This is a genomic window from Chitinophaga sp. S165, assembly GCF_003182155.1.
Classification (GTDB): domain Bacteria; phylum Bacteroidota; class Bacteroidia; order Chitinophagales; family Chitinophagaceae; genus Chitinophaga.
Window position 1 is genome coordinate 478,390 of sequence record NZ_QGTG01000001.1, and the last position, 57,671, is coordinate 536,060.

Annotated in this window: 55 protein-coding genes and 3 tRNA genes (1 of these 58 running past the window's edge); 36 read left to right on the forward strand and 22 right to left on the reverse strand. The window is 45.2% G+C overall.

Annotated features, from left to right (window positions below):
- Positions 1-3,199 (reverse strand): hypothetical protein (locus tag C7475_RS32875; protein ID WP_158286388.1); only part of this gene is annotated, 3,199 nt, incomplete at its 3' end.
- A gap of 439 nt (positions 3,200-3,638) precedes the next feature.
- On the opposite strand from C7475_RS32875, the gene rpmI reads away from it, so the two are divergent.
- Together rpmI and rplT are read left to right on the forward strand one after the other, a co-directional pair.
- Positions 3,639-3,836 (forward strand): 50S ribosomal protein L35, encoded by a 198-nt coding sequence (rpmI, locus tag C7475_RS01755; RefSeq protein ID WP_089788140.1) that lies wholly within the window; start codon positions 3,639-3,641, stop codon positions 3,834-3,836.
- Between the two features lie 51 nt (positions 3,837-3,887).
- Entirely contained in the window at positions 3,888-4,232 is a 345-nt protein-coding gene (rplT, locus tag C7475_RS01760; RefSeq protein WP_110050407.1) for a 50S ribosomal protein L20, read from the forward strand.
- A gap of 12 nt (positions 4,233-4,244) precedes the next feature.
- Here the strand turns inward: rplT and ispE are convergent, their stop codons facing one another.
- From ispE to C7475_RS01780, 4 genes are all read right to left on the reverse strand, one after another.
- Complete coding sequence (gene ispE / locus C7475_RS01765; protein ID WP_110050409.1) at positions 4,245-5,066, reverse strand: 4-(cytidine 5'-diphospho)-2-C-methyl-D-erythritol kinase; 822 nt, start codon at positions 5,064-5,066, stop codon at positions 4,245-4,247.
- A 67-nt stretch (positions 5,067-5,133) separates the two neighbouring features.
- Positions 5,134-5,736, reverse strand: coding sequence for a bifunctional nuclease family protein (locus tag C7475_RS01770; RefSeq protein ID WP_089836388.1), 603 nt, complete (start codon positions 5,734-5,736; stop codon positions 5,134-5,136).
- Positions 5,737-5,840: 104 nt separating this feature from the next.
- The gene (locus C7475_RS01775; RefSeq protein ID WP_110050411.1) at positions 5,841-6,806 is read right to left on the reverse strand and encodes an electron transfer flavoprotein subunit alpha/FixB family protein; all 966 of its coding nucleotides are present in this window, start codon (positions 6,804-6,806) and stop codon (positions 5,841-5,843) included.
- 54 nt (positions 6,807-6,860) lie between these two features.
- Positions 6,861-7,601, reverse strand: coding sequence for an electron transfer flavoprotein subunit beta/FixA family protein (locus C7475_RS01780; RefSeq protein WP_110050414.1), 741 nt, complete (start codon positions 7,599-7,601; stop codon positions 6,861-6,863).
- A 51-nt stretch (positions 7,602-7,652) separates the two neighbouring features.
- Between C7475_RS01780 and C7475_RS01785 the strand changes: the two genes are divergently transcribed.
- Both C7475_RS01785 and tilS read left to right on the forward strand, forming a co-directional pair.
- Positions 7,653-7,961, forward strand: coding sequence for a hypothetical protein (locus tag C7475_RS01785; protein WP_110050416.1), 309 nt, complete (start codon positions 7,653-7,655; stop codon positions 7,959-7,961).
- 13 nt (positions 7,962-7,974) lie between these two features.
- Positions 7,975-9,312 carry a tRNA lysidine(34) synthetase TilS gene (gene tilS / locus C7475_RS01790; protein WP_110050418.1) on the forward strand — a complete coding sequence of 446 codons (1,338 nt, stop codon included), beginning with the start codon at positions 7,975-7,977 and terminating at the stop codon, positions 9,310-9,312.
- A gap of 14 nt (positions 9,313-9,326) precedes the next feature.
- Here tilS and C7475_RS01795 read toward each other — a convergent pair whose 3' ends face one another.
- The 8 genes from C7475_RS01795 to C7475_RS01830 all read right to left on the reverse strand — a co-directional run bounded on the left by C7475_RS01795 (position 9,327) and on the right by C7475_RS01830 (position 15,332).
- Entirely contained in the window at positions 9,327-9,779 is a 453-nt protein-coding gene (locus tag C7475_RS01795) for a response regulator (protein ID WP_110050421.1), read from the reverse strand.
- Positions 9,780-9,824: 45 nt separating this feature from the next.
- Positions 9,825-11,441 (reverse strand): ATP-binding protein, encoded by a 1,617-nt coding sequence (locus tag C7475_RS01800; protein ID WP_110050423.1) that lies wholly within the window; start codon positions 11,439-11,441, stop codon positions 9,825-9,827.
- Positions 11,442-11,446: 5 nt separating this feature from the next.
- Positions 11,447-12,472 carry a SpoIIE family protein phosphatase gene (locus C7475_RS01805; protein WP_110050426.1) on the reverse strand — a complete coding sequence of 342 codons (1,026 nt, stop codon included), beginning with the start codon at positions 12,470-12,472 and terminating at the stop codon, positions 11,447-11,449.
- Positions 12,457-12,870: an anti-sigma regulatory factor gene (locus C7475_RS01810; protein ID WP_110050428.1), complete on the reverse strand. Its 414-nt coding sequence runs from the start codon at positions 12,868-12,870 to the stop codon at positions 12,457-12,459. The genes C7475_RS01805 and C7475_RS01810 overlap by 16 nt, the downstream gene beginning before the upstream one ends.
- Positions 12,848-13,246 (reverse strand): STAS domain-containing protein, encoded by a 399-nt coding sequence (locus tag C7475_RS01815; RefSeq protein WP_110050430.1) that lies wholly within the window; start codon positions 13,244-13,246, stop codon positions 12,848-12,850. The genes C7475_RS01810 and C7475_RS01815 overlap by 23 nt, the downstream gene beginning before the upstream one ends.
- 12 nt (positions 13,247-13,258) lie before the next feature.
- Positions 13,259-14,113 (reverse strand): STAS domain-containing protein, encoded by an 855-nt coding sequence (locus C7475_RS01820; protein WP_110050433.1) that lies wholly within the window; start codon positions 14,111-14,113, stop codon positions 13,259-13,261.
- 81 nt (positions 14,114-14,194) lie between these two features.
- Positions 14,195-14,812, reverse strand: a complete 618-nt coding sequence (locus C7475_RS01825) for a rhomboid family intramembrane serine protease (protein WP_110050436.1) — start codon at positions 14,810-14,812, stop codon at positions 14,195-14,197.
- 46 nt (positions 14,813-14,858) lie between these two features.
- Complete coding sequence (locus tag C7475_RS01830; RefSeq protein WP_110050438.1) at positions 14,859-15,332, reverse strand: 23S rRNA (pseudouridine(1915)-N(3))-methyltransferase RlmH; 474 nt, start codon at positions 15,330-15,332, stop codon at positions 14,859-14,861.
- Positions 15,333-15,478: 146 nt separating this feature from the next.
- Between C7475_RS01830 and C7475_RS01835 the strand changes: the two genes are divergently transcribed.
- Together C7475_RS01835 and C7475_RS01840 are read left to right on the forward strand one after the other, a co-directional pair.
- Positions 15,479-15,552: transfer RNA gene (locus tag C7475_RS01835), tRNA-Arg, on the forward strand.
- A gap of 125 nt (positions 15,553-15,677) precedes the next feature.
- Positions 15,678-15,754 (forward strand) — tRNA-Arg (locus C7475_RS01840).
- A gap of 189 nt (positions 15,755-15,943) precedes the next feature.
- Here the strand turns inward: C7475_RS01840 and C7475_RS01845 are convergent.
- On the reverse strand, positions 15,944-16,831 hold the full coding sequence (locus tag C7475_RS01845; RefSeq protein WP_110050440.1) for an AraC family transcriptional regulator: 888 nt from the start codon (positions 16,829-16,831) through the stop codon (positions 15,944-15,946).
- Positions 16,832-16,932: 101 nt separating this feature from the next.
- On the opposite strand from C7475_RS01845, the gene C7475_RS01850 reads away from it, so the two are divergent.
- The 8 genes from C7475_RS01850 to C7475_RS01885 all read left to right on the forward strand — a co-directional run bounded on the left by C7475_RS01850 (position 16,933) and on the right by C7475_RS01885 (position 24,930).
- Positions 16,933-17,592, forward strand: a complete 660-nt coding sequence (locus tag C7475_RS01850) for a cytochrome b/b6 domain-containing protein (protein WP_110050443.1) — start codon at positions 16,933-16,935, stop codon at positions 17,590-17,592.
- 87 nt (positions 17,593-17,679) lie between these two features.
- The gene (gene sufB, locus C7475_RS01855) at positions 17,680-19,143 is read left to right on the forward strand and encodes a Fe-S cluster assembly protein SufB (protein WP_110050445.1); all 1,464 of its coding nucleotides are present in this window, start codon (positions 17,680-17,682) and stop codon (positions 19,141-19,143) included.
- A 33-nt stretch (positions 19,144-19,176) separates the two neighbouring features.
- Positions 19,177-19,944: a Fe-S cluster assembly ATPase SufC gene (gene sufC / locus C7475_RS01860; RefSeq protein ID WP_110050447.1), complete on the forward strand. Its 768-nt coding sequence runs from the start codon at positions 19,177-19,179 to the stop codon at positions 19,942-19,944.
- Between the two features lie 10 nt (positions 19,945-19,954).
- A complete protein-coding gene (gene sufD, locus C7475_RS01865) occupies positions 19,955-21,283 on the forward strand; it encodes a Fe-S cluster assembly protein SufD (protein ID WP_110050449.1) in 1,329 nt (442 codons plus the stop codon).
- Between the two features lie 53 nt (positions 21,284-21,336).
- Complete coding sequence (gene pyk, locus C7475_RS01870; RefSeq protein ID WP_110050452.1) at positions 21,337-22,836, forward strand: pyruvate kinase; 1,500 nt, start codon at positions 21,337-21,339, stop codon at positions 22,834-22,836.
- A gap of 36 nt (positions 22,837-22,872) precedes the next feature.
- Positions 22,873-24,045, forward strand: coding sequence for a 1-deoxy-D-xylulose-5-phosphate reductoisomerase (locus C7475_RS01875; protein ID WP_110050454.1), 1,173 nt, complete (start codon positions 22,873-22,875; stop codon positions 24,043-24,045).
- The gene (locus C7475_RS01880; RefSeq protein WP_110050457.1) at positions 24,042-24,698 is read left to right on the forward strand and encodes a FadR/GntR family transcriptional regulator; all 657 of its coding nucleotides are present in this window, start codon (positions 24,042-24,044) and stop codon (positions 24,696-24,698) included. The genes C7475_RS01875 and C7475_RS01880 overlap by 4 nt, the downstream gene beginning before the upstream one ends.
- Positions 24,699-24,856: 158 nt before the next feature.
- Positions 24,857-24,930, forward strand: a tRNA-Arg gene (locus C7475_RS01885).
- A gap of 199 nt (positions 24,931-25,129) precedes the next feature.
- On the opposite strand, the gene C7475_RS01890 is transcribed toward C7475_RS01885, so the two are convergent.
- The 3 genes from C7475_RS01890 to C7475_RS01900 all read right to left on the reverse strand — a co-directional run bounded on the left by C7475_RS01890 (position 25,130) and on the right by C7475_RS01900 (position 27,648).
- Positions 25,130-25,951: a class I SAM-dependent methyltransferase gene (locus C7475_RS01890; RefSeq protein WP_110050459.1), complete on the reverse strand. Its 822-nt coding sequence runs from the start codon at positions 25,949-25,951 to the stop codon at positions 25,130-25,132.
- Positions 25,952-26,091: 140 nt separating this feature from the next.
- A complete protein-coding gene (locus C7475_RS01895) occupies positions 26,092-27,030 on the reverse strand; it encodes an alpha/beta fold hydrolase (RefSeq protein WP_110050461.1) in 939 nt (312 codons plus the stop codon).
- A gap of 99 nt (positions 27,031-27,129) precedes the next feature.
- Positions 27,130-27,648: a DinB family protein gene (locus C7475_RS01900; RefSeq protein ID WP_110050464.1), complete on the reverse strand. Its 519-nt coding sequence runs from the start codon at positions 27,646-27,648 to the stop codon at positions 27,130-27,132.
- A 337-nt stretch (positions 27,649-27,985) separates the two neighbouring features.
- Here C7475_RS01900 and C7475_RS01905 point away from each other — a divergent pair, with 337 nt between their 5' ends.
- The 6 genes from C7475_RS01905 to C7475_RS01935 all read left to right on the forward strand — a co-directional run bounded on the left by C7475_RS01905 (position 27,986) and on the right by C7475_RS01935 (position 37,266).
- Positions 27,986-29,452 carry a hypothetical protein gene (locus C7475_RS01905; RefSeq protein ID WP_110050466.1) on the forward strand — a complete coding sequence of 489 codons (1,467 nt, stop codon included), beginning with the start codon at positions 27,986-27,988 and terminating at the stop codon, positions 29,450-29,452.
- A gap of 161 nt (positions 29,453-29,613) precedes the next feature.
- The gene (locus C7475_RS01915) at positions 29,614-30,369 is read left to right on the forward strand and encodes a hypothetical protein (protein WP_110050471.1); all 756 of its coding nucleotides are present in this window, start codon (positions 29,614-29,616) and stop codon (positions 30,367-30,369) included.
- 1,040 nt (positions 30,370-31,409) lie between these two features.
- Positions 31,410-32,111: an ABC transporter ATP-binding protein gene (locus tag C7475_RS01920; protein ID WP_110050474.1), complete on the forward strand. Its 702-nt coding sequence runs from the start codon at positions 31,410-31,412 to the stop codon at positions 32,109-32,111.
- Between the two features lie 31 nt (positions 32,112-32,142).
- Positions 32,143-34,443, forward strand: coding sequence for a TonB-dependent siderophore receptor (locus tag C7475_RS01925; RefSeq protein WP_110050476.1), 2,301 nt, complete (start codon positions 32,143-32,145; stop codon positions 34,441-34,443).
- Positions 34,444-34,455: 12 nt separating this feature from the next.
- Complete coding sequence (locus C7475_RS01930) at positions 34,456-35,904, forward strand: DUF3526 domain-containing protein (protein WP_110050479.1); 1,449 nt, start codon at positions 34,456-34,458, stop codon at positions 35,902-35,904.
- A 3-nt stretch (positions 35,905-35,907) separates the two neighbouring features.
- Positions 35,908-37,266, forward strand: a complete 1,359-nt coding sequence (locus tag C7475_RS01935) for a DUF3526 domain-containing protein (RefSeq protein WP_110050481.1) — start codon at positions 35,908-35,910, stop codon at positions 37,264-37,266.
- 23 nt (positions 37,267-37,289) lie between these two features.
- Here the strand turns inward: C7475_RS01935 and C7475_RS01940 are convergent, their stop codons facing one another.
- Positions 37,290-37,520, reverse strand: coding sequence for a hypothetical protein (locus C7475_RS01940; RefSeq protein WP_110050484.1), 231 nt, complete (start codon positions 37,518-37,520; stop codon positions 37,290-37,292).
- A 22-nt stretch (positions 37,521-37,542) separates the two neighbouring features.
- The gene (locus tag C7475_RS01945; protein ID WP_110050487.1) at positions 37,543-38,556 is read right to left on the reverse strand and encodes a hypothetical protein; all 1,014 of its coding nucleotides are present in this window, start codon (positions 38,554-38,556) and stop codon (positions 37,543-37,545) included.
- A 288-nt stretch (positions 38,557-38,844) separates the two neighbouring features.
- Here C7475_RS01945 and C7475_RS01955 point away from each other — a divergent pair, with 288 nt between their 5' ends.
- A complete protein-coding gene (locus C7475_RS01955) occupies positions 38,845-39,918 on the forward strand; it encodes a sensor histidine kinase (RefSeq protein WP_110050491.1) in 1,074 nt (357 codons plus the stop codon).
- Entirely contained in the window at positions 39,915-40,640 is a 726-nt protein-coding gene (locus C7475_RS01960; protein ID WP_110050493.1) for a LytTR family DNA-binding domain-containing protein, read from the forward strand. Before C7475_RS01955 ends, C7475_RS01960 begins: the two co-directional genes overlap by 4 nt.
- Positions 40,641-40,737: 97 nt before the next feature.
- Here the strand turns inward: C7475_RS01960 and C7475_RS01965 are convergent, their stop codons facing one another.
- On the reverse strand, positions 40,738-41,721 hold the full coding sequence (locus tag C7475_RS01965; protein WP_158286389.1) for a transporter: 984 nt from the start codon (positions 41,719-41,721) through the stop codon (positions 40,738-40,740).
- Positions 41,722-42,184: 463 nt separating this feature from the next.
- Here C7475_RS01965 and C7475_RS01970 point away from each other — a divergent pair, with 463 nt between their 5' ends.
- A complete protein-coding gene (locus C7475_RS01970; RefSeq protein ID WP_146217439.1) occupies positions 42,185-42,934 on the forward strand; it encodes a hypothetical protein in 750 nt (249 codons plus the stop codon).
- Between the two features lie 5 nt (positions 42,935-42,939).
- On the forward strand, positions 42,940-44,157 hold the full coding sequence (locus C7475_RS01975) for an MFS transporter (RefSeq protein ID WP_110050499.1): 1,218 nt from the start codon (positions 42,940-42,942) through the stop codon (positions 44,155-44,157).
- A 53-nt stretch (positions 44,158-44,210) separates the two neighbouring features.
- Here C7475_RS01975 and C7475_RS01980 read toward each other — a convergent pair whose 3' ends face one another.
- Entirely contained in the window at positions 44,211-44,654 is a 444-nt protein-coding gene (locus C7475_RS01980; RefSeq protein ID WP_110050502.1) for a PepSY-like domain-containing protein, read from the reverse strand.
- Between the two features lie 130 nt (positions 44,655-44,784).
- On the opposite strand from C7475_RS01980, the gene C7475_RS01985 reads away from it, so the two are divergent.
- Positions 44,785-45,087, forward strand: coding sequence for a hypothetical protein (locus tag C7475_RS01985; RefSeq protein WP_146217440.1), 303 nt, complete (start codon positions 44,785-44,787; stop codon positions 45,085-45,087).
- Positions 45,088-45,100: 13 nt separating this feature from the next.
- Here the strand turns inward: C7475_RS01985 and C7475_RS01990 are convergent, their stop codons facing one another.
- Complete coding sequence (locus C7475_RS01990) at positions 45,101-47,044, reverse strand: glycosyl hydrolase family 18 protein (protein WP_158286390.1); 1,944 nt, start codon at positions 47,042-47,044, stop codon at positions 45,101-45,103.
- 487 nt (positions 47,045-47,531) lie between these two features.
- On the opposite strand from C7475_RS01990, the gene C7475_RS01995 reads away from it, so the two are divergent.
- The 11 genes from C7475_RS01995 to C7475_RS02040 form a co-directional block, all read left to right on the forward strand.
- Positions 47,532-48,104, forward strand: coding sequence for a DUF4255 domain-containing protein (locus tag C7475_RS01995; protein WP_110050507.1), 573 nt, complete (start codon positions 47,532-47,534; stop codon positions 48,102-48,104).
- Positions 48,105-48,118: 14 nt separating this feature from the next.
- Positions 48,119-48,931: a hypothetical protein gene (locus C7475_RS02000; RefSeq protein ID WP_110050509.1), complete on the forward strand. Its 813-nt coding sequence runs from the start codon at positions 48,119-48,121 to the stop codon at positions 48,929-48,931.
- Between the two features lie 18 nt (positions 48,932-48,949).
- On the forward strand, positions 48,950-50,455 hold the full coding sequence (locus tag C7475_RS02005) for a phage tail sheath C-terminal domain-containing protein (protein ID WP_110050511.1): 1,506 nt from the start codon (positions 48,950-48,952) through the stop codon (positions 50,453-50,455).
- A 93-nt stretch (positions 50,456-50,548) separates the two neighbouring features.
- Entirely contained in the window at positions 50,549-50,962 is a 414-nt protein-coding gene (locus C7475_RS02010; protein WP_233259743.1) for a phage tail protein, read from the forward strand.
- Between the two features lie 5 nt (positions 50,963-50,967).
- Positions 50,968-51,411 carry a phage tail protein gene (locus C7475_RS02015; RefSeq protein WP_110050515.1) on the forward strand — a complete coding sequence of 148 codons (444 nt, stop codon included), beginning with the start codon at positions 50,968-50,970 and terminating at the stop codon, positions 51,409-51,411.
- Positions 51,412-51,417: 6 nt separating this feature from the next.
- The gene (locus C7475_RS32880; RefSeq protein ID WP_158286391.1) at positions 51,418-51,588 is read left to right on the forward strand and encodes a DUF5908 family protein; all 171 of its coding nucleotides are present in this window, start codon (positions 51,418-51,420) and stop codon (positions 51,586-51,588) included.
- Positions 51,589-51,591: 3 nt separating this feature from the next.
- The gene (locus tag C7475_RS02020) at positions 51,592-52,260 is read left to right on the forward strand and encodes a LysM peptidoglycan-binding domain-containing protein (RefSeq protein WP_110050517.1); all 669 of its coding nucleotides are present in this window, start codon (positions 51,592-51,594) and stop codon (positions 52,258-52,260) included.
- Positions 52,260-54,077: a type VI secretion system tip protein VgrG gene (vgrG, locus tag C7475_RS02025; RefSeq protein ID WP_110050519.1), complete on the forward strand. Its 1,818-nt coding sequence runs from the start codon at positions 52,260-52,262 to the stop codon at positions 54,075-54,077. Before C7475_RS02020 ends, vgrG begins: the two co-directional genes overlap by 1 nt.
- Before the next feature lie 50 nt (positions 54,078-54,127).
- Positions 54,128-54,430: a PAAR domain-containing protein gene (locus C7475_RS02030; protein ID WP_110050521.1), complete on the forward strand. Its 303-nt coding sequence runs from the start codon at positions 54,128-54,130 to the stop codon at positions 54,428-54,430.
- Positions 54,431-54,440: 10 nt separating this feature from the next.
- The gene (locus C7475_RS02035) at positions 54,441-54,869 is read left to right on the forward strand and encodes a GPW/gp25 family protein (RefSeq protein ID WP_110050523.1); all 429 of its coding nucleotides are present in this window, start codon (positions 54,441-54,443) and stop codon (positions 54,867-54,869) included.
- Between the two features lie 15 nt (positions 54,870-54,884).
- A protein-coding gene (locus C7475_RS02040; RefSeq protein ID WP_110050525.1) for a hypothetical protein crosses the window boundary here: on the forward strand, positions 54,885-57,671 show its 5' portion. The gene runs 978 nt beyond the window's last position; the window shows 2,787 of its 3,765 coding nt (coding positions 1-2,787); it begins with the start codon at positions 54,885-54,887; its stop codon lies off the right edge, out of view.

The following is a 57,671-nucleotide window of genomic DNA, read 5'->3' on the forward strand; positions in this document are numbered from 1 at the left end:
TAGTACCCGGAGCAGTAACAGTCCATGTACCGGTACCTACAGAAGCTGCATTGGCAGCCATCGTAAAGGTAGTGGTGTTACATTTGGTTTGATCCGGACCGGCAGCAGCTGCATTTGGCATCTGGAACACTGTCACAGTAGTGCTTGCACATGTAGAATTAGTACATGCACCTGTAGATTCGGCACGTACATAATAAGTAGTGGTGGCACTAACAGCTACGGTAATTGATGTACCGGTTCCGAGCGGAGCACCTACTCCACAACCTCCGGCATACCAAACCCAGTTTCCATTCGGCGTACCGTCCGCATTCTGGCCCAGGCTACCGCCTACTACAGAAAGGGTGGTATTACCTGAAGTACAGATATTTGGTGTACTTGCTGCAACGCCGGTAGGCGCAGTAGGAGGTGTCTGTACGCTCACAGAGAACGGAACAGTAGAATCACAACCAGCGTTCGCACTATTTCTGTAGCTCAGGTTGAAATTATACACGCCACGTGGAGTACCCACAGGATAGTTGATCGTTATCGGCCACGCTGTGATCGGCTGGTCGGTGATAGCAACAAAACCTGGCAGGGCGGGAGTGCCGGCTGTAATGCTGTATGTATCAGGATTACCTTTTGTAGACAGTGTATCCAGTTGGAATGTACCGTCAGAATTACAAGTGATAATACCTGGTCTCAGATTAATTACCGGACGGGTTGTTTTATGCAATATAACAATGTCAGTGGTTGGCGTACAGTTGGCTGCGTTGGTAATAGTCCATGACAGCACGATGTCCTGTTCGTTAACCAGTGAGGTAACTGTTGTATTATAAGCATGAATGTCAGCAATGGTCGCATTACCGGATACAAGTGTCCATGTACCGATTTCCGCAGAAGGACCGGTTAATGTCAGGTCCGGCTGACTGGCATTCATTGTAAATACATTATTGGTACCACATAAAGTAGTATCAGGGCCAGCGTCACTGATAGATGGATCAAGCAGCAGGCTAACCTCAACAAAGTCGCTGCTGGAGCAGGCGTTGTTTACAGTGCTTTTTACTGTCCACTTGAATCTGGCGGTGATGCCACCTTTCTTCAGTGTTACACGTGAATTCCTGAGAGTAGGGAATTGTACAGTCGCGTAATCCTTGAAGTCAGCAGCGGTGATAGGTACAGTTACACCAGGACCAAAGACGCTGTCTACAGTCCATGTACCACTTTCAGCTGTGTTCAGTGTTGCAGCCATGGTAAAGAGGCCGCTGGTGTTTACGCTTGCGCACGCCAGCTGATCAGGTCCCGCATTCGCTATAGGTACCGGCGTTACATTAACAATGAACGGAGCGGATTTAACCTCGCAGACATTTAAAGGGTCCCTTACAACCACGGTAAAGACGCCCTGCGCAGGGGTGTTGATCTGGATCTGACTCAGGAAAGTCTTACCAGTGTGTTGAGGCAATGGTGTAAGTACGCCACCTGCATCAGGCCCCTGGAACCATTGGATATTAAATCCTGCCAGAACATCATTGATACGGATATCGACGGAAGAACCGGCACAAATATTCTGTGATGTAGAGATCACATCCACAATAGGATTATCAACAGAGCTGATATGTGCTGTATTGGAATCCTTACAAGTATGACCATCAGCATAGTCCACAAAACCATATACCATAATAGTGGTGTCGCCAGTTACCTGGATGGTACGGGTCGCACCCTCGTATCCTGGTAAGTCTCTCCAGGTAAATCTGTCGAAACCTCCGGATGCCTGTAATTCAACAAAAGCACCCGCGCAGACCTGGCTCTTCGTCAGGTACAGCGTCGGCATCGGCAAGATTGTCAACCGGACATATTCAGATGGCGAGGCACACGTGACCGCGTCACTACCATCTTCATAAATACGGACACGGAAACGGTAAGACGTAGGAACGGTCCGCGTACCTTTCAGTTCGCCCGGACCGATCACCAGTTCTTTAGCTGTAGCAGTACCAAAAGGAACGTTTACATAAGTCAGACCTTCGTCGTCACTCATTTCCCATTGATAACGGGGATTGACGAAGTAGTCTGCAGGTGTGAAATCAGAAGTCAGGGTAATAGGGGCGCCTTCGCAGACAACCTCCGCCAGATTACCAGTCTTACCTTTAATAGATGCTGTGATGTTTGGGCTACAATATGCAAATTCGATATCGTCAATCGCGATATCGTTACCACAACCACCAGGCATGTCATTAAAGATGGTCACAATTACATTCTCCACATTTGAAGGGATCATAAAAGATCCGCCAAATCTTTCCCACATTCCCTTAGGTGCACCGAGGTGCATAGATACATTATAAGTAGGGAACGTTGCCAATACCTGAGAAGGGTTATCAGCGTTCACCACCTTAAAGGTTACGCCGGCATATTTATAACCGGATACGCAACCATTTTCAAAAACGTCGCGAGGGTTGATGTTCATCAACCACGCACTAAAATTATAAACCGAACCTTTACAGAGACCGCTTACGGTCTTCTTATAAAGTTGTCTTGGGTCATTGTGTGAGTTAGCTACCAGCATACCACCACGGTCATTACCCGTGTGATCGGTAGAGTTCACCCAGTCACCCTTGAGCTGAGTGTTGTTTGAGATCGAGTAGTAGTTGTCTCTCAGGTCGTTGGTCCCTTGATAGTCGTAAGTGACTACTCCATTAATAGGATATGGACGCCGAACAATGCCTGAACCAGGTAACGTTCCAAAGTCTTCAAAGAAACCTGGTTTGTCGTTCGCTTCATTACTGCCACAGGTATTAATGGTACAGTCCATCGCTGTAATGGTACGGGTAATCGTCGTAGTCCTCGTTGGTCCGTTATTATATTTATACGGAATTTCGATTCTTACTTCGTAGTTACCTGGTTCCAGAAACTGCAAAGTCAACGACTTGGTCGTTTTCAGCTTGTCTGCTTTTAACACGGCGCCGGTATTCCCTGTATACAGGACCTCATATTCGGCGGCGTCGTTATTTGGCGTGGTTATCGTCCACGTTGGCTGCCCTGCCTGTGTATACCCGTTGCCCGCGTTGATCATAGCATTGACGCTCAGGAATTTGTCCTGACCGGCAGAGCTGGCGGCCGTCGAGATACACACTTGACCCGGTACGTTTACATATACGGCTGGACTGTTCTGCGCCATTGCTACAGCACAGATCAACATCGTATATAATAGGATTAAAATCTTTTTCATCAGTAGGTGTTTTGTGAAAAGAGTATCAGAAATGCAGTGCTCAGACGTCACGCCAACTGACAGATTTACAATGTTTTACCGATCGATAGGATTTCCAATCCCGCACCGGAATGGCTTTTTGAGAAGTGTAAAGTGTTTCCATAGGCTTGATCATTTTTTTACTTGATATGGCTAAGAAATGAGACTATTTTAAAATTAAAATTAGAACTAATATAGGAAATATAAAAAATGTGTATATATTCTAAAGCGATAAATGGAAGAATAATTGGAAATAGGAGGCCGGGGGGAATTTGATATTCAGTATCTTAACAGGGTGAAAAAAAAGTTTGCTCAGAGGGTTAAAAGTTATCCACACCCTTATGACGTTAATAATTATTTTATATAACCAGTTTGTTGTTTGAAATATTTACCTACCTTTGCAGACCAAATTTGATGTAAGATGCCCAAAGTAAAGACTCATTCCCGGGCGAAGAAGACCTTCAAGGTGACCGGGAGCGGACAGATTAAGCGGTATAATGCCTTCAAAAGTCACCTGTTGACCAAGAAGTCTACCAAAAGAAAACGCCACCTCAGAGGTAGCAGCCTTGTTAGTTCAGCTAACCTGGACCTGGTAAAAAGAATGCTTGCTCTCAGATAATGAGAAGTGGTGTTGTGTAATTAATTATTAACCTGATCAAAAAAGCACTATATGCCTCGTTCAGTAAATGCAGTTGCTTCCCGGGCCCGCAGGAAGAAAATATTAAAGCAGGCCAAAGGCTTCTACGGTAAAAGGAAAAATGTTTATACCGTAGCTAAGAACGTATTGGAGAAAGGTCTTACATATAGCTATGTAGGCCGTAAACTCAAGAAAAGAAACTACCGTCAGCTGTGGATCGCTCGTATCAACGCTGCTGCAAGAGCAGAAGGTCTGACTTACTCCGAGTTTATCCATAAATTGTCTGAAAAGAATATCGACCTTAACAGGAAGGTATTGGCTGATCTGGCAATGAATGAACCAGAAACTTTCAAGAGCCTGATCGCTACCGTTAAATAAGCGGATCTGCGATTATAAGATAAATACTTTGTAGCCGGTGTTGAATGCAATGCCGGCTATCTTATTTTTAGGAAAGATCCCCACAAATGCTGACCCGCTTCCACTCATAGCAGCATACACCGCTCCCTCCATATATAATTTTTCTTTTATTGCTGACAGCTCCGGATGTGCATTCAGTACAGGCGTTTCAAAGTCGTTCGTGATCGTGTCCTTCCATGTATCTACCGGCCGCAGAATGTTTTCCCTTAATGATAGAGCAGGCGACTGTGGCGTGATTTGGCTAAAAGCCCAGCCAGTATTAATATGAACACCCGGATATACCAATACGAAAGTCCACCGCGAAAGATCCAGGTCTATGGGCGTCATGATCTCTCCTCTGCCTGTGGCATAACAAGGTTTATTCTGAATAAAGAAAGGGCAGTCACTGCCTAGTTGAGCCGCATATATCAATAACTGATCTTCCGGAATGCCAAGCTGAAAACGATTATTAAGTAATCGCAACATAAAAGCAGCATCAGCGGATCCTCCGCCCAGTCCCGCACCAATAGGAATATGTTTGTGCAGGTGAATGTTCACTTCGGGCAATTCAGGAAAGTCCTGCTTTAAGAGGCGCCACGCGCTTAAACAAAGATTATCTGCACTGTTACCGGGAACTGCGATACCACTTGTTGTAAACTCAAGCTTACCGGGGCTGATCACTTCCAGGGCATCTGTAAGCGGCAAAGGGTAGAATACTGTTTCCAGTTCATGGAATCCATCAGGGCGTTTACTTACAACGTGCAGGCCCAGGTTTATCTTGCAATTTGGGAAGACGATCATGGTATAAAAAACCATAAACCATAGCTGAGATACTATGGTTTATGGATCGTTTATTTTGTAATAGTAAATGTAAAGAAGATGATCAGCGGCTTTTACGGCTGTTGATCTCGTCGCGGATAGCGATAGCACGGATATAATCTTCCTGCTCCAGCACTTCCTGTAGCAACTGTGTAAGCTCGTCCAGGTTCAGGATCTTGAGATCATCTTCCGCTCCCTTTTCATGTTCTGAGATGGTAGGAGTAACCGGTTTAACACCGCTTTTCTTACCGGCAGGATCATCAAGCAGGATACCTGCACTGTTAAGTATATTCTCGTAAGTAAAGATGGGACAGCCAAAACGTACAGCCAGCGCAAGCGCATCAGAAGTACGGGAGTCTATCTCTATCGTTTCTTCATTACTGTAACAGATCAATTTAGAATAAAAAATTCCTTCCTGCAGGTTACTGATCACCACTTCATGCAGCTCAATATTGAAAGCGTTCATGAAGTTTTTCATCAGATCATGTGTCAGTGGGCGGCTGGGTTGCATTTTCTCTAATGCCACAGCGATAGCCTGTGCTTCAAACCCGCCAATTACAATAGGGAGGCGGCGCAAACCGTTCACCTCTCCTAAAACTACGGCGTAAGAATGTGTTTGCGTAATGCTGTGCGATAAAGCAACTATTTCCAGTTCTATTTTTCTCATATCTGTCCTGCGTTGTCGCTGAATATTTTATAAGAACGTGAAGTTAGAAAAAATATTCCTTATCTAAAAAACAGATAATAAGTAAGCGCAAGGTATTCGCCTACTTACTTCCTTTGCTTTATGGCAGCAGTTAATTTAGGCACTACCTCGAAGGCATCACCTACAATACCATAGTCAGCCGCTTTAAAGAAAGGCGCTTCAGGGTCCTTATTGATGACCACTATCACCTTACTACCGTTTACACCTGCAAGGTGCTGTATGGCGCCCGAAATGCCGATTGCAATGTACAGGTTAGGCCGTACAGTTAACCCTGTTTGCCCAACATGCTCATGATGCGGACGCCAGCCGGTATCAGCCACCGGGCGGGAACATGCTGTTGCTGCCCCCAGCGAATGTGCCAGCTCTTCTACAAGACCCCAGTTCTCCGGACCTTTAAGGCCCCGGCCGCCACTCACTACTATCTCTGCTTCTGTAAGCGGTACTTCACCACTTACTGTTTCCACGCTACTTACCTTCACTTTGAAATCAGCGTCGCTGATAGCAGGCGAGAAGGCTGTTACAGATGCCTTTGCATCCGTTGGTTCCAGTGCGAAAGTATTGGGCATAACGCCGATCACCTTCCTGGCAGAAGTAATATTTACATTGGCAAATGCCTTGCCGGAAAACACGCTTTTCTTTACCACAAAACCATTAGCTGTATCTGGCAGTGAAATGGCGCCTGATACAAAACCTGCCTTCAGGCGGGCGGCTACACGCGGCGCTACCGCCTTACCATCAAAATTATGGGGGAATACCACCACCTGCGCAGCTTCCTGTTCCACTGCAGCTGCGATGATCTTTGTGAATACTGTAGTCTCAACTTCATTCAGCCTGGCATCCGCAACATGTAATACTTTTGTTGCGCCATAATTGCCTAATGCTTCCAGTTCTGCATTGTCTGCAGCTCCCAGCACCAGTGCTGTTGCCGTAACGCCCAGTTGCTGCGCTACCTTTGCACCATACTGTACTGCCTCAAATGATACTTTCTTGATCTTACCGTGTGCCTGATCTGCGAATATTATTACTGACATGTTTGACGTAGAATTTAATACTTTAAAATGGAGTTTACAGCTAGTGTCCAGCTATCAGATCACTTTTGCTTCATCATGCAGTAATTTTACCAGCTCTTCCACATTATCTGCGCTGATCATTTTAACACCTGCTTTTGCCGGCGGCAGTTCAAAACTGCTGACCGTCGTCAGTGTATCTGCTGCTACTGGTTCTACTACAGCAAGGGGTTTGGTACGGGCTGCCATGATACCGCGCATGCCGGGGATACGCTGTTCCGCCATTCCTTTCTGGCAGGATACAACAACCGGAAGTGTTACCTTCACAACTTCTTCCCCGCCTTCTATTTCACGGCGGATAGTTGCCTCTGTTCCGTTCAGATCAAATTTAGCAGCAATAGATACATATGGGAGCTCCAGCAATTCTGCTACCATGCCACCGATAGCAGCACCATTATAGTCGATCGTTTCCTTACCTGTAAAGATGAGATCATATCCCTGTTTACGGGCATGTTCCGCAATCTGTGATGCGATATAGAAACTATCCTGGCTATCTGTGTTAATACGGTATGCCTCGTCTCCGCCCAGTGCCAGGGCTTTACGGATAACAGGTTCCGTATCTGCACCACCAACGGTGATCAGGTGTACGGTTGCGCCCAGCGTTTCTTTCAATTCCAAAGCGCGGACCAGGGCATACCATTCATCGTAGGGGTTGATGATGAATTGTACACCCGCTTCATTGAATTTCGTGTTGTTGTCTGTGAAAGCTATTTTTGCAGTCGTGTCCGGAGTTTTACTGATACAAACTAAAATCTTCATGGCCTAAACTGTTTTGTTTTTAAAAGCGGTATGAGCAAATATATTTAAATAATGGATAGAATAGCCAGGATAAAGGAATTTCTTAAAGACAGCCCGAACGACAGCTTTCTTAAGCATGCACTGGCGCTTGAATATATCAAGATAGGCGATGACAACGCCGCCAGATCACTGTTTGAGGAGCTGCTGGCATTCGAGCCAGGCTACGTTGGGTCTTATTATCACCTCGGCCGCCTGCTGGAACGGGCCGTTCTTCCGCAGGAAGCTATTGCCGTATATGAGAAGGGAATGGAGATGGCAAAAGCGGCGGGTGACAGGCATGCTTATAACGAATTACAGGCTGCATTGGATGATCTGATTTAATAATTTACAGGAGATGGATTTACTGGAAGGATTTATCGCATACATAGAAAAAGAAAAGTTGTTCACTCGCGATCAGCCGTTACTGCTGGCCGTGAGCGGGGGAGTGGACTCTGTTGTAATGGCCTGCCTGGTCAAGGCTGCAGGATTTACATTTTCCATCGCTCACTGTAATTTTCAACTCAGGGGAGAGGAATCCCTCCGGGACGAGGCCTTCGTCGAGGACCTGGCCAACAGGCTGGAAGTCCCCTTTTATAAGGTACGTTTTGATACATTGGCCTATACCACTGAGCATCGTGTATCCATCCAGGTGGCAGCCAGGCAGTTGCGCTATGAGTGGCTTGAAAATACGATGGTAAGGGCAGAATGCTCTTATGTCGCTACTGCCCACCATATGCAGGACAGTACGGAAACAGTGCTGATGAACCTTTCAAAAGGAACGGGGATAGCAGGGCTGCACGGCATCCTGCCTAAACAAGCAAACCTGGTACGGCCGCTGTTGTATTCACAGAAGGCCGAGATACTCGCTTATGCCACACAGCACGGTATTTCGTTCGTTGAAGACAGCTCAAACATCATCGTCAAATATACCCGTAATTTCTTCCGGCATAAAGTGATCCCTGTTATACAGGAAGCCTATCCGGGTGTGGTGGCCAATATAGCAGGTAGTATAGAACGTTTCCGCGAGGCCGAGATATTATATGCGCAATCGGTGGAAAGACATATCAAACGACTGGTTGTTCAGAAGGGGAACATGTACATGATACCTGTACTGAAACTGCAGAAAACTATTCCTATGCAAACGGTTGCCTGGGAAATATTCAGGCAGTATGGCTGTTCCGCCGCACAGTTGCCACAGGTGATCGAACTACTGTCCAGCAGTTCGGGCAAACTGGTGGAAACAAGCACCCACCGCATAATACGTGACAGGCAATGGTTGCTGGTCACACCGTTAACAGAGGAAGAAGCAACTGTTATTGTGATCGAAAAAGACCGCACCGCGGTGTCCACGTCAACCGGTATACTCAGATTTAAAACCAGCAACAGGAAAGAGACAACCAGTATACCCGGGGCGGCAGCTATCGCAATGCTCGATAAAGGATCATTACAGTATCCGTTACTACTTAGAAAATGGAAGCAGGGTGATTATTTCTACCCTTTAGGTATGCGGAAGAAAAAGAAATTAAGCCGCTTCTTTATAGATCAGAAATTGTCACTGCCACAGAAAGAGAATATCTGGGTGCTGGAATCGGCCAAAACGATCGTTTGGATAGTAGGATTGCGTATAGACGACAGGTTTAAGGTCACGGACCAGACAAAAGAATTGCTGTCAATAGAGTGGGAGGGCCATTAATTCCGGGCCTCCCATCACTTGAAATTATTAATAGAACTGTTGAACTCCGGGAAAGAATGTTTCTTCAAACAAAAATCATAAAAATGCTGGGCTGAAGACAGATATTCTTCGTACGTAAATGGTTTTACCATATAGGACAAAGCCCCCAGTTGTTTGCACTCATGCATTTCTATCACGTTCAATGAAGAAGAAAAGATGATCACAGGAATGTTCTTATAAGCATCCTGGCTTTTCAGTTCCCGCAGTGTTTGTGTACCACTAAGCCGGGGCATGTTCAGGTCAAGTACTACAAGCGAAGGCATCACGCCGGCTTTAGCATGTGTGTCAGCAAGGTATTCAAGTACCTTTTCCCCATCCTCCACCAGGAGCGGTACCTCCGGCAGATTGATCGCATTAAAGGCATCCTGCATGATGAAACGGTCTTCCATATCATCATCCGCCAATAATATCTTCACGGTATTGTCCATAACTGATAATTCTTTCTTTTAGATGAAAATTCTGGTATACAGCTGTTACGCTACCAATGGTAATGTCAGAATGAACTTTGCGCCATTTCCCGGTTTACTGCAGGCAGTGATGGACCCGTTGTGAAGATCGGCGATCTTCTTGCACATGGCCAGTCCTATACCCGTACCCGCATATTTTTCACGGGAATGCAAGCGCTGAAACAAACTGAACATCTTATCCAAATACTTCTCTTCAAATCCCACCCCGTTGTCTTCAAATATCAATTGTATCTCATTATCTCTTTTTTCCGCGTATACCTTTACTAAGGGAGCACGCCGCTCGTCCGAGAACTTGATCGCATTGGACAGCAGGTTGTGAAACAACTGTCGCATCTGCATCGGATATACAGCTAATACTGGCAGCGGTGCTACTTCTATGTGAGCACTTTTTGCTTTTATTGCCACATCAAGGTCATTCATGGCCTCTGCCGCCAGCAGGTTCATGTCCGTTTTTATAAGGTGCAGGTTCTCCCTGTAGATCCTTGAAAAATTCAGCAGGTCATGGATCAGCTGCGTCATTCTTTGACTGGCGCCCATCATATTGCTGAAATATAATTTCCCCCTTTCGTCTATGTGCTCCGCGTATCGTGCATTCAGATAATCGCCATAGTATACGATCTTCCGTAATGGTTCCTGCAGGTCGTGAGACGCTGCGTAGGCAAATTGTTCCAGCTCCTGGTTACTGCGGTTCAGCTCTCTCACTTTCTCCTCCAGTAATTGTTTCGTTTCCTGCAGTTCCTTATTATCCCGAAGCGTTTGCTCCATCACCTTCTGTGCGTGAATGTCTACAAGAGAGCCTATCCAGTACATCGTTTCCCCGTTTTCATTGGTCATCGGCGACAGGGAAAGCAAATGCCAGATATACTCCTGCGTAGCGTCATTCTTAAGCTCTATTTCCTTTCTGATAGGCTTATTTACAGCCTGATGCCGCCACCAGTATTCCCAGGCTGCAGCAAATACCTCTTCACGGATCACCGGGCCCCATTTGCTTTCGTTCAGTTCCTGGATATCACGCCCTGTAAACGACTTCAACCAGCTATTTGCGTAAATGATCTCGCCATCTCCGTTTAAGGTAAAGATCACCAGCGGCAAGGCGTTCGTCACTTCCCTGTACTGCGTTTCACTATCCTCCAACTTCTCTGCCAACTCTTGCAGTTGTTTGTTCTTGCGCTTTATTTCATCGTACGGAGAAACAGGCAATTCCAGTTTAAAGGATGTGATCCATTGCTCGATCCTGCTGCTGATGATCTTCTGTATACCCGGTATCTTGTATTCCAGCGTTATTTCAACGCCTCTTTCAGCACGTTCAAGTGTAAACCTGTCAACCAATCGTCTTGCGTATACAAGGTTCTCGTGGATCTTTTCCGTGAGATTCAGGTTTCTGTCGAGTACCCTTGCTATAAGGTATTTTTCCGGATCTTTCATATCCGCCTTAATGGCCAGTACAAGGACGGCGTCAAATCCATACTCGATCACATGTCTCGAGACTTCAGACACCGCTGTCGCAAAGGTGGTCTGAGATGCCAGTGATAGTCCGGCCAGCTCACCAAGCTTCATCGTCCGTTTGTGTACCAGCACAAGGTCCATATCAGTTTCCAGCGTGATCCGGGTTATTTCCTGCATTGCCACTATTTTACTTTAACAATTACTACTGACATATCATCTGTTTTTCTTGCATTATCCTTATAGATGGCAGCTGCCAGCACAGACATATCGTACCTGAAAATGGCCGGGTACTTTGTCATTTCCCAGCGGGTTTTTATGCCGTCGGAGCATAAGATGAGTATCTGTTCTTTTCCTGCCTCGTGTTCTATTTTCTGTTCGTTGATAGTGCGTGGCATGTTATGCCCGATGATCCCATTATACGGAAGATAGGTCCTGGAAGAACCGGCAGTTAACATGCGTGCATGTATATTGCCTACCCCGCAGATCTTCCAGTCTTTGGTCTTGTTGTTATAGACAGCGGCCGTTCCTACTAATCCACGGGTACGTTTCACATCATCATGTATTTGCCTTAATACTTCACTCAGGTCTGGAAGCATACAATATCTGAAAGAGTTGACTGCCGCCGCCGCCGCTTTGTTTGCTTCGACGCCATGTCCAAGCCCGTCTCCGAGAAAGATCCTTATACCGGTCCTGTCCGGACGTACATAGAAGCCGTCTCCGCAAACTTTCTCTCCCGGTTTTGCCACCAGCAATGTTCTGATCTCATGTCCGGGTTTAGGAGGGAACGGCTCCGCCGGTTTAAGGAAGAACCTGGACAACAGGATGGTGCCCCAACCTTTTACGGAATAGATCTGCAGAAAATCCGAAAGGCGTCTGATCGCCCCCAGTCCGTGACCGAGCGTTTTAGCTGTGGATATGCCGTCCTGCATCATTCTTGCGAGATCTGTGATGCCTGGGCCATTATCTATGCCTATTATTTCGATAGCCGGCTGGGGCATATCTGTGAGCATGACAATCACTTCTCCTCCTCCAGCGTGTTTGATGATATTAGATCCTATTTCAGCAACAACGATATCGATCTCGGCCACCTTTTTTTCAGCAAGTCCGCATTGTATAGAGAGACGGTGCACCTCGCGTTTTAACGTTGACAGATAACTTCTGTCTTCCAGGTTAAAACTGATATGTCGTCCGGTTACCCATTCTTCCATTTAGTGATTGTAATGGTAGTTCCTTTGCCCACCGTACTTTTAATTTCAAAATCGCTCACCAGACGTTTGGCTCCCGGTAGTCCTAATCCCAGACTTTTGCCTGTCGAGAAACCATCTTTCATGGCCTCTTTTATATCAGGTATTCCGGGGCCAGTATCGGTAAAGGTGACACGTAAGCCATTCTGGCGTTGACCGTTTATTATTTCGATGAGTACAACGCCTCCTCCGGCATAACGGAGCATATTCCTGGAAAGTTCACTGGCAGCAGTGATCAGCTTTGTCTGATTTACAAGGCCCATGCCTATTTTAACGGCAAATTCCTTCAACCTGTTTCTGAATACCACCATGTCCAGTTCTTTCACTATGCGCACAGTATCACTGGAGAGTACTATCATCATCAAATGCTTCTTCGTCTACAATCTTTATTTTCTTCTGCAAGAGCTCCATTCCTTTTTCCACATTCAATGCGGTCTGTACCCCCTTCAGCGGTAAACCGAGTTCTACCAGCGTAATGGCTACTGCCGGCTGCATTCCAACTATTACAGTGTCAGCATCCAATACCTTGCTCATACCTGCAATATTCCCCAGTATCCTGCCCATAAAGGAATCAACGATCGAAACAGCAGAAATATCTATCAGTACACCTTTCGCACTGGTTTTACTCACAGCCTGTACCAGGTCGGCTTCCAGGTTCAGCGCCAGCCGGTCATACAGGTCCACCTGAATGGCAACCATCAGGAAATGGCCAATTTTGAGAATTGGTATTTTATCCATCAATTCCTCCTTTTACTTTACAATTGATTTTCTGACTTCCAGCTGCATTAATGAAAATGCATACTTTAAAGCACTTGCAAGCGTAGCTTTCGTAACAATGCCGGATAGATCTATTCCCAGGTGAACAACGGTCTGAGCTATTTCGGGGCGTATACCGCTGATAATGCACTCTGCACCCATCAGACGGGTTGCGCTTACTGTTTTTATGAGGTGTTGCGCAACAAGCGAATCCACAGCAGGCACACCTGAAATATCCAAGATTGCAATGCTGCTGGAGGTTAAAACAATTTCCTGCAGGAGATTTTCCATCACCACCTGGGTACGGGAGCTATCAAGCGTTCCAATAATGGGCATGGCTACAATACCGTCCCATACACGGATAACAGGGGTGGAGATTTCTGCTATCTCATCAGTCTGACGCAGGATCACTTCCTCCCTTCCTTTAATGAAAGTCTCAAAAGTTACAATGCCCAGGCTATCGATCAGTTTACTTACTTTCATGCTTTCTTCCAGCAACTGTAAAGGATCATTCTTGATCTCCTGCTGAAGCGTGGTCAGTAAAGCATCTTTCAGGCTAAATACAAAGGTACCGGTCTCCCTGGGAGAATAACCCTGTTTAGCCCTGGAAAGAGAAATAGATTCCAGCACCTCATATAATGGCTCAAAGGATGCTGATTGCACATCCTCCAGATTACCATTATCTAAAGTTTGTAGTAAAACGTTTACAAGTTCTTCAGACTGGACCGTCAGTTCATCATTCGACATAAGGTCCTCCCGTAGAGAAAAATCCACTAATTGGTTCTTCATCCACAATTCGAGAATCTGTTTTTTCCTTTTCTGTAAGATTTTCGCTGTGTCTAGCTTCATGCGTGTGGCTTGTTTGGTAAGTGTTGGACATATTGCCCGCCAGACATGAAGCAAAAAATAAACCGGAAAAGGATGAAGCCGTTACTTGTAACCGTGCATTAGCTGTTGAAGGAAAAATAAACCGATCCTCGGTTCAAATATTAATGGGAAAAGGATGCCAAAAACTGCTCCCCATAAGTGGGCGTCATGATTAATACCGCCAGGGCCCCCACGACGGGACATGTAGATGGTATAGCCCAGGTATATTATGCCATAAAGAATAGCAGGCATGGGTATGAAAAATACATAGATCTGTGCCCACGGCTGGAAAAGAATAGCTGCAAATACAACCGCCGAAACGGCCCCTGATGCGCCGATCGTCCTGTACCCATAGTTGTTCCTGTGCTTGATATATGTTGGAATATCTGACAGTACCAGCGCCAGCACATAAAACAAGAGGTAGTAGCCTTTACCTTTGAATATAACGAGAAACATCTCCTCAATAAAACCACCAAAGAAATAAAGGGTGAACATATTAAAGCCCAGGTGCATAAAATCCGCATGTACAAAGCCGGATGTGATGAACCGGTAGTACTGGTTCTTTTCTCTCACCAGGTAAGGCCACATGCTCAGGTCATCTATACGCCGCTCATTGTTAAAAGAGGTAATAGAAACCAGGCAGGTTATAATAATGATCGCTATGCTGATTGTCAGTCCCATTCCAAACGATTGAGTTAATTGATAAGAATGTAATTATAATGATTTTTTACTGATGATGATATTTCTCCCTGTTAAGCACAGTATATGCCCTGTAAAGCTGCTCTGTCATGATCAGCCTCACCAGTTGATGGGGAAAGGTGAGGGGGGAGAGGGATAACTTCAGCTGCGCCCTTTCCAATACGCCGGTGTCCAGCCCGAAAGCCCCGCCGATCAGGAATATTACCTGCCTCGTGGCAGCATTCGCCCGTTGTTGCAGGAAATCGGCCAGTTGCATTGTCGTTTGCATCTTGCCGTATTCATCAAGCGCTACCAGGTAATCCTGAGGCTGTAACATATCCAGGATCATCTTTCCTTCCTGCTTTTTTAATTCAGGAATGGACAGGCTGGCTGCTTGTTTTACCGTGGGGATCAGTTTCAGTTCAAAATCTACATAATGCTGCAAACGCTTTTGAAAAATAGCGATGCCGTCCCTGATATAAGGGTCGTTCTCTTTTCCAATGCTCCAGAGTTGTATTTTCACTATTAACCCGTTTATTATAGAAGCCCGCCCATGAGGCGGCTGGTAAATGTACGTAACCCGATGCTTATGAATCAAACAAAAAAAATATTTAAAATATTTGGCGATTAGAGAAATATTGCTACCTTTGCAATCCCAATCAAGGGAACGGCTTCGTAGCTCAACTGAATAGAGCATCTGACTACGGATCAGAAGGTTTCTGGTTTGAATCCAGACGAGGTCACAAAAGAGAAGGTTTCAGAGTTCATCTGGAACCTTTTTTATTTGCCATATCGGTAAATAAACCTTTGGAAATCTTTTTGTTGATTTTAGATTTTTATCTACATTTGCAGTCCCAATGACGGGAATGGCTCCGTAGCTCAACTGAATAGAGCATCTGACTACGGATCAGAAGGTTTCTGGTTTGAATCCAGACGGGGTCACCAAAAAGGGCAAAGCGAAAATTCGACTTTGCCCTTTTTTTGTCCGTTAAATCCAATGTCCGGACTGTATGTTAACAAAACAGATCATTGGTTCCTTCTGCTCCGCATCCATTACATAAAACTTAATAATTAGACCACCTTTATCGTAGATCATATACGACCTGTAAGATCACTCCCAATCGCAAAAAATACTTAAGCTTTGGGCTTGCCAGTATTTACACTTACCAGATAGTCTTTTCTAAATTGTTTTGCCGTCTTACCATACGCTTGTTTGAAGGTCTTATTCAGATGACTTTCATCTGCGAAATTCAACTCATCTGCAATCTCAGATATGGTTAAGTCACTGTACTTCAGTCTGGCCAGTACCATCTCCAGTTTATACCGCATAATATAGTCTTTAACTGTGTCGCCTGATTGCAATTTGAAGTATCTGCTTAAATGGCCTTCAGACATACCGAAATGCGCTGCCAGATTTTCAATTCTCAGAAGTTGATTCTCGTATATGTTGTGCTGAATATAAGTGATTATCTCATGCACCTTATTTTTAGGATTGTGACTTTTCGACGAGGCAATAATATTTTGCTGGATATTTCTTGCAATAAGGTTGAGTAGTAAAAAAATGATATTCTGAGTCACGATCTTATCGAACGGCAGTGACGTCTTTGTTTCGTTTATCAGTTGATTGACGAGCACACTAAAAATGTTTTTATCGCCGGGGGAGGCCAGATTGCCATTAAGGGCATGTTGGTTATGAAATATATATTCGAGTCTCCTGAATGAGTTGCTTAGATCCACCTCCTCCCCATCAGTATGGGTGTTCCTTGAAAAGAAGTCGGTTGTAAAATCAATCAGGCAGAATATTGGTGGGGTTGATATCGTAAAGCTATGGCCTTCTCCAGGTGTCAGAAGGAACACGTCTCCCTGTGAAAATTCAAAGTTATTATTATTGATAGTGTGGGTTCCGGAGCCCTCCAGCACATATATTAACTGAAAGAAATGATGTTTGTGCAAGGTAGCCGCCAGATCGTCTATCTCCATTACTGTCACCTCTACGGCCTTATATAACTGTTTCGCCTTCATTGGACAAATTTACTCCAAAATGCTTGTTTTCTACCTGTTTTGACCAGACAGAGACGGATAGCTTTGTATCTGTTAATACATGATCTCAAACGTTTCATAATATGACAAAAGAAAGTAAACAAGTATGTAATTCTTCGGAACAGGCATCACAGAACTATCATCCGGCCTTACGTTGCTGGCACTGGGCAAACGCTATCCTGATCATGGGTTCATTACTGATCGTGCTGGTGAATTTTACCTTGCTGAAACCGGAAAATAATACCGCATATGTGCAGGCGCAGTTAACGTCGCTCAGCGCAAAATATACCGTACATGATGCAACCGCATTCGCCCGGTTTTTTAGCGATAAACTCTGGGTCGTTCATGCATACATCGGATTTGGTATTGCTGCGTTAATGGTTTTCCGGATCATCTTGGAATTCTTTCTGCCGGCACAACAGCGACTTGTGTACAAGCTTAAAAACTATCTGACAGCTGCAGGGGTGAATAATAAACTTGTCAAAATTACATATGCCATTTTTTATTTGCTGGTGGCGATAATGGCGGTCACAGGACTCAGTGTGGCTTATCAGAATGAACTGCCCTTTCTCAAAGGTAATGTCGCCGCTGTTCGTGCTGTGCTGGATATCCACTACTATACCATGTATCCCATCACCGCATTTATTGCAGCACATCTTGCAGGTGTAATCCTCGCAGAAAGAAAAGATAGTCCCGGTATAGTATCCGGAATGATCAATGGAGGAAAGAGATCATCAGATTGATCTTGCAAGTGGAACATAATAAGCCACGAAAATTAATCGGTGAATGCGAAAGTGAGGGAACCGCAGCCCCTCTTAAATTAGAATATTATGGATACAGCAGACACAAATAATACCCTGCATTCAGTCATTGAAGGCAATTATCAATATGGCTTTGTGACAGATATCGAAATGGATATTTTGCCCAGGGGACTGAGTGTAGAAACGGTAATGGCAATTTCAGAAAAAAAGAATGAACCTGAATGGTTGCTGAAATGGCGGTTGACAGCTTATCGGCATTTCCTTAAGTTACTGGAAACGCAGGGAATGCCTGAGTGGCAGAATTTTAATCTTCCGGCGATCGACTTTCAGGCTATTTCATACTATGCCGCGCCGAAAAGCAAGCCCGTTCTAAATAGCGTGGATGAAGTAGATCCTGAACTGATCGCCACCTTTGAAAAGCTGGGCATACCTCTGACAGAGCAGAAGATGTTAAGCGGTGTAGCAGTGGATGCTGTATTTGATAGCGTTTCTGTAGCAACAACGTTTAGGAAAGAACTAAGTAAGCTGGGCATCATCTTTTGCTCTTTTAGTGAAGCAATTAAAGAACATGGCGACCTGGTGAAGAAATACCTGGGCACCGTGGTACCCGCTACCGATAACATATTCGCAGCCCTAAATGCAGCGGTATCATCAGACGGGTCTTTTGCTTATATACCTAAAGGCGTTCGTTGCCCTATGGAGTTGTCGACTTATTTCAGGATTAATGCAGGTAACTCCGGACAGTTTGAGCGCACATTGGTCATTGCGGACGAGGGAAGTTATGTCAGTTATCTGGAAGGATGTACCGCACCACAACGGGACGAAAACCAGCTTCACGCCGCAGTGGTAGAATTGATTGCATTAAGCGATGCAGAGATTAAATACTCCACCGTGCAGAACTGGTACCCGGGAGACAAAGATGGTAAAGGCGGCATATACAATTTTGTAACGAAACGTGGTATCTGTAAAGGGAACGGAGCCAGGATCTCCTGGACCCAGGTAGAAACCGGTTCCGCTATTACGTGGAAATACCCCGGCGTTATATTGAAAGGGGATAACAGTAGTGCTGAATTTTATTCTATTGCAATCACTAAAAATAAACAGATCGCGGATACAGGCACTAAAATGATCCATTTGGGAAAGAATACGAAGAGCAGGATCATATCTAAAGGTATATCTGCAGGAGAAGGACAGAACAGCTACAGAGGGCTTGTACATGCAGGAAGAAATGCCATTAACGCGAGGAACTTTACACAGTGCGATTCACTGCTGATCGGCAGTACATGCGGTGCACATACATTCCCCTATATAGAAGCTAAAAATAAATCCGTGCAGATAGAACACGAAGCGACTACCACGCGAATCGGAGAAGATCAGATATTCTACCTTAATCAGAGAGGTATAAATACTGAAAAGGCGGTAGCGCTGATTGTAAACGGATATGCGAAAGAAGTGCTAAACAATTTGCCAATGGAGTTTGCGGTGGAGGCGCAGAAGTTACTCGCCATTTCACTGGAAGGAAGTGTCGGATAAGTAAGCATTAGGGAACAATGTAAACTAAATAACATGTTACAAATTAGAGAGCTGCATGCAACAGTTAATGATAAGGAAATTCTTAAAGGATTGAATTTGACTGTAAAGCCTGGTGAAGTGCATGCAATAATGGGACCCAACGGTTCAGGCAAAAGTACTACAGCCTCAGTGTTGTCGGGCAATCCAGGTTATACAGTAACAAAAGGGAGTATCCGGTTCTATGATCAAAATATCATAACGCTGAAACCCGAGGAGAGGGCCGGAGAAGGCATCTTTATGGCTTTTCAGTACCCGGTTGAAATTCCCGGTGTCTCAAATATCAATTTTTTAAGAACAGCTATCGGAGAGATCAGGGCATATAAAGGATTACCTCCAATGGAGACTCGTGATTTTGTGAAAATGTTCAGAGAGAAACAACATCTTCTGCAGTTCAGTAACGAACTGGCCGGGCGCTCACTAAATGAAGGCTTCTCCGGAGGAGAGAAAAAACGTAATGAGATCTTGCAACTGGCAATGCTGGAACCCAGACTGGCTATACTGGACGAGACAGATTCAGGCCTTGACATAGATGCATTGAGAATTGTATCCAACGGCGTGAATAAGCTGAGATCATCTGCAAATGCATTTGTACTTATTACACATTATCAGCGGCTGCTGGAACATATTGAACCAGACTTCGTACACGTGTTATACAAAGGAAGGATCGTACGTTCAGGAACTAAAGAATTGGCCGGCGAATTAGAGGCAAAAGGTTATGACTGGTTAAAAGATCTTCCGGATGCTTTAACTGATCAGAATTAAGACATGCATTATGAATACAGATACAGCGCATATTGTTGACCAACTTGTTGGTCAGGCTATGGAGTTAATTGAAGAGAACGGGAACTCCGGATTTATCAGGCAGGCCCGGAAGGCAGCTACTCAGCAATTTCGTCATATCGGTTTTCCGGAAGCAGGATCCGAAGACTGGAAATATACAAATGTACAGCCCTGGTTAAAGAGAACTGCAGTAAAAGAAGTACTGGTAACACCGCCGGTAACAAGACGTACCTGTTCTGAACAACTTGATACAGCTGTCAGGATCGTTACAAAGAATGGTAAACTGGACAAAGGATCATCTTCGGCGGTGTTACCGGCTGGGTTGCATGTAAGCACCTTTACAGATGCAGTGCTGAGTGATAATGAGCAGTTTAAGGCTCACTTCGGAACATTGACCAGTCAAGTGGAACACTTTTCTGTAGCTAATGCGTCATTGTTTGAAGAGGGATTATTCGTATATGTGGAGCCCTATATGGAATCTGATATCCCCATCCATATCATACATAAGGTAACTCAGTCAGTACCTGGTTTTGTGCATCCGAGACAACTGATCATAGCAGGCGGGAAAACGAATGTTAATATTGTCGAAACCTTTGAAAGGGAAGATGGTACAGCGTATACTTTTATCAATTCAATGTCTGAACTGATAGTAGGTAAACAGGCTATAGTCAAACATTATCTCATTAATACATGCAACGCGGATGTGGCTTCAGTTTACAACCTGGAAGTACAAACAGCGGAAGATAGCCAGTATCATAATTTCAACTTTATGTTCTCCGGCAACCCGTTTATACGTAATAATATTCATGTTGTAATGGATGGCGGGAATACACATACGAAGTTGTCGGGGCTGTATATATCCGGCGAGGATCAATTGGTAGATAATCATACCTGTGTTGAACATAAGGTCGCTGACTGCAGAAGCGACGAAAAGTATAAAGGGATTCTGCATGGAAGTTCTGCAGCTGTATTCAATGGTAAAATAATTGTACATCCCGGTGCGCAACGAACAACGGCCTATCAGCAAAACAATAATCTCATCATGGATGACATGGCCACCGTTTATACAAAACCTGAGTTGCAGATCTTTGCCGATGATGTACAATGTACGCATGGTGTAACAGTTGGAGAATTTGACCAGCATGCGCTATTCTATTTACAGTCCCGGGGGATTCCCGAGGAAAACTGCCTGGAGATCCTGATGCAGGCATTCGCATTTGATATCATAGATCATATATCTCATAAAAGCATTAAGAAGCATGTTGCACAACTGTTCATAACATTTTTGAAGCTATTGGGCAAGCATAATAAAACGAAATAGAAGACTATCGTGCTATCAGCACATGGGGATCGGGCAAACTAAATAATACATCTATGGAATTAACTTTAGGAACCTTTGGGGAGAATGAAATGTACAAGGGACATATCAGAAATCCTCATACACACAGAACAAAGATCGTCGCTACAGTTGGCCCTGCCTGCGATACCTATGAAGGACTACTTGCGCTTGCGCAAGCTGGCGTAAATGTCTTTCGTTTAAATTTCTCTCACGGTGTGTATGAACGGATGACTGCAATTATCAGTCATATCCGGAAGATCAATGAAGAAGGTGCTTTCAATGTCTCAATATTAGGAGATCTGCAGGGGCCTAAACTGCGGATCGGGGATATTGAAAATGGTGTTCTGAAAATTGATAAAGGAGATGTACTGACATTTACATCAAAGGAAAAGGTGATGGGTAACAGGGATAAGATCTATATATCATATCCGGACTTGCATAAAGATGTAGTTGTTGGAAATAAGATACTGATTGACGACGGCAAGTTAGAAGTGTGTGTGATTGGTATTGATTTGCGCACCGGAGCTGTAGATGCAGAAGTTGTTCACGGCGGCTTGCTCTATCCTAAAAAGGGAGTGAATCTGCCCGATACAGAGATCTCTCTTCCTCCGCTTACAGAGAAAGACATTGCTGATCTGGATTTTATTCTGGAGAAAGAACTCGACTGGATTGCCCTGTCGTTCGTCCGGAAGGCAGAAGATATTATTGATCTTAAAAAGAGGATCACCGAAAGGCGGAGCAATAGCAAGGTACTGGCAAAAATAGAAATGCCCTCTGCAATCATTGATATTAATAACATCATTCGGGCGGCTGATGGTGTGCTGATTGCCCGCGGCGATCTGGGAGTGGAATTGCCGGTAGAGAAAGTACCTTATGCACAGCGAAGTATCATTCGTAAATGCATCCATCGCGGAAAGCCCGTCATAGTGGCTACCCAGATGATGGAGAGCATGATCACCGGAATACGTCCTAACCGCAGCGATATCACCGATGTTGCGAATGCTGTAATGGAGGGCGCAGATGCCGTAATGCTGAGTGCTGAAACCGCGACCGGAAATCATCCTGGATTGGTGGTCGAAACCATGTGTAAAATCATTAAAGAAGTAGAAAGCTCCGGATATTACTATGACAGGCAGGAACAATTAATACCACAAAAGCATTCGCCTACCTTCCTTAGTGATGCAACTTGCTACAATGCTTGCAGGATTGCCGGAGATCTGTCTGCTGATGCCATCATCGGTATGACCCAAAGCGGATATACAGCCTTTATGTTGAGCAGTTGCCGGCCAAGATCGCCCCTGTTTATTTTTTCAGGCGAAAGATGGCTTGTTAACCAGCTCAGTCTTAGTTGGGGAGTAACGGCATTTTACTATAACAATGAAGAGATAACTCCGGATGCTATGATGCTTAAACAGATCAGCTTTCTGAATGCAAACGGTTATCTGGAGCAGGGAGATATTGTTGTCAGTACCAGTGGTACACCGGTAGTGTCAGCGTCACCTACCAACATGTTGAGGGTATCAAGAGTGGAATGAAAACGTATGTCTAAATATTGAAAATCAGTAAAGATTGTGGATAGATTAGTTAGAAAGCATATAGCTATATTAGGTTCGACAGGGAGTGTCGGCAGCCAGGCACTTGATGTAATTAAGGCATATCCGGAGCGTTACAAGGTACACGTATTAACCGCCGGAAAGAATGTTCGGCTGCTGATTGAACAGGCTAAAATGTTCGATCCGGATATCGTAGTGATTGCCGATGAAAATGCCTACGCCGAAGTAGCACAGGCGTTGAGGAAAACGGACATTACCGTCCTTGCCGGCGCCGCAGCAATTGAAGAGGTGGCGGAGATGCCCGAGGTGGATATTGTACTGGCGGCCATCATGGGATTTGCTGGCTTGCCACCGGTTGTTGCTGCTATTAAAGCCGGAAAGATCATTGCACTGGCCAACAAAGAGCCGCTTGTAGTGGCCGGAAGCCTGCTGATAGACCTTGCCCAAAAACACAACGCTACTCTTTTACCGGTAGATTCCGAGCATTCTGCCATATTTCAGTGCTTAGCGGGAGAAGATGTTGCTAACGTTGATAAGATCTATCTCACCGCTTCTGGTGGGCCATTTATAGGAAGAGACCTGGCCTTTTTGTCGCACGTGAAACCGGAAGATGCATTGAAGCATCCTAACTGGTCAATGGGCAGGAAGATTACCGTGGATGCTGCCTCTCTGATGAATAAAGGACTGGAAGTGATTGAAGCGAAATGGCTGTTTCGCCTGCGGCCGGATCAGATAAAAGTGCTCGTGCATCCTCAGTCGGTTGTTCATTCAATGGTCCAGTTCATAGACGGCGCAATAAAGTCCCAGTTAGGCGCCGCTGATATGAAATTGCCTATACAGTATGCGCTCACCTATCCACAAAGGATCGCGGGTAACGCTGAAAGAGTGGATTTTTTAACCTGCCCGGAGCTGAATTTCTACGAGCCGGATATAAAGGTGTTTAAAAATTTGGCATTGGCTTATAAAGCATTGGAACATGGAGGAATTATGCCTTGCGTACTGAACGCCGCTAACGAAACTGCAGTGGAAGCCTTTCTGAACTATCAGATCAGCTTTACGGCCATGAGCGAGATCATTGAAAGGATATTAGAAAAGACGGTGCAAATTGAACAACCGGCATTGGATGATTATTTATTGGTTGACAGGGAAACCCGTATTTTGACGGGTGAAGCTATATCCCATTTGACATGAAGATCTTGCAAAGAAAAACAATGGCCGAGGAAGTAGCGGTATTGATCACGGAGGAAATCCGTCATGGACAGTATAGGAACAGGGAGAAGTTACCTAACGAGACGGAATTGATGAAAGCTTTCGGCGTGGGACGATCGACAATCAGAGAGTCCACCAGGCTATTAAATAACGCAGGACTGTTAAGATCACGGCAGGGCTTGGGAACATTCATCGAGACGCAGAAGTTTTACCGGGGGACCGACCTGAAAATGGTAGGTACTGACTTTAGAGAAGTACATGAGTTGAGGGAATTGCTGGAGGGAAAACTGACCGCAAAGGCAGCTATCAACCGAACAACAGAAGACATTCTCAGGATGAAGGAAATACTCGGTAAGCGGCAACATGCTATTCAAAGTGACAATGCAGAGAAGTGCGTCGCCGCAGACCTGGAGTTACATCATGTCATTGCTGCAGCCTCCGGGAATAAGGTTTTAGCCGAGTTATATAGTTTACTGACTTCTTACTTAGCGCCGTTTTATCTTATCCTGGAAGATCACCAAGCTATTTTCAGTGAAACACACAGGGATCACGAATTATTGTTGGACAGTATAGAAAGGAGTGATCCGGAAGGGGTGGGGCGTAACATAGAAAAGATTCTGTCCTTCTTTTCGTGAAAATGTGAACATTGAACGGGAGTTGTAATATTAAGACCACTTTATCAACCAACATCTGAATTGCTCAATTGTAAAAATGGCGCCCCTCAAAAAAAATCCAACTCCTATTTTGGAAATTTGATTTTTTTCTACACCTTTGCAATCCCGATCACGGGAATGGCTTCGTAGCTCAACTGAATAGAGCATCTGACTACGGATCAGAAGGTTTCTGGTTTGAATCCAGACGAGGTCACAAAAGAGGATAATTGCACTTTAGTAATTATCCTCTTTTTTTTATATAAACCTCGAAAGATACCTCATCCCAAGTAATCTATAACAGGTCGTACAGGAAATTCTCCCTTTTTGTAATTTTATAAAATCTTGTAGCATTGAAATACCCCCGGCAGTTTTTCAAACAATGCTCTTTATAGCTCATCTATATCATGGTCCAATTATTTCCACGCCTGAATGATCACCGCACTTATAGGAGCGCTCATAGGAGCTACTCCAAACTTTTCAGACAGTTCCCTTTCCACGTCAGCTATTATCTCATCAATCCACGCGGGGTTTCGCTTTTTGATTTCCTGAAAAATAGCCCCGTTCTGCACAAGACCAATAGCCGCCTTTTTTGCAGTTGTACAAACTGAATGCTTTTGTACTTTCTCAATTGATATTTCGGAAAACCCTGCCTCCTCTAATAGTGGCCTTATAATGGCTTCATCATTCATCGAAGTTGCCACATTATATGACTCGGGCAATGTTCCCTCAAAATATTTCTTTGCTGCTGACCGGGAAATATAAGACACAGCATTATTCTCCAGCTTATCCCAGGTCGTAAACAACAACATGCCTCCTGGGCTCAACACACGATATGCTTCTGCAAATGCTTTCGGTTTATCAGGCACAAACATATATCCAAAGCTACATACAACCAGGTCTATACTATTGCTGGTGAAAGGAAGCTGTTGTGCATCTATCTTTCGCCAGTCAATGTCAGGAGCTGCTAATTTTCTCTTAGCTACAGCCAGCATATTCTCGTCAATATCCGAAGCGATCAAGTTGGCCGATGCCGGTATCCGTTGTCGTATATGGCGGGTAACACGGCCTGTCCCGGCAGCAATTTCGAGTGCAAGAGAAACGGAGGAAGGATGAATACGAGTGGCGATTTCTATGGCATAAGGCTCAAAGAACATGGGACCAAGAAATTCATCATAGTGAATGGCGCTCTCCAACGAAGGATCAGCGGAAGGATTTGAATTTGAAGTATTATTCATAAATAATCCTTTTAAAATTTCAACTCATGCAAAGGAGGGCAAAACAAGACACGTTGCACTTCGTTATTCAAAATAGTGAATTGTCACTTTAATAAAAACGGGTATCCCGGTTGCCGGAATACCCATTTTTACAAACATCTTTAAAACATCGGCGGAGGCGCATTCAGATCTGCATCCAGGAAATCTGTTACCATCGGTATCAGCCAATTCGTCCGCAGCATCATCCCTATATGAGTAGTACCGGGAAGGATTGCCAGCCTTGACTTCGGCAACCCATGCAGATCTCCCATCTTTCCGCCACCTTTTGCCCGGAATAGTTCCAGCGCATGCTCATATCTCACACCGTCAGCATCGCCTATGGCCATGAATATCGGCGCCTGTATGCTTTTTGCCTCCTTTGACCAGTCATAGGATTGATCATCTATACTTAATACCTTCTTCACAAATTCAGGGAAATGCGCCGGATCATTCCCAAGACTATCATATTGTTTTTCTATCGGAGAACCCTTGAACATGTCTGCTGTCATCGTACCAAAACTGGCTTCGACTTCCGGCCACCATCCATCATGCTTATAGGTGCCCGATAACACCACAAGCCTGCGTACCTGTTCAGGATGACGTATTGCCATTTGAAAGGCAACGCCTCCTCCCATACTATATCCCAATACATCTGCACTGTCAATTTTAAGATGCTTAAGCAAACCGGATACATCGTCGGCCATACCTTCATAACTCAAAGCCCGTGGAATATCTCTCGTACGGCCGTGTCCCTGCATTTCCGCTACGATCACTTTACGGTCTTTGGCAAACAACGGTATGATGTTCGACCAGTTCATAGGGATAGTCATAAAAGAACCGTGCAGCAATACAAGCGGCTTACCCTGGCCATACACCTCATAGTACATTTTTAATCCATTTACGTCTGCATAGCCGCTATCAGTGAGCTGGGTATGTCGACTCACAGTAGTATCTTTTGATGTAGCGGATGCGTTCTGGGTATTCTCCGGACGTGACTGACAGGATGCGAGGACTGTCACAGCAATTGCAAATAATAAACGGGGGATAAGGTGGTTATTCATATTGATCTGTTTGATTACAATGCAAATTTCGACAACAATATCATCGTACTTGCAGTGCATTCAAGACAATCAAAGGGCAAAACAGGACATGCAGCCAATTTAATTGCCGGCATTTCTCCTGGCAAGATCATCCTCATATGTAGGACCGTATATGCTTGGCACAATATTGCCGGTGGAACGCAGATAGGTCATCATTTCGCCCCGATGATGATAAATATGATTGAACAGGAAACCACGCGAAACGATCCCACGCGGCATCGGTCCCAGAACGGTATGCTCTCCAACCTTCATCGTCCATGGCGCCTGTAATTTTTCTTCCGTAACTGTTTGCAACGCAGCTCTTGCCTTTTCAACATTCTTTTCAAACAAAGCAAGCGTAGCCTGAATATCTGCGGGATCGCCGCGCTCCAGGTGATCTGCAGCCATATCATACACATCCTGGGTAAGCGTACCTACATACCAGTAATAAATGGTCGCAATATGCTGGGCCAGTTCGCCCATCGTCCAGCAAATAGGAGAAGGTTTGAAGTTAATATCCTTTGCAGGTACCGCCTGCAATAATTTCCTGGTGCTGGTTACTTCATGTTCGAATTCCTGTTGCAATGCCTGTACGATCATATGTTATAGTTTCTGATGAATATACAAAGTTAGTACCACTCCTCACTGCCTTTGATTGTATGGAGCAGGTATGATCCATTTTTTTGTGTAGTTGAAGCCCAATGTTACAAAAGCGACTTACCCGATGCAGAAGTACATATTCTCGACGAAGCCCATACGTTGCTGGAAACTAATTTTGATGCAGTATTGAATCTCATGGATGATTTTTTGTCCAGGGAAGGATATTGAGGGTCGCTATTGCGCTATTATCACAAACAGTATAATTTGTTAAAATAACCTGACACCCTGCTCATAACGCCTGTTATTATTTATATTTGATATCAAGCATCCTATACTTATGAGACGGTCCATTGCAATAATTATTCTCGTATTTTCAGTAGCCTGTTCTGGAGAATATTCATATAATAGTTTAAAGATTTCCACGCATACGAAAGAAATAGTTTCAAAAATTTCCACCCTTAACGTACTGGCTGGTAGAGCGGTTGGCGAGGGTGGTATCAGACCGGAAGAATATGACAATTTCATTGAACTAAAAAATAAGGCGACAAATGCTGAGTTAACGGAACTCACTGATCATCCTAATGGAGTTGTACGCTGTTATGCCTTCTGGGCCCTATCATATGATACTACCGCTAATCTGCTTCCGATAGTAATCAGGCATCTGAATGATACTATACAGGTTCGTACTCAATTTGGTTGCATTGGAAGAACGGAAGATGTGGGTGATATCTTTATTGATATTGCACAGCAATCATATGATCTGGATTCAAAAAAGCTTACCCTGGAAGAATCTGAATATCTGGACAGTGTACTGATTTACACCTCAAATAGATTATATGCAAAAGAAAGGGCAATAAAAAGAGGCAAACTGACGGCACGTTTCTATGGAAGAGTTAAAGAGCTTATGTTGAAAGATGGAAATCAATCGGCTTTAATAGCATTGGCCAAATTCAGAAGAAAGGAAGATATTCCCTTAATACTAAAAAACAGCAGGATCGAACAACGGAATGGGCTTTTTAACACATACAAAGCAATTGGTGAGTTTCCCGATCCTGCCTTTAGACCATTGTTGCAGGAGTCATTGCACGACGTGCTGGTAAAGGCCTCCTGGGATTCCGAGTCAGCGGAGATGTATAACGCAATAGCAAGCTTTAAAGATGATACCGCATATCGACAGCTTGAAAAACCTTTTAAGAAAATAACTGATTCGAATATACGCAAGCATCACATAGCATTTGTGTTCAATGCGATTAGGAAACATTATTCGCCGGTTTACAATGACCTCCTCTGGGAAATATGGGAAAATGAAATGATGATATCGCCTGATGTATTTAGTCTGCTTTATAAACAGCAGCCACAAAAGGCATTTCAGGTAACGAAAAAGACGATTCAGAATATTGAACTATACTACCTCAATCAGATAGTTGATTATGATAATTACGAAAAAAAGCCGGTAAATCTAATGGATGTTATGCTCGACACGCTTATAGCCCATGATAGAACCATGGTGGTGAAGATGATATACAAAAACATTAAGGATATCAATGCGCCATTGTATAACCTATACGCTGACAAAGTATTAGCATTAAGGGATGATTCCTGTGTTAAAGCTCTCTTGAGCAGGCTCGAAATTGAAAGCAGCCCTTACGCCTATCTTAAAATTGCAGAAGTACTTGTTGCCTTTGGGGATGAAAACATGAAGAGGGAGATAGTAGAGATATCCAAGCGAAATGTCCAAATGAAGCAAGAGTGGGCCAGAGAAGATTTTGCCAAGCTTCTAAATGGACACAATATTAAATATTAACATGTATATGAATTAGTGAGCTATCCCGTAAGGCCGCTTGACGAAGTGGATCATCCAAAATATCCACATTACAGCCTCGCCATTGTGCATAATCTCCCTTGTTAGCTAAATCCCTCAACCGGCAGATTTCGTTAATTTTAGGGTACTCAAAATAAGCATTAATGGCAAAACAAAGTTCAATCATCACCTTTACCGGTAAACTCGGTAATCTCATCGGGTATCAGCGCAATGGTAAATACTTCCTGCGCAGTATGCCTGAAATCGTAAGACAAACGGCCAATACCCGCCGTGCAGCTAAGCGCTTCGGTATGATCAGCAAAAAGGCGGCCCTTATCCGCAACGCTTTTTATGACGATCTGGACATCCGTTGCGACAGCAGCCATATCAACCGGCTGAACAGGATGCTCATAACAGCAGCTGGCGATCACGCCGCAGTTACAGGCTTCCGCTTTAACCAATACGCGGGAACAGACCGTTTCTTCAGCATCGCACCCCGGCTCTTCCGGAATGGCATCTTGCACATCCCCCCGCAAACCCTGGCTCAACACAAAGATCTTACCGCACTGGAAGTAAAAGTCATCGCAACCCGTATCGACTTCAACACCCACCACGTCACCGGTACGGAAACTGCCATCATGGAGATAGATCCCCATGAACCATTCTCCGGTGCAGATGTGGCCCTGGACGTACCAGGTAAAGGAACACTGATCATCACATTACAGGTAAGGGGACTGCTTAAAGACGGACCATCAGCCAACAGGCAATACCTGGCCGCAGACATTATCGCCGTAATGGCGCCACAAATGCCCGTAACAACAAATCGCCATAACTACCGGCATAGAATTATATTACCCTCAATACGCTCCGAACACCCTGCAAGCGTATCGGCCATCCCACATACAATAAAAAGGGAATAAACCATCCCCGCCTGAATGCTATATTTTGATGAGTGATCCTTAACCCGCCAACACCTTAGAACATAGAAGCCCTCCACAAAACAGCTCCAGCAAGGTCCTGAAGCAGTCCGCTCATTGCCCGGTCGCATCTCAACACATCACTTTATCCAATTCCCACACCAGAAAATACCCAAATGGCAACTCCCGATCAAGTCCACCACTCCTCCGTAGACGCTTCTGGGATACGTCATATAAGACCCTCCTGAGAGGCATCTATCAGGTGGCGCTGAAGCGCCATCCCAGGGGTTTAATGGAACAACCAACTGCCCAACCGCATACAAAGGCTAAATAGAAAGGAACTTCAAATAACTGCAGCCAGAGATTCCATCCGGACTGCGAGCCAGAAGGTCAACGCTTTAATTACCGGCAGCCCTATCCGCACATCAGTCACGAAATCAAATGTGACATACATCACGCAATCATTCCCCCGATCCTTCCTTCCTTTGCATCAGAATTCGTAAACAGAACAGCATACTGATCTAAATCGTTAGTGTTTGTGTTGTAATTGACAAGAGCGTCGTCTGTCTGACAGATGGCGCTCTATTTTATTTACAACATTGTTGCATTATATAAAAAATGCCCCTATCTTTGGCAGGTGTCTGTCTTAAGAAATATCAGGAAAGTGACCGCACTTGTATTACTGGCCCTCATGCTGGTAATTCATGGTGTAAAGCTATTCCATCAACATACTGAGCGCCCTTTACCGCAGCACAAGTCATACACCATTGTTACCCAGGCGGCACATCATTGCGCTATTTGCGACTTCCAGTTAACAAGAGATGCAGATATAGCAGCCGCACAATTTTGCCCCGCAGTTACACGAGCCGTAACCGTAATCCTTGTTTACATTGTTGTTCCATATAACACAGCCCATCCATCTGAGCTTTGCCTTCGCGGCCCTCCTGTAACATGCTGATAATTTACTTCTGAACATCTTAAACTGGCGCTGTTCCTATGCGCCGGCAATCCCTGATTTCATAATAATTCAAAATTATATTCGTATGACTGTGCTCAAAGCTGAACAGCTTAGCAAACAGTACAATGGTACTATTGCGCTGAACAATCTTAACTTATCCGTCAGCAAAGGAGAGATCTTTTGTCTGCTAGGCCAGAACGGCGCCGGTAAAACAACGACGATCAATTTATTCCTGGGCTTCACAAACGCTACCAGTGGAAAGGCTACTATCAATGGCGTCGAAGTAAAACCGAACGATACAGGCACTAAGAAATTTGTGGCCTATATTCCGGAAGTCGTACAACTGTACGGCAACTTAAGTGGCATAGAAAACCTCGACTTCTTTAGCCGTTTAGCTGGTTGCAGATATTCCGCCAGTGAGCTGAGCGCATTCTTAAGTAAAGCAGGCTTGCAAACAACCGCCCACGCCGGCCGGTTAGCTACCTACTCCAAAGGGATGCGGCAGAAAGTCGGTATCGCCATTGCGCTGGCCAAAAATGCAGACGCCATCCTGATGGATGAACCCACATCCGGCCTCGATCCGAAAGCTACCGCAGAATTCACCCGTATCTGCAAAGAATTCGCCGCAGAAGGGAAAGCCATCTTTATGGCTACACACGACATCTTCAATGCCGTAAATGTCGGTACGAAGATCGGGATCATGAAACAAGGCTCCCTGGTCCATACAATAAATACGAACGAAATTACCGCCGGCGAATTACAGCAATTGTACCTGGAAACCATTTAAGACGCCATTCCAACCTATAGAACTAGATCAAATGAAGTATTTATTGATAGGGCCAACCCTTGTCCTTTACAGTATCACCACGCAGGCACAGGCACCGCCCGGCGAAAAAGCGACTGCTGATACCGGGCTTGTCACACGCACAAGCCAGCTGCAACAAGTAGAGATCACCGGCCGCATCGCTAACAAATATTACAGCGATTACTCCTTCAGCGCTACAAAAACAGCGACTTTAAATAAAGATATACCGCAGGCTATATCAACGGTCACCAAAGAACTGATTGCCGACAAACAAGCCTTTCAACTGGCCGATGCAGTGAAGATGGCCAGCGGTGTCATACCTTCCAGTTACTATAACCAGTACGCTATCCGGGGCATCAGCCAGAATGAAGAAGGACAGATCATCAACGGCATGCGTACGCGCCAGTATTATTTCCTGCAACCGTTAATAACAAATATCGAAAGGGTGGAAGTTATTAAGGGGCCAGCCAGTGCAACTTTCTCCAGCATTGATCCGGGCGGAAGCATTAACCTTGTTACGAAAAAACCACTGGCCGTAAACCGGCGTGACATAAGCATCAGCGCTGGAAGCTTCAGTACGATAAGAGGAACGCTTGACTTCACAGGACCGCTTAACCAAAGTAAAACGTTACTATACAGGATAAACGGTGCTTACCAGGAAGCTGGCAGCTACAGGGATCTCATTGGCAATAGATCGGTGCTCGTCTCGCCTTCATTTTCCTATATACCGAACGAGAGGACCGCTGTAAATGTCGAAATGATCTTCAGTAACATGACGGGAAAGTTAGACCGCGGACAGCCCATCTTTGGCGCCGTAGCCGGTGTTACAGACTTGCACAGCACACCAATTAGCCTGAACCTCGCTGCACCGGATGATTTCTTTAAGTCAAAGGAGTTCATAGTAATGGGAACGCTGTCCCACAAGTTTACTGACAACATCAGTTTCAATACTTCCTACATGAAGCAGACCTGGACCGAAGATCTCCAGGAGCATCGTACCACCAATGGCTTCGCTGTTGACACTGCCAATAATCCAATTACCTCGCTGGCGGCAATGCAATATGTACAACGCAAACAATTCTGGAACGTCGATAATGTTAGCAGCTATTTCAACTTTGATTTAAAGACCGGAAACATCAACCATAAACTACTGGTAGGTTACGACCTGCATAGCTGGCGAAAACTGAAAGGTGGCGGGCAGAATGCAGCGAGAGGTTTTTTACTGAAGGATGGTACTGTCGCCAATACCTATGTCAAAGCAAATGCGGCCGCCTACCAGTTGATAACGATCGGAGGAATAACAATGCCCAGGCCCAATGTTAAACACTTTGACCTGGACGATCCTTCTTATACTATCACCAGTCCGGGCGATTACACGATGAATGTAAGGACCGCATTGCCCGCTGCTCTTACTACCGATAATGCTGTTTATATACAGGAACAGCTGCAATGGAAACAACTCACGCTGTTACTAAGCCTGCGCCGCGAATGGTTCAGGGACATTACGAATTATGACTCGCCTGGAGAACTGTCCTTCAGTAACGACGCCTGGTTGCCGAGAATAGGTATCACCTACGCAGTCACTAAAGCAACAAACGTATACGCTACTTACCTGGAAGGTTTTCAGCCACAGTCAAATACCGTAACGCTCATGCCCAATACAGGGAACTTCTCCAACACTGCAAAGTCAGCAGCCTTGTTCAAACCACTGAGAAGTAACCTGAAGGAACTGGGTATGAAGTCCGCATTATGGGAAGGCCGTCTGAATGTAAGCGCCGCTGTTTATGAGATCAACCAGGAGAATGTATTGATGAACGCTAATATCCCGGCTTATCCCGATTCGCTGGTCACAAGAGGGGCCGACAGAAGCAGAGGTTTTGAAATTGAGATCGCAGGATTTATCCTGCCCAACTGGCAGATAAACGCAGCTTATAGTTACATCGATGCACAGATCATAGAAGACAGCAAATCAGAATTAAAAGGTACTAGAAAAGAAAATACGCCCTTCAATAGCGCCAACATCTGGACCCGTTACAACTTCACAGAAGGATCAATGCTGAAGGACGTCGGTATTGGCCTGGGCCTGCAATACAGCGGTGATAAAGTTCCCTGGTTCACAAGGGCATTTAAAGTACCTGCATATACATTACTCGATATGGCCTTCTATTACAGTCCCGGTAAAAGTAATATGCAGCTGGCGCTGAACATCAACAATGTGATGAACAAAACTTACTGGCTCGGCGCACAGAACTATCTGCGGCTGTTTCCCGGAGCGCCCAGGAATGTAACATTAACAGGAACCTATAAATTTTAAACTGTTTGACCAATGAGGAGAGACGTTCTTTTACTACTAGCAAAGCAGCTGGTTTCGAATGCCTTCAGGAACAAAGCAATTGTTATGTTGTTGGGTATCGTAGCCATCCTGCTTATTTATGCAACATACAGCTGTGCCGGAATTTATCTGCAGGAAACCCAAAGCAGACAATCATATCAAAAGGAGGTGCGGGAGCATTGGGAAGAAATGCCCGACAAACATCCTCATCGTATGGCACACTATGGATATATTGTTTTCCGTCCGAAAAGTCCCTTGAGCATCTTTGACCCTGGCATGGAAAGTTACGTTGGCAATGCCGTTTTCCTGGAAGCCCATCGCCAGAATAGCGTCAACTTTTCTGAAGCAGGTTTTAGCACCGGCATGCTCCGCTTCGGAGAGATCAGTATGGCGATGATATTGCAGATACTCGTCCCCCTTGTTATTTTCTTTATCGGGTTCAATACGGTGGCGGCAGACAGGGAGAACGGCACTTTGAAGATCTTATTAGGACAAGGCGTGTCATGGAAAGAGATCATGACAGGTAAGATCATAGGCTTATTTGGTATCGCATTGTCATTGCTGCTGCTGGTCCTCATCTTTTTGATCGCAGCAGGGGTAAGCATTCCGCAAAAGCAATTTACGGCAGACGATCTGCTGCTGATCTCCTGGATCATGTTATGTTATGCCGTCTATTTCGGAATTATCAGCATCGTTGCAGTGCTTATCTCCGCATACAGCAGAACCGCTAAACTGGCGCTGGTTTCGTTGATAAGTATATGGCTGCTGTGGGCAATTATTCTGCCACGTACCATGCAGGCCGCCGGAAACTTTCTTTATGCATCGCCTTCCAGGATCGAATTTGAAACAGCTATTGAGAAAGAACTGATTCAAAAGGGAGATAGTCATAATCCCGATGATCCTTATTATAAAGCACTGAAAGACTCGGTCCTCAGAATATATAATGCCAGTTCAGTGGAGCAGTTGCCATTCAATTACAGCGGCTTCCAGATGAAGGAAGGCGAGCGGATAAGCGCCGTTATTTACAATCAGCACCTCTTCGCCCTGCTGGACAGATATCAGCAGCAGAACGATGTATCACGGTTATCAGCCTTTGTAAACCCACTCATGGCCCTGCGAAATCTCTCAATGTCCATCAGTGGAACTGGCTTCAACAACTATACACGGTTCCAGCAGCAGGCGGAAGCCTATCGCTATCAGCTGGCGCAGCACATGAACGATCTGCAGATAAAACTGATCAGCAATAAGAAACCCGGAGATAACGACAAACCTTATAGCATTAGCAGCGAACATTGGAAATCATTCCCCGATTTCAGTTATAAAACCGAGCGTCCGATTGTAATGATCACCAGCGAAACACTTTCCCTGTTCGCATTACTCTGTTGGATGTTATTGCTTATTACAGCGGTTTCCATCTTATCTAAAAAATTAAAAGCTATTTAGTATATGCTGACATTATTATTCAAGAGCTTTATCCGTTCGAAGGTGGCGGTAATTGGTCTGGCAGTTGTTTTGTTTACCGGTATTATCAGCATCTACATCGGCCGCCAACATATAGAAAAACAGCGGACCAGTATTGAGAAGACCGCTCATTTCCAGCAGGAACATATCCAACGGAACGTGCAATATTTCAATAAAGAAATGGGACTACTGCTGTATCACCTGCGCTTCAGTCTCGTTAATGAAACACATCCGCTTAATGGTTTATCCATAGGCCAGAGAGATGTAAATTCGTCCATCCAAAGCATCACTATCCGCAACCTGGAAAATCAGAAGTACGATACTGACTTGTTCAATCCGTTCAACCTGCTGACGGGCAATCTTGATTTTAGCTTTGTGCTCATCTACCTGTTGCCATTGCTTATCATCGGCTTCAGTTATAACTTGCTGTCTGAAGAAAAGGAAGACGGTACCTGGCCTTTGGTTTCGACCCAGGGGAACCACCCGTTCAAACTCCTGTTGCGGAAACTGTTGATACGTGCCATAGCCGTTTTCGCCGCACTGGCAGTATTACTCTTGCTTTCCGCTGTGATCCTGTCAATTCCTGTTGATAGCAGTTTCATAGCCACGATTGCGCTTGCTGTTTTATACCTGTTATGCTGGTTCGCGATCTGCCTGTGGGTAATATCTCTCCAGAAGAGATCAAGCACCAATGCCGTCATTCTTTTAAGCAGCTGGATGATGCTCACGGTGATCCTTCCCGGAGCAGTGAACAATTACATCCTCAATAAATACCCCGTTCCGGAAGCAATGGCTACAGCGGTAGCACAGCGCGAAGGATACCATGAAAAGTGGGATATGGATAAGCAACCGACCATGGATAAATTCTATGCGCACTACCCGCAGTTCCGCAGATACATATTACCCGAAGGGCAGTTCAACTGGCCCTGGTATTATGCCATGCAGCAAATGGGAGATGATGAATCACAGATGCAGGCAAATGCAATGCAGGATAAACTCTGGCAAAGAGAAAAGACAAGCACTTTCATTGCCGGCTTCATTCCCACATTGCACACGCAGCATATGTTAAACACCATCGCCCGCGCAGGGCTAAGTAACCAGTTGAGCTTTCTGGACAGCACTACCGGATTTCATGAGAAAATGAGATTGCATTTTTACCCGAAGATCTTTGAAGGATCCGCTGTGTCGGGCGAGGATTGGCAGCAATTTAAAATGGAACACTTCTCTCAGGCATACAATATTAATTGGCTATCGGTATTAATGCCCCTCATCCTGGTCAGTGTATTATTTTTTGGACTGAGCGCTGTTAATTTCAGAAAGTCATTACAGCACGACCGGATGTAACGCATGCTTGCAGCCTGATATCATTAATCATTCAAACACAGGTCAAAAGGTAAATAGATACAGCAATGTCCTTTTTCTTTAAGGCAGAAAATAACATCTTCTGCCTTAAAGAATTTCCCTTCCACCCGCATGATCTTATCTTCATCTTCGAGGTCAAATGTAACCCTGAGATCAGGAATTGTTTGCAGCAGATCATTCACAATGACCTGTACCTTTTCGGTACATAGTACGTCTGTTTTAAAAACTCTTACCATGATCGTAGCAATTGAATTGGCTCTATTTCTTTGAGCTCATAAAAAGAAAAGGATTGAACGAGATGCCTATGTTAAAATAAAAGGTCGGGTCTGGAGTAGTTTGATATACCGGCGATCCAAACGAATCTTCTTTCCTGAATATCCTGCCGGAAGTGGTCATCTTCATACCTGTCTTTGCCGTGAGTACAAAATGATTGGCTATTATGTGTTCATACATCAAACCTGAATTAATGTCTAGTTGCCTGTACTCATATCTTTGGTCCGTACTGTCCAGGTTATATAGATAGAAGCCCGTTCTGTCCAGCTCCGCACCTAAGGATAATCTCCCGTTAGCCATCAGGTACTTTCTTAAATAGATGCTCTTTGGAAAGATCACATCTGCAATCAGGCCATTATTAAACTTATGCTCGTAGGAGAAAGTTGGCATGACAGGAGCCTGTGAACTAGGGTCAATGTTCACGAGTAAACCAACTGTCAGTTTCGTACGCTGATTCGCCTTTAGCACAATATTACCTGTTAACATTCCTTTTACTCTCTCAACATGTTTCTCGCTACCATCAACTAGTAGACTTGATGTATAGATCGTCTTTTTATTGAACAACGTAGAGAAATATGAGAAGTTAACAGCGGAAAAGAAGTAATGAAAATCGCCATCCGTAGTTTTAATACTTCCTCCGGGGTGTGTTATATCCGCCCCAACAGAAGTGTACCTGTATCCTGCTGTGGCGCCCATTAACCAGTTTTTTCTCTTTATAAAGTTATAGTTGGCACTCATTTTTAACTGTGTGAAATTAGTGACCCTACTTTCCGGCAAGGCTTTCCCTATTTGTTCTGATGTGAAATTGTATGGAGCGGAATAGATGAATTCAATATTCAGTGGACGTGCAATGGCAAGCCTGCTTGCAGCATTGCGCTCTGCACGTTTAGGGAGCGACAGGCTATCTTGTGCCCCGTTAGAGATATTCTGCGATAAACATTCCACTGACATGATCAGTATGCCTGATACTGATAGCAATAATTTTCGTGTAATTTCCATGTTCCTTGTTTAGAATTCTAATGATAGACTGGGTAAAGCTGGCTGTAATCAATGATCGTGAAGGACTGCTTTGTTGCGATGAAGACGGCCCGTCATACATTGACTAACGGAACAAAGAAAGATAGAATAGGGTCTCAGTTTTTCGTTTTTATACCAAACCGTTTACATTTTATACTAAATTATTTACAAGCGAAATTTGGTATAAGAAAGGCAGGGTTTTGTATAATTTTCAGGTAGGGCAGGCTATAATCGCGTTATCTTCACTCTGTGTTCAAATTATTAAATATTATGAAGCAAGATCATGTGGAGTTAAATGATGCAAAGATCATTCGACTGATCATTGACGACCGGTACAGAATTTTACGTCATGCTGGAATAGTACTGGGAGTACTGGCTATGATCTTCTTTTCTAATGAGGTCCTGGACTATAGGGGAGGTTATAGATATCTGCGTCTGTTTTCCGTGTCTGGCTGTCTGATCATTATGTGTTACATCAATATGAACATACTGGTGTCGCGCTTGTTCTTCAGAGGCAGGTATATCCTGTACCTTGTGCTGTTAGTACTGGTGGTAGTGGCCTGCCGGATAATATTATCCTGGCTACTGGATACGTTTTCAACACCGGAGCAGTTGGCCATCCGTATGGCCGAACACAAACTGGGGCTCTATGAAGGAACGCTCATACTGATTGCCGTAGTAATGGTCACCACTACAATGAAGCTCTTCCAGCGATGGGCAAGGGATAACGAAAGGATGGCAGCGTTAAGGAATATCACGCTGACAATGGAGTTAAATGAGTTGCGGAATCAGATCAATCCGCATTTCCTCTTTAACATGCTCAATGGAATTAAAGCGCTTGTTCGCAGTGATCCGGACAGGGCTACAATTGTCATCATGAAATTGTCTGAGTTCCTCCGGTACCAGCTTTATGAGAATAATGAAGAAAAGACCCTGTTAAGTTCCGAGATCAAATTCTTGTCTAACTTCCTGTCGCTGGAAAAGCTGAGAAGAGATAATCTTTCTGTTGATATTTCCAGCGAGACCACTCCCCGGATCCTTAATATGGTTGCCTTACCGCCGAACCTTTTTACCACTTTTCTGGAAAATGCAGTAAAGCACAGTGTTGATATCAGCGGGGCCGCATCTTATATCAGGGTTAAGATAGAGGTAATCGGAGATAAGCTTCATTTCAGCTGTCTTAACTCCAGGGACCCGGATTATAGACCTTCAGACAACAGGAGCAGCGGGCTGGGGCTCGCCAACATAAAAAGGAGATTGGAACTTTTATACGGGGGTAGCTACTATCTGGAAACGAGTTCCACTTCTAAAGAATATAACGTCAAATTAATGATACCGTTATGAAATGCATCATTGTAGATGATGAGCCTTTGGCAAGAGAGGAAATGCAGGCGCTCATCAGGGATGTTTCAAATGTTGAGGTCCTGGGTACGTTCTCCAATGCCCTTACCGCTATGGACTTTTTGAAAGGAAACGAAGTAGATCTCATATTCCTCGATATTGAAATGCCGATGGTAACAGGACTGGAATTCGCGGCAACATTGTCCCGCCAGGTCCTGACGGTTTTTACTACAGCTTATCCACAGTACGCATTTAAAAGTTACGAACTTGATGCTATAGATTATCTTTTGAAACCTATCGATAAAAGCCGCCTGGAGAAAACGATCAGCAAGGCGGAAATATACAAACGGTTGCTCTCGGATGAGACAGAGAAGAATGTCGTAGAAGCTAACACCGGCGACTTCTTAATAATCAAATCCGACCGCAGATTTTACAGGCTAAATTTCAATGACATCCGCTTTATAGAAGGATTAAAAGACTACGTAGTGATACATACAGGCCATCAGAAGCTGATCACAGCTATGAACTTAAAAACCATTCATCAGAAGGTTGCGCAGCAGTTGTTCCTACGCGTAAGTAAATCCTATGTAGTCAATATAAACTACATTGATTCATTCGATCATCGCAATATTTATCTTGGCGATACAGAGATTCCGATAGGGGAGGTCTACAGGAAAGATTTCTTCAGGACGTACTCCGGTGGCGCTCTTAATCCCGACGAATAAGAGGCTTTCTATCAACAAAGGAACATCCATAAATATTAAAGGCTGATCCATTTTACCGAATCAGCCTTCCCATAAGCAAAATAAAGAAATGGTTTGTTTAATTCTTATTTAGTTTGTACGACAATGCAAGCGTTCCTCTCCAACCCTCACTCCGGTTTTGTACAGCAGCTTCCTTCATCGCTTTTATTTCGAGGAATAGTCCCGAAGGAAATACAAAACCCACACCTGGCCCGTAAGCAAAAACTCTTTCCCGTGTATCTGTTATGCCATACTTATGCTGGAAATAATTATGATCTCCATCGTGTGCATCCTGTTCCAGCTGATTCAGATAATACCCTGCAGCTTCCACGAATATTGATCTGGTAACCGCATATTCAGCAGAATAGTTGAAGTTGTAGGTAATACCAGGACGATCATCCGTACCGATACCTTTGAAATAATAATTCAGATGATGCCGCATACTGAAGGAGAGGTTTTTAACAGGCGACAGTGTAAATGTATAGTGAGGGAAAACACGCCAGACACGGGAACCCGGATTGATATCATATGTCGAGTGATAACCTCCCGTTGGCACAGCCACATCAACTTCAAGCCGGTGGGAATAATCCATCCCGAACAGCTTCCTGTTGAACCATTGTACCAGCGGTCCGGTAACAAGATCGCCTAGCGGACTTGGATTGATCGAAGGTGCAGCACCACCGCTTGCATTAGTGGACAACTTTACAAGCGGCATAATTGTGGTAAAGCCGAGGTTACCTCCTAAGATTCGTTTCTTACTGATAAACACTACCTGCTGTAATGTGATCAGCGAACTCACTTGCAGTGCGCCGTTAATTGTCTTTCCGTGACTGTTTTTAACCTTATCGGGTTGATCTATCTGTACATATTGCAGATAGTACCATCCTGGTGACGGTGGATTACCATCCTGTAAATTGGTAAGTCCTAAATTGCCTGGAGGGAGATGCGGGTCCTGGCTGTAAGCGGCAAAAGGGATAAGTGCCAGTAATAGGAGGCCGGTAATTATCATCTTCATTTTTCTGCCTGTCTGGAATTCTCTTTGATCTGGTACGTTCGGTTTCATGATATATTTTCTGTCGTTTCTCATCAGGACATTCATCCCTGACTGACACCACAAAGTTGCGACAAGAGAGACCTCTTTTTGATGTATAGATCATAGGATTATATGTAAATTTCAAAGAAATAGTATCTCAATGAAACGTCTGTCGGCTCGGGAAGGAGCCGTGTTGTCTGCAGCGCCCCGGGGTCCCCGCCGCCTGGACGAGTTTCTGCCAACTAGCCCCCACAGCTAAATCCCTCGCATTCTTGAACGCTTGTTCAAAAATTATTTGGTAGAATATACTGAATGGTATAATTTTGTTCGACAGAATTCGATCTTTCGATAGATAGCCGGGGCTGCCCGCGGCATTTGTCTCCACATAAAGCCGTGGCGGCACGGAGATAGTATAAGAGTGTGTTTTTTATGATTGACGATTGTAGTTTCAGAGCCCTGGTTTCGGCCAGGGCTTAAGTATTAACAGTTTCGGATGCAAAATATAGCATTGTTAAATAGAGAGAAGGTCGCAACACTTCTAACCAGCTTTGGATCGGGCATGAAAACGCCGTTAACATATATTCACCCCACAAGGTATAAACAGCATAATCCCCTGATCGCAGATGGACTGCAAGGTCTGAAATTGTATTTGAAAGACATACCCCGTCATATAATAGTCAGAGTACTTCGCCTGATGGAAGACGGCCCGTTCGTATTCGCGCATGTGGAATATCATTTTCCCATTCCAATGGCAGGCTTTCACATCTTCAGATTTGAGGATGGTCTGATCGTGGAACACTGGGATAATGCACAGCCATTATTGCCACTCGTATCGGGGAGGAGCAGCATCACCAGCGGAACGGTACTGATCACCGACCGGGATAAGACAGACGAGAATAAAGATCTTGTTAAGGCCTTTATGGAAGATCTCCTTTCAGAAGGGAACATAAAAAAGCTGGGTGATTATTTTCCCGAACAGGGTTGTATCAATCATAGCGCTGTCAGCGCTGGAAAGACCAGTCAGACGAAATGGGAGAAACACGGTATCAGATATGACAAAATGCATAGGATATTAGGTGAAGGCAATTTCGTCCTCACAATAAGTGAAGGACATCTTAAAGGAGCGCCATCCGCTTTCTATGACCTGTTCAGGGTAGCAAACGGTAAGATTGCCGAACACTGGGACATTATTGAAGAAATTATAGGTATAGAGAATCATAAGAACACTAACGGAAAATTTTAAGAGGTATGAAGTTTATTAAGGAGAACCATCACGGTATAAGTACCGTTCTCGCATTCGCACTAATCCCCCTGTCGGGCTTTGCGACCGACATTTATATACCGTCTCTGCCTGCCATGGCGACGGATCTTGGCGTAAGCAATGCAGCTATACAGTTGTCGTTGCTGATCTTCATGATCAGCTCCGGCAGTAGTCAATGGTTCATAGGAAGCCTGTTGGACAGCTTCGGACGTTACCGTCTGGGATTAACTGCGCTACTCGTCTTCACCTTCGCCAGTTTCTCCATTGCTATGTCGCATAATATTAATGTGATCTATGCCATGCGTGTGATACAGGGTATTTGTGTGTCGCTGATCGTCGTGGGCAAGCGCGCTTACTTTATGGACATTTATTCCGGAGAGAAACTGAAGCATTATACCAGCTTGTTCTCCATTATCTGGGCCACGGCTCCGATAGCGGCTCCCTTCCTGGGCGGTTATCTGCAAGCGGCCTTCGGATGGTCTTCCAACTTCTATTTCCTGGGTATCGCTACACTGATCCTCCTGGTGCTGGAATTGAAATACGGGGGAGAATCCTTAAAGACTTTCCATCCATTCAAAATGGAACCTATCCTGAAGGTATACGGATCAATGATCAAAACACCCGACTTTAGTCTGGGGCTGGTTATTCTGGCCCTGTGTTACGGCATGGTCATCGTGCATGGTATGACAAGTCCCTTCATTATTGAGCACGTGTTTCATCATTCAGCCGTAGTTACCGGTTATTGTTCCCTGCTGTCGGGATTATCGATCATGATAGGGGGGATTATCTCCAAATCACTTATTAACCGGCCATTCACTAAAAAGATAGTAGCTGCACTTACATTACAGGCACTGGCTATTATAGGAATGATGGTCACTTCCGGATTTGGCTCTAACCTGTATACCCTGATGGCATTCACCATTGTGATCCATATGGTAAGTGGGTTTGTATTCAATAACCTGTTTGCTTATTGTCTTGGCCGTTTCAGTAAAAATGCGGGCATCGCAAGCGGTATTACCGGAGGCTCAATGTACGTACTTACCTCCATCTTTAGTTATGGCATCGGCAGTTTACTGACCATCAAAACGCAGGCCTTACTGGCTGAAGCCTATCTCGTAATGGCGTTGGTACTGGCGATTGTATTTACGCTGTTCACCAGGGCCAGAGAGGCTCATCATAGAACTTTACTTGCCGCGCAACAATAAAAAAAGCAGCCGCTCAGAAATATCTGGCGGCTGCTTCGTTATATACTGAATGGTTATTTCTTCTTCTTCTTATCGTCTACCTCATTTTTTAGCACTTTCCCATCCGCACTGAAAGTCACATCTCTTTCTTCCGGACTTTTCTTCAGCTCCAGTTTGTATGTAATTACTGTTCCGGCAGTATGTTTGTCAACATCATGAATGGTATATCCGGCAAACTGTTGCTGAACGGCTTGCTTCACCGCTGCCGGCAGATCAGCCTGTTGAATATCCTCTTTCTGTTTTACCAGTTTACCTGATGCGTCATACCAGGCATCGTGTTTGGAAAACTCCGCGTGATACTGATCGTCCTTTAATTTCCATTTAACACCTGTCGCCTGGGGATACTGCTGCTGGAAGCTTTTAGTAACGGCCGCTGGTACATTTACCGGCTGATCACTTTTCTGCGCATAAGAACTAACGGCAGTTCCCATCAAAAGAATTAGAATTAGATGTTTCATGAATTAATATTTTAATTGAGGAGGTAAATTTAAGGAAAGAATCTGCTCCAGGGAAAAAATCGGGTATTTGGACAACAGATTCCCCTAATCCGTACCTTTGTATCATCGTTCCCCACTTAATTTTATAGTTATGATCCAGTTCCGCGCTATAAAAAGATCTCTCGTTCCTGATAACACAATGGCTGACTACATCCACAACCTTCCTGACAGGTATAACAATTCAAAAGCCGAAAGGATCGCAGCCTATCTTACTCATCAGTTCAGCAATGAATCCTGCAGCAGCCATCCCGATCACATGGTAGAAATGAATATTGAGTCCCGTTCTGAAGACGGAGGCGGTTTGGTCCTGTATAGCTACAGCAAACCTTGCTGTGACAGTTTTACGAAGCGTATCAAAGAAATGATCAGTAAGACGAAGGAATTGTTTCCTTGATGCCCCCCCAACGTTACGGTTTATCATTTTTCGTCAACAACGGACGTATTAATATCCGCATAATCAACATGCCCAATACAAGCCCCACAGAAAATATCAGCAGGAGGTCCAGCATCGGTACCGTTACACATTTCGCCTTTACACTGCCATTGTCAGCTGTAGCATGAGTAATACCAAAAGGAACGTCTCTGTTGAGAAAGAGTGTTACTATCCCGAAGAACATAGTGATCAATACCCAGCCTATCAATATGCGCAACACTACCTTTTGCAATGGCCAGGCGCTACCTACCATCCGCATATTATATGCATAAAAGAACCCGATCAGTAATGCGATGATAAAAAGGAACAGGGTGAGGTAAGCGAAGAAATCATCGTCATGGTCGTCCTTTTCAATGTCCAGCTGACAGGGATCTGTAAACATCAGTTCAAGCACCCGTATTTCATGACCGATCCTTTGCGTCATGCGCGTCCACCAGGACTGGGTGGCGACAACTTCCGGAACTAATCTGACAGTGTCAATGAATGTAGTATCTATGCTGATGAATTTGGCGCCCAGCTCATCCCACAACTCACCATAACCGTCATCCGCACCTAATGGCCATACAGCAACACCACCCAGACCATTATTTAATACATAGTCGTATTTAACGTCCAGGGTATAGGCATCATCAAACCATATTTCCGAAGTAACTTCGCCGGCTTCATTTTTCTCTTCCACATATGCAGCTACTGCATCTTCATCATATATAACAGATGTATCGCCAGGGAAACGGTTTTTGATCTCGTTGAATGGAACATATTTCGTAAAGATATCCTTTCCGCCGCTCGGGCTTTTCTTCCATTGCGTACCGTAGTAGGAGAGGAGGATCACAAATTTTCCAGGGGCCACCTGCTGATTCAGCAAACGGGACATGACCGGTTCAATAGCCCGTCGGGCATCTCCCTTCATAGGAGCTAAAGCGCCTGCACGTGTGCCGCTGGCTTTCGTAAAGTCTACCAGGAAATGGTCCGTTAATGGGTCCAGTGCTCTCAGATCGTACGCAGCCTGCTCGTCGTACGATGGCAGGGTGATGGCGATGTTATATTTTTTGTCACTGTTATGTTGTAAGTAATTTGATAGTAAGGTAACAAAACGGGTGAAGGCTTCTCTCTTGTTGCCGTTTAGTTGACTGAACCAAATATTAATACCATTCGCATCATATTGTTGCAGTAGGGGTAACAGAGAATCAATACAGCGGAATTGTGCATCTTCATCTTTCAGCAATGCATCGATATGAGCAGGATCATTTTCATATAATGTAAATAGCCTGTCGCTACCTGCTGATGCTGCCAGTGTGAACATGTTTAATGGAAAAGGAGGAATATCTCTTGCCTTAATATCTTTTTCAGTAGTATATCCATAGAAGCTTACGGCGCTGAGGGCAGTGAAATTATAATGAAGATATTTATCGTTCATCCAATAGGGGTGAACACCTATTACATTTGCCTTATGCCCCAGCGTGATCGTATATCTCGCGCCGAGTGAATCTCCCATGCGCAGGGTATCCATCTTACCCGGCGGACGTCCATATATAGCACGAACTTCCTGCAAGCGTTTCTGCTGTACTTCGGAGCTTTTCTCTTCTTTTGCCTTCTGTGTTAATATAGGAATGATCTTATTAATGAGGTCTGCAACATCTGTAGCTGGCACCGGTGGAGGAGGAGCTTCTGGTGTTTCGCCCGGTACAACCGCTGTATCTCTTGCTGCTGCATCAGCTATGATGGCGTTGATCAGTTTACTTAATGAATCAAAGTGTTGGTTCTGTTGCAAGGACAACTCGGCATTCAGTTTTTTAATGTCTGCTGCCGTTGCCACCATAGAATCGGCCATCACGGTTCTGATGATGGTGATCACACGCTGCTGTTCTCTTGCCCGCGCATTTTTCGTGAACCTTAAGGCCGCAACTATCTTTTGCAATAGTTTGACTTTCCCCGTTGTATCTTTCTGAAAAGTTGGTAAGTTTATCGTCTTTAATCCATGGGAAGTATCATACGGGTATGCATATATTATATTAGCCTGGACGTTATTCTTAGGAAACAAAAAGATAGCAAGGACAAAAAAGAAACCGCATAGGATTCTGATAAGGGAATACATAAATAGTAAAATTTACGGAACAACTTTGAGGCAAGAGTAATAATAATAATTAATAAAAAATAGGTAAATATTCATTTAAATAAAAATTTTATTGTTTTCATTTAACTACTATCTTGTGGCCAATATGAAAATCGAAGTTATTTAGAATGTCCTAGTACCCTGATTTTCATCCCACTGACGTGGGATATGAATTTAGATATTAGAAGCCGACAACGAGTATTTACACACAACATAACATCGTAAGCTGCCACAGGCAAAGCATTGTTTAGCGTCAGTTTTACTGAGTACTTCCTGAGAAAATAATAGCCATATGATTTACGAAACCTTATCGTGCATCACTGAAGTGATTAACAAACACTTTAGCAGGCAATTGCATGTCAATGAGGAAAAAGTAGTGCTGTCCGGTATTGTAAATCAGGATGGAAGTGTTGCTATACAGGGCGAGAACAAAGTACTTGTGACGCTGATCAACATTGAGAAAGAGGCGCTGGGAAAGAGTGTACCCGGTTATAATCCGGGAATGCTGCAGGCAAAGACCGCTCCGCCGGTATGTATTAATCTGTATGTGTTATTTTCTGCGTATTTCAGCGGAAACAACTATGCAGAGGCATTGCGCTTCATCTCTTTTGTCATGGCCTTTTTTCAGTCACGCAACGTATTCACTCCTGCTGATACGCCATCACTGGACCGCCGGATAGATAAGCTGGTATTCGAAATGGAAAGTATGGGTACGGAGCGGTTGAACAATGTATGGGCCACACTGGGCGCCAAGTATATGCCTTCTGTGGTTTATAAAATGCGTATGCTGACATTCGATGACAGTATTATCAGGGAATACAGACCTTCCGTATCGGACATCACTACAAACGACAAACTTCTGTAAACGGAATTACAGTAATGGGATTTGATTTGCTGACGGAAGTTTATTTCCGCCACCGGTTCTTTGCTGACAATTGTTTAAGGGACATCCGCGTGCTTGTACCCCAGCAGACCGCAACTGACATGAGACGTTATGGATTACTCTTCCGCAGACTGCCGGACAGGTTTGTATTGCTCTATGACAATAGCAAGACGGACGAGCGGGAGCAGCTGCTACGGGAGGATCTGGCGTTAGTATTTGACCTGCAATTGCAGGACAACTTATTTTATAATTATACGGGATTGCAGCAGTCTGACATTCCGAACAGCATACTGTTGTTTGGTAATAAAGACGGTTATGCGCCCGGTAAGCTGCATAAAGATGATGTGGTAACAGCCAATCAAGTGGCCCCGTTTGAACATCAGGGCGGCATTGTATCCGCAAAACCATTTGCAAGGATAGTATTGTCGCTTACTCCCGGCCTGTCTGATCGTTATGAGATCAGTTTTGCCGCCAGGGCTACCCGCTGGTGCTATTTTTTGATGAGCGATAATCTTGCTGCATTGTCAGAACCAGCTATCATCGACACCAGCAACAAAATTCATTTTAAAGGTCCGCAGGCAGTAACACTTCCTGACGGCGCCAACGCCAGCGTCTTTGTCTCGGAAGAGGCGATCGCACTGGCGCAACGTCCTTTACATACGTTTCAGCTGGTGGAAGCCGGAGGCATTGGTGGTCTTAACCGGACCATCATTTCTGCGCTTCCATCGCCGGATATCCAAACTATTTCAGCTGCGGGCATACCAGGATATGACCGCACACAAGCATATTCTGAAATCTTTTTATACTAATCTCAAACCCGTACAGCTATGGCTTCAACACTCATGACACCGGGCGTTTACATAGAAGAAAAGAACGCCTTCCCCAGTTCTGCCGTTGCCGTCGAAACAGCAGTTCCTGTCTTTATCGGCTACACACAGAAGGCCGAGCGGTTTGGTAAATCACTTCTGAAAAAACCAACCCGTGTTACCTCTTTCGCAGAGTTCGTAGAGCTCTTCGGCGCAGGCTTCCAGGCAAAGTTCAGCATCACTGACCCGGCAGCAGATTACAAAGGAGAAACATTTATCGTGAACGGCGCTCCCAAGGTAGTGACCATCATGCCGAAGAACACTTTCTACCTTTACAACAGCATCCGCCTGTTCTATGCAAATGGTGGTGCGAATTGTTACATCGTTTCCGTAGGTACCTATGGCGATAAGGCTGCTGAAGGCCTTGAAATTGCCCTGGACGACTTTACCGGTTCCGCCGACAAACCCGATATCCTGCTCGCGCTGGAGAAAGAGTTTGAGCCTACGCTGGTAGTTATTCCGGATATCATCGCTCTCGGGAAAGCCGCTTACGCCACTATGTACACAAAAGTACTGGCCCACTGCGCTAAAACACAGAGCCGGTTCGGCATCTTCGACCTGGCGAAGCAATCTTCTACCGATACTACAGATGCTATCGTAGCAGATTTCCGTACCGATATCGGTATCAATGCACTGAACTATGGCGCTGCCTATTATCCCTGGCTGAAAACAGCTATTGTTCAGAGCAATGAGATCGACTTCGAAAACATCGACCCCGCAGTTGACCTGGCAGCAATATTACCAGAGCCACTGGCGCAACAGGTAGTGACTGCCTACAAAGCGATCGCTACCCCTGATGCTAACGCGAAAAAGAACTTCCATCAGTCACTTAAAGCGTCCAGCCCTGTTTATAACAGCATCCTGGAAGAGATCAGGGCAAATCTGAACGAACTGCCTCCAAGCGGCGCTATCGCTGGTTTATATACCATGGTGGACAGCACCCGCGGTGTATGGAAATCGCCGGCCAACGTATCTGTAAGTATGGTGAATGCTCCTTCCGTGAACATCTCCAACGATGAACAGAGACAGTTGAACGTAGACGTACTCGCAGGTAAATCCATCAATGTGATCCGTCCTTTTCCGGGTATCGGTACACTGGTATGGGGTGGCCGTACACTGGACGGTAACAGCCAGGACTGGCGCTATGTGAACGTTCGTCGTACCCTCATCATGATAGAACAATCTATCAAACTGGCGGCACGCACCTACGTGTTCGAGCCGAACGACGCTACCACCTGGGTAACTGTGAAAGCCATGATCGACAACTTCCTGAACAACCTCTGGAAACAGGGAGCACTGGCAGGAGCTGCTCCTGAACAGGCTTTTGACGTTCAGTTAGGACTTGGTTCCACCATGACGCCACAGGACATCCTTGATGGTAAAATGCTGATCACCGTAAGAGTAGCGATCGTAAGACCTGCTGAGTTCATCGTGATCACATTCCAGCAGATGATGCAACAATCTTAAAAAACTAACAGACTTATCACCCTATTATTTTATCATTAAAAGCTTATAACTATGGCAGATGACGGATCTACCCAAGCCCAAACCACGTGGCCTTTGGTCAAATTTTCCTTCAAGGTCATGTGGGACGGAGCTGAATTGATTTTCCAGGAAGTAACCGGATTATCATCAGAAACACAGATTATCGAATACCGTGGCGGTAGCAGCCCTGTATACTCTACAGTGAAAATGCCAGGTATTCAGAAGTTCTCCAATATCACCCTGAAAAAGGGCATCTTCAAAGGAGACAAAGCACTCTGGGATAAGTATAAAGGTATTACAATGAATACCTACAAGCGTATCAATATCGTAGTGAGCCTCCTGGATGAAAAACAGGATATCGCTATGAGCTGGACGCTGAAAAATGCATTCCCTTGCAAGATCACCGTTACGGATATGAAATCGGACGCGAACGAAATAGCCGTTGAGACTATGGAAGTTGCGCACGAAGGTTTAACCATCAGCGAATAAGGCTTATGGATCCCGGATATCCAATGACAGGCTTTCATTACAAGGTGAACTTTATTAGTTACCCTGGTAAGGAAGAAGGGAATTTCCAGGAGGTGAGCGGCATTTCCGTTAACATAGCCACAGAAACAGTTAAGGAAGGGGGAGAGAATCAGTTTGTTTACAAACTGCCTTCCCCTCCTCAATATAGCAACCTTGTGCTGAAACGTGGCTTACTGGTCGGATCTTCCGTTACTGACTGGGTAAGGACGACCCTGTCCTCCTTCAAATTCAAGCCTACTACTATTGTGGTCATGCTGCTGGATGAACTCCACAAGCCTATCTACTCCTGGAAGTTCTATGGTGTCTATCCTGTTAAGATGGAAGTATCAGGCATCAAGGCAAAAGGAGATGGCGAAATTGTGATAGAGACACTGGAGCTGGCTTACAAGTATTTTGAAAAGTACAACTGATTAACGATGGCGCTTGAAATAAGAGAACTTGTCATTAAGGTGACCGTCTCCACTGATGCTGGTAAAACATCCGCAGCAATGCCCGATGAAAGGACCTTGCGCCAGTGGAAAGAGAGTATCGTCAGGGAATGCCTGGACAACATTCTTAAAAGAATGAAAACTGAAGCCGACAGGTAAGTTATGGGTGAGATCAAAAAATTACAGATTGCAGCTTATGGAGATGCGGCCTGCGTTGATAAGTTACTGAGTAAGATCAGTGCAATGATCAATCCCAGTACCTATTCCCTGACCTACAAAGCCGAATACGGCTCCCCTGATGAACAGAACTCGTCCGACCCTACGATGGTCTTTACAGGTATGGGAGATTCTGACCTGAACCTCGACCTGCTGGTGGATGGTACAGGTATTATCCCGATCCCTGACGGCCAGTCGGTAGATGGCTACATTGACAGGTTGCGTTACGTGATGTTTTCCTATCAGGGCGATAAACACCGGCCTAATTTCCTCAAGATCTCCTGGGGAGATTTTGTGTATAGAGGCGTTTGCACCAGCATCACGACCAACTATAAAATGTTCAATGCTGACGGTACTGCATTAAGGGCGGAAGTAAAACTGGTGATAGCGAAATCGCTTGACTTTAAAACCAAGAAGCAAAAGGCTAAGAAAGGTTCTCCCGATCTGACGCATATCATTACCGTAAAAGCAGGTGACACATTGCCGATAATGGCTTACCGCATCTATGGTGATCCTTCCTATTATATGGAAGTGGCCAGAGTTAACGGGCTGAGTAGCGTTCATGCTATCCGCCCCGGCGATGAACTGTATTTTCCACCATTAAAGAAAGCTTGATGCCGGCGCAAAGTCCTACTGCCAATATAACCGATGCTACCCTCCGGTTCACGGTGACCTCAGAAGGTAACGCCATCCAGGAGAAATATGGGGTGGTGTCCGTTTCCATTTCGCATGAGATCAATAAGATCTCTTATGCGGAAATAGTGTTTGTAGAAGGTTCCGGCGATATCGGCGAAGGTGGGGACGGCGGTAGCTTCCCCAGCAGCGAAGGTTCAGACCTGGTACCTGGTAACACCATCGCGATCACTGCCGGTTATGGAGAAGATACGGAACAATCCGTGTTTAAAGGCGTGATCGTGAAACAGGCATTGCGCATCAGCAGCAACAAGCTATTCCAGGTGGTCGTGACCTGTAAACATCAGGCGGTAAAGATGACGTTGAACCAGAAAGAGGCGGAGTTCTCCGAATCTACGGACAGTGACGTTATTACGAAGATCGTAGGCACATATGGTCTTTCTGCTACTGTGGATAGTACATCAGCGCAACAGGAGGTATTGTTCCAGAAGACTGCTACCGACTGGGATTTTGTCCTGGGCAGGGCAGCCTTTAATGGTTACATCACGATCGTGGACGATGATGGGATCACGATCGGTAAACCTAAATTCAGCGAGGAGGCAGTTTTGTCTGTCGGCTATGGCGAGGGACTGATCTCTTTCGATGCGGAACTTAACGCCGAAAAGCAACCGCCTGCGTTGGAGGCAGCTGCCTGGGACCCGCAAACACTGGCGCTCATCACGTCAAGTGCTGCAGAACCAAGCCTTAACACACATGGTAATCTTACAGCCAAATCATTCTCAGGAAAGCTTTCACAGTCTGACCTGAAACTTATTTCCAGCGCCCCGATGGCACAGGCAGACCTGAAATCGTGGGCCGACAGTACGTTGTTGCGTCTGCGTATGAATGCCATGAGAGGCACTGTTTCCTTTATTGGCAGTGCGCTTGCCAAGCCGGGAAAGCTGCTGGAACTGAAAGGTGTCGGAGACCGTTTCAATGGTAATGCCTATATTATTGCTGTGAGGCATACAATGGAGGAAGGGCTCTGGACTACCACCGTACGCTTTGGCGCGCCAGACAGGCCTATTTTTGAAAAGGAACAGTTCTCTTATACGCCTGCCAATGGCCAGATGCCTGCTATACAAGGTTTGCAGCTTGCCACGGTGGCGAAGATATCTGAAGATCCCGCCTCACAGTACCGCATACAGGTAAAGCCGGCTTCCAACGCCAGCGACCAGAAAGGGATCTGGGCGCGTCTTGCCAGTTACTACGCTACATCGGGCGCCGGTTCGGTGTTCTATCCGGAGGTGGGCGATGAAGTAGTAGTAGGTTTCCTGGAAAGCGATCCGCGTTACCCTGTAGTACTGGGCTCTTTGTTTGGTAAAAGTAAGGTGCCGCCCGTGACGCAGGCTGATGAAAAGAACAATGTCAAAGCATTGTACACCCGCAGCAAGTTGCAGCTGAACTTTGATGACGATAAAAAGATCATCAAGATCACAACGCCCGGCAATAATACTATTACGCTGAGCGACGATGGTAAATCGATCGAGATAAAAGATCAGAACAACAACAGCGTCAAACTGGATGACAGCGGTATAACACTTGACAGTCCAAAAGATATCACCCTGAAAGCGACAGGTAACATCAACCTGAAGGCCACCGGTAAAGTTTCTATGGAGGCTACACAGGATATGGAGCTGAAAGGCATGAACATCAACCAGACGGCACAGATGGGATTTACCGCCAAAGGTACGGCTACTGCAGAAGTATCTGCATCCGGCCAGACCGTCATCAAGGGCGGTATCGTAATGATCAATTAAAGGAACTGTTACGGCGGATGATCTGCCAGTAACAACCAAAACAAAACAAAATGGGAGCACCCGCAGCAAGATTGACTGACATGCATACCTGTCCCATGCAAACGCCGGGAATACCACCTATTCCGCACGTAGGCGGTCCCGTTATAGGACCCGGTATACCGACAGTGCTGATCGGCAGTATGCCGGCAGCGGTATTGGGCGATATGTGCGTATGTGTAGGTCCGCCGGACTCTATTGTAAAAGGTTCCTCCACAGTAATGATAGGTGGGAAACCTGCTGCCCGTATGGGCGATAGCACCGCTCATGGCGGTACTATCGTACTGGGATGTCCGACAGTATTAATAGGCGGTTAAAACAATTTAAATGTCAATCAATTCTTTCCTCGGTACCGGATGGGCTTTTCCTCCGGCATTCGATAAAGCCGGCAGCACAGCGGTTATGAGCCACGCCGTTGCCGATATAGAAGAAAGCATCCGCATCATACTGGGTACTGTGCCTGGTGAAAGAATGATGCAACCCACTTTCGGATGTAATCTTCACAGGCTGGTATTTGAGAAGGTGGACAGTGAGATGATCACCGAGATCAGCGACCTGGTTGAACATGCTTTACTGGACTTCGAACCGAGGGTTCATTTTCAAAGCCTTGACGTGCTGTTGCGCGACGATGTTCAGGGTATGCTTCATTTGCAGATCCATTATACTATTATATCTACTAACACCAGGCATAACTTGGTTTACCCTTTCTATTTCCTGGAAGGCACCAATATCGTGTCGCCCAACCTTTTGCCTTAGCGTGTAGCGCGTAACATGAATACATTATTCGATTATATGAGGGATGGCGTCAGTCAGACGGAGCGAAAATTAGAAGCGCTGTTGCCATCCTATGTGAAGATTGATGAACGCAGTAAGGAAGACCTGTTATTATTCCTGTCAGACCTGTCTGCACAGTTCAACTATTTTAACTTTCAACATGAAGTTGAGGGCGACTGGAAAGAATTTATCCAGGCGGATGCCCTTATCATGATCATTGCGATCTCACGCCTTGATTTTACGTTGTGGCAACAACGGCAGCAGGTACTCCAGGACCTGCTGGAAGCTGCAGACAACGATACACAATTACAACCACCATTAACAGACCTTTTTAACCTTATTTACGGCATTGCCATACAACTGGCCAGTCATTTACAGCAATTGAAGAAAGCGGACCTGCAGGGCTTCACCTGGATCTATACAGAGCAATTGCAGGACAGCCTGGAAGAAGATGTACTGCATTTACTGCAGTATGAAAGAGAGGCGGCAGGGCTTTTCAGGCACATACGTTATTTCCGTTCAAAGGCGGTAACAAAAGAGTTACAGGTGCTCTTTCCCCAACTCATCCGCAGGCAGGGAGAGACCGGACCTGTTTTTCTCGGTTACCAGTCGCTCAATGAAATTTATAATAACCTCCGGTCCAAATACTACCAGGTTACCAGTTCCGCGCAACTGTACCTGAAAAGACGACCGGATGCGATGGAACATCATCCGCATATAGGATTGCTGATGGCGTTCACGCAACTTTACGGTCATCTCCAGAATAAAATAAACGGCCTCACAGGGCAGCACCTGTCATACTATTACCGGAACGTGCTGGGAATACAGCAACGCGCCGCTATACCCGACAAGGTGCACGTATTTGTAGATATGCTGCCGCAGAGTGTTCCGGTAGTGGTAAGAGAAGGTACGCCTATGATCGTGGAAACCGGTAACGGCGCGCCTCCTGCCACCTACAGGCTCACGCAGGACCTGAATGCCAGTCAGACGAGGTTGCGTGCATTACAGGCTGTATATGTGAACAGCTACACGCAGATCTCGGCCAGCGATCCGCAGCAATCAGATATTATCGAACAACAGGTATATACTTCTAAACATAAGGTAACCGCACCGGCAGACCATCTGCCCGGTGCATTACCGGTAACGCCCTGGCCCTTACTGGGAGAAGCACAGGAAGAACTGCCCCTTGATCAAAGGACCATGCAGGAAACAGAGATGGGACTGATCATTGCATCCCCGCTGTTCTATTTGACAGAAGGCCGTCGTACCGTCGATATTTCACTCTACTTTGAAGCATCTTCTTATGAAAAGCTGCTGGCCTATGTGAGGAACTTCGCCGCGGTAACAGGTAAGAAAGAGGCGCTGGTGATGAACGATCTGTTATCGTCAGCCCTCATTATTTCATATACGACCGCTGAAGGCTGGTTTACATTTACCAAACATAGTATCCGTAGCGCTACGCCTGACTGCGACTCTAATTGTATCGTGATCAGTATTACCTACGATATCAATGCTCCGGCGGCAGCGCTTTATAATCCTGTCGTACACCTGGGCTCTTATCAGACCACCCTTCCGCTGGTAAGGTTGCTGCTCAATAATAATAGCTTCCATCATCCTTATTCATACCTGCCCTTGCTATGGCTGGAGCGCATCGCTATCCGTGCAAACGTAAGAGGGTACCGCTCCGTAAGGCTATTCAATAATGCAGGGCCACTGAGTCCTGCGAACCCTTTCCAGTTGTTTGGTCCTCAACCTGCTGTAGGTTCCTTCCTGGATATAAAAGACAGTAACGTTTTTAATGCTTATACAACAGATTTCCGCATCAGGATGGAATGGCTGGAGCTGCCACATACCACCGGCGGATTTAATGAATATTATGATGCGTATGATGCCGGTATGCTCAATGACTCGTTCAAGGCGGGCATCAGTGCCTACGAGAACGGACAGTTCCAGCCTGAACGCAACAGGCAGCAGTTGCTGGACCTGTTCGAGACGTACCATGATGATGAAGACCGGCTTTTACTTTCAGATACCGTTATCCTGAGAGATATAGATCATCAAAGGATCAGGTTCCATAATAAGCCTTTGTTGAATAAAGAACCATTTGTAACAGATGGTTTTTATACGGACGGCGCTATCCGCCTGGAACTGGCAGCGCCGCGCGAAGCGTTCGGCCACAGAATGTTCCTGCGCCTGTTCCCTGAAGTGGCGATGCACAATGCCGGCAGGTGGAACAAGAAACGGCCTGTTCCCAATATCCCCTATACGCCACTGGTTAAATCCATTATGGTGGACTATACACTGGAGCAGGCTGAAATTATGAAACCGGAGAAGGTGAACGATACGGACCAGGCATTACAATTGTTCCATCTCTATCCTTATGGGCACAGGCAGGCATATCCTTCCGCCTTTCAGGGAGATTTTTCGTTGTTGCCGGTGTTTGACGACAAGGCGAGCCTGTATATGGGCTTTGATCAAATGTCGCCACAGGAAGATATTTCCCTGCTGTTCCAGCTGGACGAAAAGTATTACAAGTATACCAATACCAACAAAGCGCCTAAGTTACATTGGAGTTATCTCTATAACGACCGCTGGGTACCGTTCAACAAAGATCAGATCCAGGGAGATACCACCCAGTTGTTTATCAGCAGTGGCATCATTAGTATGCGTACGCCTTCTGAGAACTGTTATGGTAATACCAGGCTTGCTAAAGAGCTGCAATGGATAAGACTATCTGCACCGGAAGAGATGCAGATACGTCCGATGGTGAAAGGCGTATTCGTC

What these genes read in the sequence shown, in the direction of transcription:
- C7475_RS01825 (WP_110050436.1), bottom strand. Translation starts at nt 14,812, where the DNA reads ATGGGACTGACAATCAGCATAGCGATCATTATTATAACCTGCCTGGTT.
- C7475_RS02020 (WP_110050517.1), top strand. Translation starts at nt 51,592, where the DNA reads ATGGGTGAGATCAAAAAATTACAGATTGCAGCTTATGGAGATGCGGCC.
- C7475_RS01880 (WP_110050457.1), top strand. Translation starts at nt 24,042, where the DNA reads ATGAAGATCTTGCAAAGAAAAACAATGGCCGAGGAAGTAGCGGTATTG.
- C7475_RS01805 (WP_110050426.1), bottom strand. Translation starts at nt 12,472, where the DNA reads ATGGAAGAATGGGTAACCGGACGACATATCAGTTTTAACCTGGAAGAC.
- C7475_RS02005 (WP_110050511.1), top strand. Translation starts at nt 48,950, where the DNA reads ATGGCTTCAACACTCATGACACCGGGCGTTTACATAGAAGAAAAGAAC.
- C7475_RS01945 (WP_110050487.1), bottom strand. Translation starts at nt 38,556, where the DNA reads ATGGAAATTACACGAAAATTATTGCTATCAGTATCAGGCATACTGATC.
- C7475_RS01795 (WP_110050421.1), bottom strand. Translation starts at nt 9,779, where the DNA reads ATGGACAATACCGTGAAGATATTATTGGCGGATGATGATATGGAAGAC.
- C7475_RS02000 (WP_110050509.1), top strand. Translation starts at nt 48,119, where the DNA reads ATGGGATTTGATTTGCTGACGGAAGTTTATTTCCGCCACCGGTTCTTT.
- C7475_RS01915 (WP_110050471.1), top strand. Translation starts at nt 29,614, where the DNA reads ATGGCAAAACAAAGTTCAATCATCACCTTTACCGGTAAACTCGGTAAT.
- C7475_RS02030 (WP_110050521.1), top strand. Translation starts at nt 54,128, where the DNA reads ATGGGAGCACCCGCAGCAAGATTGACTGACATGCATACCTGTCCCATG.
- rplT (WP_110050407.1), top strand. Translation starts at nt 3,888, where the DNA reads ATGCCTCGTTCAGTAAATGCAGTTGCTTCCCGGGCCCGCAGGAAGAAA.
- C7475_RS02015 (WP_110050515.1), top strand. Translation starts at nt 50,968, where the DNA reads ATGGATCCCGGATATCCAATGACAGGCTTTCATTACAAGGTGAACTTT.
- C7475_RS01850 (WP_110050443.1), top strand. Translation starts at nt 16,933, where the DNA reads ATGACAAAAGAAAGTAAACAAGTATGTAATTCTTCGGAACAGGCATCA.
- C7475_RS01940 (WP_110050484.1), bottom strand. Translation starts at nt 37,520, where the DNA reads ATGGTAAGAGTTTTTAAAACAGACGTACTATGTACCGAAAAGGTACAG.
- C7475_RS01785 (WP_110050416.1), top strand. Translation starts at nt 7,653, where the DNA reads ATGGATAGAATAGCCAGGATAAAGGAATTTCTTAAAGACAGCCCGAAC.
- C7475_RS02035 (WP_110050523.1), top strand. Translation starts at nt 54,441, where the DNA reads ATGTCAATCAATTCTTTCCTCGGTACCGGATGGGCTTTTCCTCCGGCA.
- C7475_RS01900 (WP_110050464.1), bottom strand. Translation starts at nt 27,648, where the DNA reads ATGATCGTACAGGCATTGCAACAGGAATTCGAACATGAAGTAACCAGC.
- C7475_RS01980 (WP_110050502.1), bottom strand. Translation starts at nt 44,654, where the DNA reads ATGAAACATCTAATTCTAATTCTTTTGATGGGAACTGCCGTTAGTTCT.
- C7475_RS01920 (WP_110050474.1), top strand. Translation starts at nt 31,410, where the DNA reads ATGACTGTGCTCAAAGCTGAACAGCTTAGCAAACAGTACAATGGTACT.
- C7475_RS01965 (WP_158286389.1), bottom strand. Translation starts at nt 41,721, where the DNA reads ATGAAACCGAACGTACCAGATCAAAGAGAATTCCAGACAGGCAGAAAA.
- C7475_RS01955 (WP_110050491.1), top strand. Translation starts at nt 38,845, where the DNA reads ATGAAGCAAGATCATGTGGAGTTAAATGATGCAAAGATCATTCGACTG.
- C7475_RS01985 (WP_146217440.1), top strand. Translation starts at nt 44,785, where the DNA reads ATGATCCAGTTCCGCGCTATAAAAAGATCTCTCGTTCCTGATAACACA.
- C7475_RS01775 (WP_110050411.1), bottom strand. Translation starts at nt 6,806, where the DNA reads ATGTCAGTAATAATATTCGCAGATCAGGCACACGGTAAGATCAAGAAA.
- tilS (WP_110050418.1), top strand. Translation starts at nt 7,975, where the DNA reads ATGGATTTACTGGAAGGATTTATCGCATACATAGAAAAAGAAAAGTTG.
- C7475_RS01925 (WP_110050476.1), top strand. Translation starts at nt 32,143, where the DNA reads ATGAAGTATTTATTGATAGGGCCAACCCTTGTCCTTTACAGTATCACC.
- C7475_RS01845 (WP_110050440.1), bottom strand. Translation starts at nt 16,831, where the DNA reads ATGAAGGCGAAACAGTTATATAAGGCCGTAGAGGTGACAGTAATGGAG.
- C7475_RS01995 (WP_110050507.1), top strand. Translation starts at nt 47,532, where the DNA reads ATGATTTACGAAACCTTATCGTGCATCACTGAAGTGATTAACAAACAC.
- C7475_RS01780 (WP_110050414.1), bottom strand. Translation starts at nt 7,601, where the DNA reads ATGAAGATTTTAGTTTGTATCAGTAAAACTCCGGACACGACTGCAAAA.
- C7475_RS01930 (WP_110050479.1), top strand. Translation starts at nt 34,456, where the DNA reads ATGAGGAGAGACGTTCTTTTACTACTAGCAAAGCAGCTGGTTTCGAAT.
- C7475_RS01810 (WP_110050428.1), bottom strand. Translation starts at nt 12,870, where the DNA reads ATGATGATAGTACTCTCCAGTGATACTGTGCGCATAGTGAAAGAACTG.
- ispE (WP_110050409.1), bottom strand. Translation starts at nt 5,066, where the DNA reads ATGGTTTTTTATACCATGATCGTCTTCCCAAATTGCAAGATAAACCTG.
- C7475_RS01770 (WP_089836388.1), bottom strand. Translation starts at nt 5,736, where the DNA reads ATGAGAAAAATAGAACTGGAAATAGTTGCTTTATCGCACAGCATTACG.
- sufD (WP_110050449.1), top strand. Translation starts at nt 19,955, where the DNA reads ATGAATACAGATACAGCGCATATTGTTGACCAACTTGTTGGTCAGGCT.
- pyk (WP_110050452.1), top strand. Translation starts at nt 21,337, where the DNA reads ATGGAATTAACTTTAGGAACCTTTGGGGAGAATGAAATGTACAAGGGA.
- C7475_RS01905 (WP_110050466.1), top strand. Translation starts at nt 27,986, where the DNA reads ATGAGACGGTCCATTGCAATAATTATTCTCGTATTTTCAGTAGCCTGT.
- C7475_RS01975 (WP_110050499.1), top strand. Translation starts at nt 42,940, where the DNA reads ATGAAGTTTATTAAGGAGAACCATCACGGTATAAGTACCGTTCTCGCA.
- sufC (WP_110050447.1), top strand. Translation starts at nt 19,177, where the DNA reads ATGTTACAAATTAGAGAGCTGCATGCAACAGTTAATGATAAGGAAATT.
- sufB (WP_110050445.1), top strand. Translation starts at nt 17,680, where the DNA reads ATGGATACAGCAGACACAAATAATACCCTGCATTCAGTCATTGAAGGC.
- C7475_RS32880 (WP_158286391.1), top strand. Translation starts at nt 51,418, where the DNA reads ATGGCGCTTGAAATAAGAGAACTTGTCATTAAGGTGACCGTCTCCACT.
- C7475_RS01895 (WP_110050461.1), bottom strand. Translation starts at nt 27,030, where the DNA reads ATGAATAACCACCTTATCCCCCGTTTATTATTTGCAATTGCTGTGACA.
- C7475_RS01815 (WP_110050430.1), bottom strand. Translation starts at nt 13,246, where the DNA reads ATGGATAAAATACCAATTCTCAAAATTGGCCATTTCCTGATGGTTGCC.
- C7475_RS01820 (WP_110050433.1), bottom strand. Translation starts at nt 14,113, where the DNA reads ATGAAGCTAGACACAGCGAAAATCTTACAGAAAAGGAAAAAACAGATT.
- vgrG (WP_110050519.1), top strand. Translation starts at nt 52,260, where the DNA reads ATGCCGGCGCAAAGTCCTACTGCCAATATAACCGATGCTACCCTCCGG.
- C7475_RS01960 (WP_110050493.1), top strand. Translation starts at nt 39,915, where the DNA reads ATGAAATGCATCATTGTAGATGATGAGCCTTTGGCAAGAGAGGAAATG.
- C7475_RS01935 (WP_110050481.1), top strand. Translation starts at nt 35,908, where the DNA reads ATGCTGACATTATTATTCAAGAGCTTTATCCGTTCGAAGGTGGCGGTA.
- C7475_RS01970 (WP_146217439.1), top strand. Translation starts at nt 42,185, where the DNA reads ATGCAAAATATAGCATTGTTAAATAGAGAGAAGGTCGCAACACTTCTA.
- C7475_RS01800 (WP_110050423.1), bottom strand. Translation starts at nt 11,441, where the DNA reads ATGCAGGAAATAACCCGGATCACGCTGGAAACTGATATGGACCTTGTG.
- C7475_RS01890 (WP_110050459.1), bottom strand. Translation starts at nt 25,951, where the DNA reads ATGAATAATACTTCAAATTCAAATCCTTCCGCTGATCCTTCGTTGGAG.
- rpmI (WP_089788140.1), top strand. Translation starts at nt 3,639, where the DNA reads ATGCCCAAAGTAAAGACTCATTCCCGGGCGAAGAAGACCTTCAAGGTG.